This is a genomic window from Clostridium sp. 1001275B_160808_H3 (assembly GCF_015550425.1).
Taxonomy (GTDB): Bacteria; Bacillota; Clostridia; order Clostridiales; family Clostridiaceae; genus Clostridium.
This window is the reverse complement of record NZ_JADNAT010000026.1, coordinates 1-43863: the sequence shown is the minus strand read 5'-3', so window position 1 is coordinate 43863 and position 43863 is coordinate 1. Positions and strand designations below refer to the sequence as shown.

Annotated in this window: 47 protein-coding genes and 3 pseudogenes; 11 read left to right on the top strand and 39 right to left on the bottom strand. The window is 25.7% G+C overall.

What is annotated here, in order from left to right; genetic code table 11:
* Nucleotides 1-468: 468 nt before the first annotated feature.
* The 3 genes and pseudogenes from I2A75_RS15700 to I2A75_RS15690 form a co-directional block, all read right to left on the bottom strand.
* Nucleotides 469-1035, bottom strand: a pseudogene (locus tag I2A75_RS15700) (zeta toxin family protein).
* 1 nt (nt 1036) lies between these two features.
* Nucleotides 1037-1201 (bottom strand): hypothetical protein, encoded by a 165-nt coding sequence (locus I2A75_RS15695; protein ID WP_195266321.1) that lies wholly within the window; start codon nt 1199-1201, stop codon nt 1037-1039.
* 819 nt (nt 1202-2020) lie between these two features.
* Complete coding sequence (locus I2A75_RS15690) at nt 2021-2854, bottom strand: Rpn family recombination-promoting nuclease/putative transposase (protein WP_195266319.1); 834 nt, start codon at nt 2852-2854, stop codon at nt 2021-2023.
* Nucleotides 2855-3369: 515 nt separating this feature from the next.
* Between I2A75_RS15690 and I2A75_RS15685 the strand changes: the two genes are divergently transcribed.
* The gene (locus I2A75_RS15685; RefSeq protein WP_207733844.1) at nt 3370-4629 is read left to right on the top strand and encodes a conjugated bile salt MFS transporter; all 1260 of its coding nucleotides are present in this window, start codon (nt 3370-3372) and stop codon (nt 4627-4629) included.
* A 274-nt stretch (nt 4630-4903) separates the two neighbouring features.
* Here I2A75_RS15685 and I2A75_RS18215 read toward each other — a convergent pair whose 3' ends face one another.
* From I2A75_RS18215 to I2A75_RS15655, 7 genes and pseudogenes are all read right to left on the bottom strand, one after another.
* Nucleotides 4904-5146, bottom strand: a complete 243-nt coding sequence (locus I2A75_RS18215; protein WP_347707771.1) for a hypothetical protein — start codon at nt 5144-5146, stop codon at nt 4904-4906.
* 25 nt (nt 5147-5171) lie between these two features.
* Nucleotides 5172-5630, bottom strand: coding sequence for a DUF2812 domain-containing protein (locus I2A75_RS18210; RefSeq protein WP_311315488.1), 459 nt, complete (start codon nt 5628-5630; stop codon nt 5172-5174).
* Between the two features lie 15 nt (nt 5631-5645).
* Nucleotides 5646-5966, bottom strand: a pseudogene (locus tag I2A75_RS15675) (PadR family transcriptional regulator).
* 295 nt (nt 5967-6261) lie between these two features.
* The gene (locus tag I2A75_RS15670; protein WP_195266317.1) at nt 6262-6810 is read right to left on the bottom strand and encodes a DUF1697 domain-containing protein; all 549 of its coding nucleotides are present in this window, start codon (nt 6808-6810) and stop codon (nt 6262-6264) included.
* Between the two features lie 230 nt (nt 6811-7040).
* Entirely contained in the window at nt 7041-7481 is a 441-nt protein-coding gene (locus I2A75_RS15665; RefSeq protein ID WP_195266315.1) for a GNAT family N-acetyltransferase, read from the bottom strand.
* A 263-nt stretch (nt 7482-7744) separates the two neighbouring features.
* Nucleotides 7745-8113, bottom strand: coding sequence for an ACT domain-containing protein (locus I2A75_RS15660; RefSeq protein ID WP_195266313.1), 369 nt, complete (start codon nt 8111-8113; stop codon nt 7745-7747).
* A gap of 53 nt (nt 8114-8166) precedes the next feature.
* Entirely contained in the window at nt 8167-8691 is a 525-nt protein-coding gene (locus I2A75_RS15655; protein ID WP_195266311.1) for a cysteine hydrolase family protein, read from the bottom strand.
* A 262-nt stretch (nt 8692-8953) separates the two neighbouring features.
* On the opposite strand from I2A75_RS15655, the gene I2A75_RS15650 reads away from it, so the two are divergent.
* Together I2A75_RS15650 and I2A75_RS15645 are read left to right on the top strand one after the other, a co-directional pair.
* Entirely contained in the window at nt 8954-9478 is a 525-nt protein-coding gene (locus tag I2A75_RS15650; protein ID WP_195266309.1) for a YcxB family protein, read from the top strand.
* Between the two features lie 524 nt (nt 9479-10002).
* Complete coding sequence (locus I2A75_RS15645) at nt 10003-10236, top strand: hypothetical protein (protein ID WP_195266307.1); 234 nt, start codon at nt 10003-10005, stop codon at nt 10234-10236.
* A 202-nt stretch (nt 10237-10438) separates the two neighbouring features.
* On the opposite strand, the gene I2A75_RS15640 is transcribed toward I2A75_RS15645, so the two are convergent.
* Together I2A75_RS15640 and I2A75_RS15635 are read right to left on the bottom strand one after the other, a co-directional pair.
* Nucleotides 10439-11410 carry a Gfo/Idh/MocA family oxidoreductase gene (locus tag I2A75_RS15640; protein ID WP_195266306.1) on the bottom strand — a complete coding sequence of 324 codons (972 nt, stop codon included), beginning with the start codon at nt 11408-11410 and terminating at the stop codon, nt 10439-10441.
* A gap of 153 nt (nt 11411-11563) precedes the next feature.
* A complete protein-coding gene (locus I2A75_RS15635) occupies nt 11564-12661 on the bottom strand; it encodes an L-dopachrome tautomerase-related protein (protein WP_195266305.1) in 1098 nt (365 codons plus the stop codon).
* Nucleotides 12662-12817: 156 nt separating this feature from the next.
* Here I2A75_RS15635 and I2A75_RS15630 point away from each other — a divergent pair, with 156 nt between their 5' ends.
* Both I2A75_RS15630 and I2A75_RS18040 read left to right on the top strand, forming a co-directional pair.
* Nucleotides 12818-13027, top strand: a complete 210-nt coding sequence (locus I2A75_RS15630; protein ID WP_195266304.1) for a 4Fe-4S binding protein — start codon at nt 12818-12820, stop codon at nt 13025-13027.
* Between the two features lie 50 nt (nt 13028-13077).
* Nucleotides 13078-13197, top strand: a pseudogene (locus tag I2A75_RS18040) (4Fe-4S binding protein); the annotation flags it as partial.
* A gap of 69 nt (nt 13198-13266) precedes the next feature.
* Here I2A75_RS18040 and I2A75_RS15625 read toward each other — a convergent pair.
* The 9 genes from I2A75_RS15625 to I2A75_RS15585 form a co-directional block, all read right to left on the bottom strand.
* Complete coding sequence (locus I2A75_RS15625; RefSeq protein WP_195266303.1) at nt 13267-14742, bottom strand: protein adenylyltransferase SelO; 1476 nt, start codon at nt 14740-14742, stop codon at nt 13267-13269.
* Nucleotides 14743-15111: 369 nt separating this feature from the next.
* A complete protein-coding gene (locus tag I2A75_RS15620; RefSeq protein ID WP_195266302.1) occupies nt 15112-15480 on the bottom strand; it encodes a DUF4180 domain-containing protein in 369 nt (122 codons plus the stop codon).
* Between the two features lie 64 nt (nt 15481-15544).
* Nucleotides 15545-16093 (bottom strand): helix-turn-helix transcriptional regulator, encoded by a 549-nt coding sequence (locus I2A75_RS15615; protein WP_195266301.1) that lies wholly within the window; start codon nt 16091-16093, stop codon nt 15545-15547.
* A 333-nt stretch (nt 16094-16426) separates the two neighbouring features.
* Nucleotides 16427-18364: a KUP/HAK/KT family potassium transporter gene (locus tag I2A75_RS15610; protein ID WP_195266299.1), complete on the bottom strand. Its 1938-nt coding sequence runs from the start codon at nt 18362-18364 to the stop codon at nt 16427-16429.
* Between the two features lie 343 nt (nt 18365-18707).
* On the bottom strand, nt 18708-19325 hold the full coding sequence (locus I2A75_RS15605) for a nuclease-related domain-containing protein (RefSeq protein WP_195266297.1): 618 nt from the start codon (nt 19323-19325) through the stop codon (nt 18708-18710).
* A 151-nt stretch (nt 19326-19476) separates the two neighbouring features.
* A complete protein-coding gene (locus I2A75_RS15600) occupies nt 19477-21192 on the bottom strand; it encodes a methyl-accepting chemotaxis protein (RefSeq protein WP_195266295.1) in 1716 nt (571 codons plus the stop codon).
* Between the two features lie 460 nt (nt 21193-21652).
* A complete protein-coding gene (locus I2A75_RS15595) occupies nt 21653-21862 on the bottom strand; it encodes an alpha/beta-type small acid-soluble spore protein (RefSeq protein ID WP_195266293.1) in 210 nt (69 codons plus the stop codon).
* Between the two features lie 269 nt (nt 21863-22131).
* Nucleotides 22132-23358 (bottom strand): amidohydrolase family protein, encoded by a 1227-nt coding sequence (locus tag I2A75_RS15590; RefSeq protein ID WP_195266291.1) that lies wholly within the window; start codon nt 23356-23358, stop codon nt 22132-22134.
* Between the two features lie 8 nt (nt 23359-23366).
* Complete coding sequence (locus tag I2A75_RS15585) at nt 23367-24437, bottom strand: hypothetical protein (RefSeq protein WP_195266280.1); 1071 nt, start codon at nt 24435-24437, stop codon at nt 23367-23369.
* Between the two features lie 203 nt (nt 24438-24640).
* Between I2A75_RS15585 and I2A75_RS15580 the strand changes: the two genes are divergently transcribed.
* Together I2A75_RS15580 and I2A75_RS15575 are read left to right on the top strand one after the other, a co-directional pair.
* Nucleotides 24641-25768, top strand: coding sequence for an ABC transporter permease (locus I2A75_RS15580; protein ID WP_195266278.1), 1128 nt, complete (start codon nt 24641-24643; stop codon nt 25766-25768).
* On the top strand, nt 25768-26460 hold the full coding sequence (locus I2A75_RS15575; RefSeq protein WP_195266277.1) for an ABC transporter ATP-binding protein: 693 nt from the start codon (nt 25768-25770) through the stop codon (nt 26458-26460). The genes I2A75_RS15580 and I2A75_RS15575 overlap by 1 nt, the downstream gene beginning before the upstream one ends.
* A 119-nt stretch (nt 26461-26579) precedes the next feature.
* Here the strand turns inward: I2A75_RS15575 and I2A75_RS15570 are convergent, their stop codons facing one another.
* The 5 genes from I2A75_RS15570 to I2A75_RS15550 all read right to left on the bottom strand — a co-directional run bounded on the left by I2A75_RS15570 (nt 26580) and on the right by I2A75_RS15550 (nt 30058).
* A complete protein-coding gene (locus I2A75_RS15570) occupies nt 26580-27068 on the bottom strand; it encodes a CarD family transcriptional regulator (protein ID WP_195266275.1) in 489 nt (162 codons plus the stop codon).
* A gap of 485 nt (nt 27069-27553) precedes the next feature.
* Nucleotides 27554-27868: a hypothetical protein gene (locus tag I2A75_RS15565; protein WP_195266273.1), complete on the bottom strand. Its 315-nt coding sequence runs from the start codon at nt 27866-27868 to the stop codon at nt 27554-27556.
* Nucleotides 27869-27889: 21 nt separating this feature from the next.
* On the bottom strand, nt 27890-28447 hold the full coding sequence (locus I2A75_RS15560; protein WP_195266263.1) for a hypothetical protein: 558 nt from the start codon (nt 28445-28447) through the stop codon (nt 27890-27892).
* 65 nt (nt 28448-28512) lie between these two features.
* Nucleotides 28513-28914 carry a hypothetical protein gene (locus tag I2A75_RS15555; RefSeq protein WP_195266261.1) on the bottom strand — a complete coding sequence of 134 codons (402 nt, stop codon included), beginning with the start codon at nt 28912-28914 and terminating at the stop codon, nt 28513-28515.
* A gap of 244 nt (nt 28915-29158) precedes the next feature.
* Nucleotides 29159-30058 (bottom strand): GNAT family N-acetyltransferase, encoded by a 900-nt coding sequence (locus tag I2A75_RS15550; RefSeq protein WP_195266259.1) that lies wholly within the window; start codon nt 30056-30058, stop codon nt 29159-29161.
* Nucleotides 30059-30202: 144 nt separating this feature from the next.
* Between I2A75_RS15550 and I2A75_RS15545 the strand changes: the two genes are divergently transcribed.
* On the top strand, nt 30203-31243 hold the full coding sequence (locus tag I2A75_RS15545) for an acyltransferase (RefSeq protein WP_195266257.1): 1041 nt from the start codon (nt 30203-30205) through the stop codon (nt 31241-31243).
* Between the two features lie 491 nt (nt 31244-31734).
* Here I2A75_RS15545 and I2A75_RS15540 read toward each other — a convergent pair whose 3' ends face one another.
* The 13 genes from I2A75_RS15540 to I2A75_RS15480 all read right to left on the bottom strand — a co-directional run bounded on the left by I2A75_RS15540 (nt 31735) and on the right by I2A75_RS15480 (nt 41866).
* A complete protein-coding gene (locus I2A75_RS15540) occupies nt 31735-32559 on the bottom strand; it encodes a pentapeptide repeat-containing protein (RefSeq protein ID WP_195266255.1) in 825 nt (274 codons plus the stop codon).
* A gap of 82 nt (nt 32560-32641) precedes the next feature.
* Entirely contained in the window at nt 32642-33688 is a 1047-nt protein-coding gene (locus I2A75_RS15535) for a DUF4179 domain-containing protein (RefSeq protein ID WP_195266254.1), read from the bottom strand.
* A 14-nt stretch (nt 33689-33702) separates the two neighbouring features.
* On the bottom strand, nt 33703-34239 hold the full coding sequence (locus I2A75_RS15530) for a sigma-70 family RNA polymerase sigma factor (protein ID WP_195266252.1): 537 nt from the start codon (nt 34237-34239) through the stop codon (nt 33703-33705).
* A 172-nt stretch (nt 34240-34411) separates the two neighbouring features.
* The gene (locus I2A75_RS15525; RefSeq protein WP_195266250.1) at nt 34412-35284 is read right to left on the bottom strand and encodes a GNAT family N-acetyltransferase; all 873 of its coding nucleotides are present in this window, start codon (nt 35282-35284) and stop codon (nt 34412-34414) included.
* Nucleotides 35271-36020 (bottom strand): aminoglycoside adenylyltransferase domain-containing protein, encoded by a 750-nt coding sequence (locus I2A75_RS15520; RefSeq protein WP_195266247.1) that lies wholly within the window; start codon nt 36018-36020, stop codon nt 35271-35273. The genes I2A75_RS15525 and I2A75_RS15520 overlap by 14 nt, the downstream gene beginning before the upstream one ends.
* Before the next feature lie 27 nt (nt 36021-36047).
* Nucleotides 36048-36722 carry a type II CAAX endopeptidase family protein gene (locus tag I2A75_RS15515; protein ID WP_195266245.1) on the bottom strand — a complete coding sequence of 225 codons (675 nt, stop codon included), beginning with the start codon at nt 36720-36722 and terminating at the stop codon, nt 36048-36050.
* A gap of 42 nt (nt 36723-36764) precedes the next feature.
* A complete protein-coding gene (locus I2A75_RS15510) occupies nt 36765-37253 on the bottom strand; it encodes a GNAT family N-acetyltransferase (protein ID WP_195266244.1) in 489 nt (162 codons plus the stop codon).
* Between the two features lie 91 nt (nt 37254-37344).
* The gene (locus tag I2A75_RS15505) at nt 37345-37734 is read right to left on the bottom strand and encodes a hypothetical protein (protein ID WP_195266242.1); all 390 of its coding nucleotides are present in this window, start codon (nt 37732-37734) and stop codon (nt 37345-37347) included.
* 61 nt (nt 37735-37795) lie between these two features.
* Nucleotides 37796-38152, bottom strand: a complete 357-nt coding sequence (locus I2A75_RS15500; protein ID WP_195266240.1) for a helix-turn-helix domain-containing protein — start codon at nt 38150-38152, stop codon at nt 37796-37798.
* A 358-nt stretch (nt 38153-38510) separates the two neighbouring features.
* A complete protein-coding gene (locus I2A75_RS15495; protein WP_195266238.1) occupies nt 38511-39185 on the bottom strand; it encodes a PIG-L family deacetylase in 675 nt (224 codons plus the stop codon).
* Between the two features lie 113 nt (nt 39186-39298).
* Complete coding sequence (locus I2A75_RS15490; protein WP_195266236.1) at nt 39299-40240, bottom strand: GNAT family N-acetyltransferase; 942 nt, start codon at nt 40238-40240, stop codon at nt 39299-39301.
* The gene (locus tag I2A75_RS15485; protein WP_195266234.1) at nt 40227-41507 is read right to left on the bottom strand and encodes a PTS transporter subunit EIIC; all 1281 of its coding nucleotides are present in this window, start codon (nt 41505-41507) and stop codon (nt 40227-40229) included. Before I2A75_RS15485 ends, I2A75_RS15490 begins: the two co-directional genes overlap by 14 nt.
* Nucleotides 41508-41569: 62 nt before the next feature.
* The gene (locus I2A75_RS15480; RefSeq protein WP_195266232.1) at nt 41570-41866 is read right to left on the bottom strand and encodes a PTS sugar transporter subunit IIB; all 297 of its coding nucleotides are present in this window, start codon (nt 41864-41866) and stop codon (nt 41570-41572) included.
* Nucleotides 41867-42018: 152 nt separating this feature from the next.
* Here I2A75_RS15480 and I2A75_RS15475 point away from each other — a divergent pair, with 152 nt between their 5' ends.
* From I2A75_RS15475 to I2A75_RS18205, 3 genes are all read left to right on the top strand, one after another.
* Entirely contained in the window at nt 42019-42780 is a 762-nt protein-coding gene (locus I2A75_RS15475) for a MurR/RpiR family transcriptional regulator (RefSeq protein ID WP_195266230.1), read from the top strand.
* 303 nt (nt 42781-43083) lie between these two features.
* Nucleotides 43084-43284, top strand: a complete 201-nt coding sequence (locus I2A75_RS15470) for a PF20097 family protein (protein ID WP_195266220.1) — start codon at nt 43084-43086, stop codon at nt 43282-43284.
* A 187-nt stretch (nt 43285-43471) separates the two neighbouring features.
* On the top strand, nt 43472-43717 hold the full coding sequence (locus I2A75_RS18205; protein WP_195266218.1) for a DUF3888 domain-containing protein: 246 nt from the start codon (nt 43472-43474) through the stop codon (nt 43715-43717).
* Nucleotides 43718-43863: the final 146 nt, after the last annotated feature.

Genomic DNA, 43863 nt, shown 5'->3' with positions numbered 1-43863 from the left:
CAACATAAATCAATTTATTCAAATAATTACCTTTATGTTGATTTATCTATTTTTTTCATACGAAACTTTACACTATCAATTTTAAAGTTATTTCCAAATTAATATTCATCTTGATTATATATTATTGCATATAATTAGTCTATAATTACCAAAAGTAAATATAAGTTATCTATTAAATCTTGATTCTATATAGTGTGCAATAAATTGGAGCCCTATATAGAATCTTTCTAGCGATTTCTCCCCATGAAAATAGTGCTTATGTTCTTATATTTATAATCCTTGCAAAAACTTTTATAATATACTCAAAATCATTTAGGCTACGAATCAAAAATTTAATATCAACTAAAAATATCTTAATATAACCTCTTAGAGGAATCCTCTTAAATATATAATTAATAGATCTCAAATTCAAATTTTGGTTATAATTTTATATAAATATAGCTAGTAAAACTTTTATAATTTTACTAGCTACTTTTGAAAAATACTATCTGCCCAATTAGGTATTTTTTTATCTCTCCATATTATTTCATCATTTTTAAAATACATAATTTCTCTTAATACTTCTGTATTATCGTATATATTTACTTCATCACATATTCGAATTACATCATTTAAATTCTTTAGTGAATCATAATATCTTCTTTCTATATCTTTATCAGGTATTCCGTGCCCACCTTTACTTACTCTAATTTTAACTCTCTCTTTAGCAATTTCAGGACCTTCTACCCCTATATAATTCATAACTATATAAAAACCTTTTTCCTTTGCAAATCTCATATTCTTTATTATACTTTTGCCAGATAGTGTTGTTTCTTGGTTAAAAGATATGTCTTCCAAAATATATTGTTTTATTAACTTAACAGCTTCTCTTGCGCACTTAACTTGAAGATTATTATCTTTCCAAGATCCAATCCTAGCTACCATTTCATCAGTATTTATTCTTTTCTCATCTTTATTTTAATTATAATATATAGATTTGTATATTGAAGTTTTGCCTGCACCGTTAACTCCTGCAAAAATTGTATAAGCTGGCATGCTATTCACCTATAACTTTCGCCTGTTCTTTTTGTAATACCCAATTAGATAATGTCATATAAAAGTCTTGCTCTTCTTTTGTTTTTGCATTTTTAAATAATTCCTTTAATTGATTATATGAGTATTTCATAAAAATATCATATAGATTAATATCCTTATTTTCCACTTTAAATTACCTCCTTTATAAAACATCTATACAAATATTATATACCAACCTCAATGGATTATAAACCTAATACTTTATAATTTTAGTTCTCCACATATACGATTCTCATTATTCCTGCAAATGATGTTTTTTACATTTTCAAATATCTTGAATAGAATTTATAAAGACTTTTAATCATTAGATATTATCGCTATAGGCTTATTTTTTATCTAATATACTTATGAGCTCTTTATCATCTAATCTCATTTATTCATGATAAACTCCTTCTTAACATAAATAAAACTTCAAACTATAGATATTATAAAAAATGTAGTTACCTTGTTTATAGATAAAGTAACTACATTTTTTATTTATTTTCAAATGAAGTAGATATCTTCAGTACTACTATGTAACCAAAATAATTATTATTAATTCTTAAACATTAAATAGATTTAATAGATTTAATAGATTTAATAGATTTAATGTTTACTTTTTAATTCATCAATCATTGTTCCTCTTCCGATTTCTTCCCATAAAATAATCCATCACGTCTCATGCTTTTATCATTCTTACATAACTCCGGCAAAACTTTTATATTTAACTGAAATCTCCACTGATGGCATCAATAAATCCTAAAAAATATTCATAATCTTTTCCTCTAGATTATCATATAACAGAATAAATTGCTGAAATAAATTATGTTAATATGCCACATAAAGCTAAAGCAATGATTCATTTATTTTTTATACTTACCTATCTAAAATTTAAATAGTATATTGCAATTTTAAGTTTTAATTATGTATTTTTATAAAAAAATAAGATAGGGTTTCACCTATCCTACTAACTTTTATCTCTTAATAATTTAATTTTTTCTATATTCAATCCAGTTTTCATAGCTATTGTTTCATTATCTAAAATATCTAATAAATTTTTAGCTATCTCTATTGCTTTTCTTTCTTCTGCTGAACTAATCATATTAGCTCTTTCATGCAGTGATCTTTCTCTCTCATAATAAATTCTCATAGTTTCTTCATCACTACTTAAGTATTCGATTTTTTGTTCAGCTTTTTCTATTGCTGTATCCAAACTCATCAACTCCTTTAATGTAGTTTCAGATATATCTTTTTCTAAAAACATAAGCCATCTTTCTATGTCGTTTTCTTTGTAATCTTTATTTTTCTTGTTTCTGAATTTAGGTAACTCTAAGAAATGGATTTCTACGACATCTGTTAACATATAATCCTTCTCTATATCTTCCCATAAATGGAATGAAGATTGATAACTATCTGTTCCTAAAAATTCAAAATCTAATATATTTATAGTTATAACTTTTTCTAAACTAGTATAATCTTGTCCTTGCTTTATGTTTTCAAGATACATCTTTCCCCAATAAAATAATGTTCTTTTATCCATATTTCCTTGATTTGTAAGCTGTACTTCTATATCTATGTTTTCACCTTTAGAAGTTTTTGCTCTTACATCAATAATTCCTGTTTTATCTAAAATAAGTTCTTTAGTTAATTGTTTATTGTCAATAATTTCGACTTCTACAATAGGTTCCTTTTTAGTTCTCTTTAAAACTGCGTTTATAAATGATATTAGAATATCTTCATTACCTTTTTCACCAAATATTTTCTTAAATATAAAATCATTCAATGGTTTTACTTTTCTCATATATAATTTGCCTCTTTAATTTTAATCTTTAGTTAAATTATTATCCTGTACTTACTTTATTATAACATTAATTAAAAATTTGTTTACTATAAACTTGATATTTAAATTTATTTACAATTTTTATAATAGTTTCTACTGCTTTTTCTTCATCTCTTATTTATATTGCTAAAGATAGGTCTAATAAATATTTATGGTCTTCACAAAAATCAAATACTGCAGCAACTTTTTTAGCACGCTCTATGACTTCTTCTTACCATAATTAAAATTCAAATTATACATATCATAAAAAATGTAGTTACCTTGTTTATAGATAAAACTTCTATTTATTTTGAATTCATGTTTGATTTTAAATTTGTTAAATATATTTTTTTATACTGTATATAAATATTTTCATATATCACATAATAAGTATTTGATTATATGTAATATAAGATATCTATATTTAACATATTAAATGCAAATATATATAATAAAAATTAGAAATTTATTAAATAGACAGTGGAAGGAAATATATTATGAAAAAAGATGAATTGTTAATTAACAATAATAGGAAAAAATATTTAATAGTATTCATATGTATGTTTATGCAAGCTATTCCATTTGCAATTGCACAAAATATTCAACCATTATTTATACCATATGTAATTAATAAGTTTGATTTTTCATTAGCATCATTCTCATTAATTTTTACATTTGGAGCTTTAGCATCTGCTACATTTTCACCCTTTTTAGGTAAATTATTTGGTAAGATAAATATAAAAATATTATTTATAGTAGGAACAGTATTATCATCATTAGGATTTTTAGGTTTTGGTTTTGCTCAAACATTACCTCAATTTTATATATTATCTGGAGTATGTCAAGTAGGATGTGTTCTATTGTCAAGCTTAGGAGTGCCATATGTAATTAACAATTGGTTTCCTAAAAAAGGTAGAGGTATAGCATTAGGTGTAGCATTTTCTGGGGGATCTATAGGTAATGTGTTTTTACAAGAAATCACATCACAAATGTTAGCATCAAAGGGATCAAGTTATAGTTATATAGTATTTGGGATAATTTCATTGCTATGCAGTTTACCAATAATACTATTATTTATGAGAATGCCTAAAGCTAATGAAGTAGAATTAGTTGAGGAAAACTCTAATGAATCTAATATGGAAGATAATAGATTCAAAGGTTTAGGTGTAAAAGAAACAACTAAGAATAAGTATTTTTGGAGATGTTCAATAGGGTATGCAATAATAGCAATTGCTATATCTGCATTAAGTACTCAATATGCAACCTATTTTACAGGAGAACTTGGAATGAATGCAACATTAGTTGGTACATTAGGTTCAGTATTTGCATTATTCAGTTTAATAGGAAATGTAACTGGAGGAGTTTTATTTGATAAAATAGGTACATTAAAAACAATGTCTATGTCATTTGTACTTTCAATCGTAGCTGTAATAGGATTACTTATTTCAAGTAAAGTTCATAGTTTAGCATTTTTATTCTCAGTAGCATATGGTTTAAATGTTTATTCATATATGTCAGCACCAGCATTTATGACTACAGATGTATTCGGTAAAAAAGACTCTAGTGTAATACTAGGTATTGTAAATCTTATATTCGCATTAGGATATGCGTTAGGGTCAACCTTATTTGGGATGATAGTAGATAATTTTGGCTTTAATATGGGATGGATAGTAATGATAGGATGTTTGCTTTTAGGATATATTTTATTACTTACATCAATAAAAAAAGTTAAAGATCAAAATAAAAAGTTTATATAAGGTAAATATTAGGAGCTGAAAAAATGAAAAAAATATATTTCAATAGTAATATTATAACAATTAATGATAAAGAATCTAGAATATATGTAGTTTTAATTGAAAATGGAAGAATAATAAAAGACTAATTGTAAAATGAAATTCAAATTTTAATTTTAATTTTATATAAATATAGCTAGTAAAACTTTTATAATTTTACTGGCTACTTTTGAAAAATATCATTTGTCCAATTAGGTATTTTTTCTCTCCATATTATCTCATTAATCTTGAATAGAATTTATAAAGACTTTTTATATTTCTTATAGTAATCTAAACTTAAACCAATATCAAAGGCACCTAAAATTATATATAATAATGCAGAATATTTCTTCTCAACTAAATTTAAAATTCCTAACATCCAAAACATAATACCTGCAAATGCATATAGTTTCCATGTTATTTTGTTATTTATTACTTTACTTTTACATCTACCACTTCTTTTTATTTGCTTAATTCTAGAGTTATATGCTAAGTAAGGCATAAAATTAAAGACAAATATAAAAATATCAATTACTAATAACGCTAAGATAATCAGAAATATAGGTCTTATAGCTATTGCAGAAAAAACTGACAACCCTATCAATTAATATAGCCATTATTAAAGAATAGATTGTTCCCCTTCTCGTTTGATTTCTTACACGTGTATATTTATCTATTTCCGATTTACTATCACTATAAATAGGCTTAGTCCCAGCTTGCGCTAAAAAAATATGCATTTGGTTATTGACAGAAAGAACAAGCTCCCATCCTGCTTCTTTGAATATGGTAAAATACTCTCCATCGACATCCAATTGATAATCTAAACTATACACTATATTTTGAGGTTTATCTTTTCTTAGCTTATAGAAAAAACCTCCTACTATATCTTCTAGTATCCAACCTTGACTCGCATAATTTTTTAGTTTTTCCATATCACTTTCTTCACTAAAAGCAAGACCATTAATAATTACATATTTACTTTTCAAGAATATCACCCTTTCCTAACCCAAAAATTTTTCAACAAATTTAACCATCTGCTTTTTACGTTCAATCTCTTTTATAAGCATCTCTTACCCTTTATTGGTTATTTTATACACCTTTTTATTTTCATCTGTATCACAACTTAACTCAACTAAATCTGCTGCTAAAAGCTTTTTTAGTGTTGTATAAAGCGATGCAAGACCAATAGTAACTTCATTATCAGTAAACTTCTCAATAGTCTTCATAATTATGTAACCATGCTTTTCATCAATAACACTAGATAAAATATAGAAAGCAGAATCTGTTAACTCCCCAATATCAATAGAATCTTTTCTTGGCATAAAATTCTCCTTCGTACTTTTTATATCATTTATCATCATAAGCGTTCTCTTATCATAAGTAAAAATTCAAACTATACCCATTATACAAAAATGTAGTTACCTTATTTATAAATAAAGTAACTACAAAATTTCTCTCTTCAAATGAAATATATAACTTCACTACTCATATGTAACTAAAATAAATATTATTAATTTTGAAACAATAAATATAGGTAATTTATTAAAATATTGATTCTATATAATCTGAAATAAATATTACTACCGTATAATAATTCTACTATTGCTATTATCCTAATTAAACCTCATTTAATCCCTTCATAATTTCATATATTTTACGGGTAGTATTAACATTTCTTGCTGTCATTTTTTTATATGCGTCAGTTCCTATAAATTTATTTAATCCGCTTTTCGTAATATTTTCTTTATCTAATGTCCATAAAATTGCTCCTTGTACATACATAACTGTATCTATTTCTGGTTTAATTTTTAATTCATCAATCACTGTTTCTTTATCGATTTCTTCCCATAAAAATAATACATCACTTCTCATGTATTTATCATTTTTCCATGACTCTGGCAAAAGCTTCATCATATTCTCAAAATCATCTATACTACGAATCAAAACTTTAATATTTAACTGAAAATCTCTAAATATAGCCTCTTCTAAAAGTTCTATTATTTCTTCCTTTGTGTGCTTCATATCGGTAAAAATTACATTCCCAGAATTTATATATGTAATAACAGATTCCATACCTATTCTTTCAAATGTTTTTTTTAGAAGTTTCATATCTATTTTGTTGTTTCCCCCAACATTTATTCCTCTTAGTAAAGCAACATAAATCATTGTTTTCCCCCTTAATTTTTTTGATTAATTCATTTTATATATTTCTACACTAGTTTTTAAAACGAAGTTATTTTTCTTATGTTCATCGCGCTGTAAGTAAAAAAGCATAAGTTTTCCATCCTATAACATAATTAAGCTCATTTCAATTTCAAGTTTCTATAATATTTTTTATATCATCATCTTCTTAGAAAATCCCTTAATAGATTGGATTTATCTATTAATATACTATCTTATTTTCCTAAAACAATAAGATCCCCTAGTATTTTAAATCCATTTTTTTGATAGAAATTACATGAAGGATAATCTCTTTCTGTATTAAGCATCATACCTTTTACCTTTTCATTAATTAGTAATTTTTCTATATCTTTTAAAAACAAGCTGCCAATACCTTTTCCTTGAATATCATAGCTTATACAAAATTCATCTATATAATATTCCATACCACCTATCCAAGGCTTTTTCATTCCTAAGCTTAATGCTACAATCTTTTCATCTAACAATCCTATATATCCTAAGAAATAATTATTTCCCATATGATTTATAAAAAAATCCTTTACCTGCTCTCTTGAATCATATTCATCATACCAAGGTTCTCTTGAAAATGTATCTATAAATAAGTCTATGCATTCTTCCAAATTCTCTTCTGTTAACTTAATTACTTTTAACTTCATTTTACCCCGCCCCCTTTAAAATTAATACCTAAATCCACCACCAATCAAAGCCATCTGCCACTAACTACTCTTTTTTCTAACAGAATTTTGTTCTTATATTTAATTATTGCAGATGTACCTATATGATTAGGTTAATTTCATTTAGGTGCATTTATATCTATATAATAAAATTTTGAATTTGACATATTTATTTCACCTCTAATTTGTTAATTAATTTGTATGAGGATTAATTTTTTGAAACAATCTAAATGGCATATTAAAATTTATCTCTTTATTATATATCCATTGTGTTCAAGAATTTTTATTGATTTTTCAAAGTTTTCTTCTTTAGTTAAAATATAATCTGTATTATATGTAGATACTGCAAATATCCCAATTTTATTCTCTGCTAACAAAGTTGATATTTTTGATAATATACCAATAAGAGAAAAATCTAATACACCTTGTATTCTAAATGCTTTCCATCCATTATCACATTCAACTACATTTTTAGGCACCATATTTGTACTGCATACTAATGATAATTCTTCATCTGTCTTTCCTATAAAACAAAATTCATCTGAATAATCTACTTCTGATAGATCTTGTACTTTGCAAATTGAAAAATCCTGATTTATTATTTTTATTTCCATTTATTACTCTCCTTTTTAACTTCATATTTTCCTATGAGTAATATAATCGAACTTTAAATACTCATTTTTCCAAGTGTTTCATCTATTGAAATACATTCTGCATATCTTCCATTCCACATAAATTCATTATAATATTTATAGCTTTGTTCTGCTAACATAAATTTATTATTTATTGTTGTGTTTGCATGCTCTGGAACTATAATGTGAAATCCATGTTCAAACCCACATTTTATAGTAGCATCAATACAATAATCTGTTTGAAGTCCTACAATTATTATTTCTTTCTCACCTTTAGTTTTTAAATACTCCAGCAGGCCTGTCCCTTTAAAAGCGCTATTAAAATTCTTATTAAATATTTTTTCTCCTTTTAATGGCTTAAACTCTTCATATATTTCAAATCCTTCAGTTCCTTTTACTAATTCCCCTCCCTCTCCATCATCATGGCGAACATATATTACTTCGATATTATTATTCCTAGCCTTATTTATTATTTCTTTAACATTAGATACAAATGTATTAAATTTATATAACTTTTCATTTGTTATTAACTTTTGTGTATCAATCACTAGTAAAACCATTCCAATTCTCCTTACTAAATTCTCTATAACTAATTTATTTGCTGACCAATTGCAATTGCACTAATATAAATTAATTTACAATTATTGTATATAAGTATAGCTTATTTTAGTGCTTTGGTAAATCATTTGATTCTATTGCTAAGTAATTAATAGAATTTGTTCTTTGAAAATTGAATAGTACAGTGTTTACCAAAATATGTTATAATGAATTGAGAATTATTTAAATTATTCTTAGATTTGAGTTGCTAAAAGGAGAAATAATATGTTTGAAACTAGTGGAATATTAAATGAGGAGACTATAAAAGAGTCAAAAATACATGTGATAAGCTCTAAAAGAAAGAAGTTTTTTATAATATATTCTATTGTATTTAGTTTATTAGGATTATTATCAATAGTTTTAGGAATAGCAATTTCTGATACATCCTATATAGTAAACGGAGTTTTTTTTGAAGTTCTAGCTGCTATTTCAATTTTGGTTATTTTTTATGTTCAAAACATATTTCAAAAAAAGAATATGGAAATGATAAAGGAATCTTCTAATGAAAATAACTTTAAAATTAAAACTATTTTCACTGAAGATGGAGTAGTTATAAATAATTTAACTACATCATCTAAAGTTGAAATAAAATATGAGTTTTTCGTAAGATTTTCAGAAACTTCCAATATGTATCTTTTGACTACAAGATCCGGGCAACAAACATTCATATTCAAAAAATGCTTAAATGATGACGAAATAAATTCTTTTAAAGATTTTATTAAAGAGAAATGTAAGAATATAAGATGGTAATTTATTTCCTAAATCATTGTTGTTTATGAGATTAAATTAATTATTAAATAAAAAATCTTACATTGATTTCAGATCTAAAATTAAATATCAGTTAAAGAGAATACCGTACTATTCAAAATGAATATGCGGTATTTTTTAATGCGCAATTCAGAAAAAAAATAAACTATTTTTCTTATCCTAAGTAAAAGTCAAACTCTATCCATTATAAGCAAATGTAGTTACTTTATATATAAATAAAGTAACTACAAAACTCATTTTAAATAACTTAATAATCTAAATTACCTATTTATTATTATATTTATAAATTTATATATACTATTTGACATCAAATTAAACCATATAATATAATTCCCTTATTATGTTGTTTTGTATAGTAAAAATGAATCATTAGTAACATTATTGTGCTTATATTGGATTTTAGAACAGTATTATGCATTATAATTACTATATGGTTTTATCTAAAATATTGAAAAGCTTATTTAGGCAATAGAAATAAATATAATTAACATCTAGGAGGAGAAATTATGAATCAAGGACAAGAAAAATTTTTAGGTTTTATTTTAGAAAAAGTTCAAGAAGATAAAATTGAGGAAGCAAAAGCATTACTTGCTGAAAGCTTTAAGAAACAATCAGAAGGTACTTTTTCACATGAATATATTATGGAATTTATTCCTAAGATGATTGCTTTATTAAAGCCAGAAAAGGTTGAAGAAGTTAAAGCTATTATGCAACAATTTGCTCAAAATCTAAATCACTAGAATTATTTACAATATCAAAATATGTTATTTTAAATATATAGTCATAGAATAATATAGTACTAATTTGAAAAATAAATAGATAATGCAAGGTAAAAGCACCAAATAAGATGTAATTATTCTTTTTGGTGCTTTTACTTATGAAATATCAAATTAATTAGTAATTATAATTTTAATACATATACTATTAAATCATATATTCAATTTATTCAAATGGATAAACTAAACCTATTTGTCTTCTTACTTCATCCATTATTTTAGCTAATTCTAATGTGAAATTATGAGAAGCCACATTGCTTTCTAAAGCCTTATTCATAATGCAATTATTAACTTCTTCAATTTCATATTTAAATCCAGTTCCTTCATATTCATCTATATACTTTTCAGTAGTATCTTCAATATATAAATATGCTTCTTTTGATGCCCAAAATCTTGGTATAACTATCTTTCCGTTTTCTCCATATATTACTGCTGTCTTATCTAGATTTGCTGCTAGTGAACATTTTAAAGAAGCTAAAATTCCATCTTCATATTTCAAATTAATTATATCACTTTCATCTACATTGGTTTTTGTAAATTCAGCACTTGCTTTTATATCTTGCGGAAAACTATTTGCTATATAATTGGCAAATAAAATTGGATAAATACCAACATCTAACAATGCTCCACCAGCTAGATTAGGATTGTATAATCTATGGTTTATATTTTCCTCACCTTTAAACCCAAAATCTGCTGTAACTAATTTAACTCTTCCTATTTTCCCTTCTTCAATCCATGTTTTTGCTTGATTAATTGCTGGTAAGAATAAAGTCCAAAGTGCTTCCATTATAAATACATTATTTTCTCTTGCAAGCTCTAAAACTTCCTTACCTGTTTTAGAATTATATGAAAATGGTTTTTCACATAATACATGCTTTTTAGCTTCTATACACTTCCTTGCAAAATCCATATGGTAATTATGAGGCGTTGCTATATAAACTGCATCTATATTATCATCACTTAAAAATTCATCTATGTTGATATAATATTTTTCTATACTATGCTCATTAGCAAATTCTTTTGTTTTATCCTCATTTCTTCCATAAATTGCAGTAAGAATTCCATTTTTAGTATTTTTTACTTCTATTGCAAAAGTATTAGCTATTGTACCAGGTGCTATAATTCCCCATCTTATCATAAATTTATTACTCCTCTCTTTTATTACTATAATTATATAAGACTCCTTCTAAGAATAGCAAATAAAAAATGGATATATAAGTTCACTTATTTAATCACTTCCTTTCAGATTAACTTAAACTTATATATTCCATTTCAAAATTGAGATTAATTTTTATTTTGTAGGTGCAGGTAGCTCATTAATTTTAATTCTAAATAAACTATAAGGCTTTTCTCTTAAGTCTTTTCCATAATGATAATCAGCTTGTCTGTTTAGTTGATTTGCAGTGAAATACAAATATTTATCATGGCCTATAGAAAGTGTATCTGGCCATAAAATTCTTGGATCATGTGCTATAGTTTTCATTGTGCCATCTAGTAAAATAGTTCTAATACTATTATTTTCATAGTCACCTGCATAGACTATTCCTCTAGCATCAGACATTAGACCATCAGAAGCACCCTTTTCCCCTAGATCTTTAACATAAGATGATAATACTTCATCTGGAATTGCTCTATTTCTTAAAAGTTCTGTTTCAATAGAATATAAATTTCTACTTGATAACGGACAATAATATAGAATTTTTCCATTAGGAGATATAGCTATCCCATCAACTGAAAAATTAATTGGTTCAGTTGTACCATCCTCTTTCCTTTTAAGTAATACTTCTCCTTCAACTTTAGGAATAAAATTTGGATCAGGAGATGTTGATTTATCACCATTTAATCGTCTAAATGCTTCACCACTCTTTAAATTAAGAACAATAATTGCTCCTTGTCCATTTGTTGAAGAATCAGTTATATATGCATATCCTTCTTCTCCAACACGATAATCTATACGTACATCATTTAAATATGTTGTTGGTAAGACAACGTCATCAGAAAAAGTATATATTCTCCTTATTTTATTAGTTTTCAAATCTACAGCAACTAATTTTGCTCCACCTTTTATAGGTTCAGAAAACATAGGTGAAGCTGTATCTAAAACAAAAAGTGTTCCTCTTCCATCTGCTACAACACTTTGCACACTTATAAATCTTTTGCTAGGATCATTATAATCTTCTTTATTTATCTCCATATTTGGATAAGGAACTAATTTGTTCTTAACAATTTCAGCTACTGTGAACTTAACATCGTCTCCCCACTTTGGAAAATTCACAAAAATACGCCCTTCTTCAGAAATGGTAACTCCTGTAGGCATTGGACCATAAAAAGCAAAGACTTGCTCTAAATGTCCAAAGTATTTTTCTCTAGGCAACTTTTTATGTTTCATAAAATCTCCTTTTTATTTTTATAATATGTATTAAATAAAGTTTGATGAATAAAACATAATTAATGAAATCTTTTCATTAATTACCTTATGGGACTTTATTACAATATATTTAAATATATAATATTTGAGAATTTATATTTTTAGTGAGAGATCATAATGATTAAACAAATTATAAGGAAAAAGGCATATGTAGAACAAGCCTACTCTGTAGCCTATGGCTTATATGAAAAATGCTGTCCTTTAGGCGCAATTTCAGTTTATAAAGGAATTTATGCACAAGTTGACTTTAATAAATGTGTTGGTTGTTCTAAATGTGCTAAAGTGTGTCCTGCATCAATTATTGAAATTAAGAGGGAAGTAAATTAAATATGAAAATTAAAAAGAATACTAAAAAAGATTGGTACGATTACCTGTGAATTGCTACAGTTGTATATTTAACTCTTGGATTATTTAATATTTTATTTGCTTGGCTAGGGCTAATATGTTTCTTGCTTCCTCTTATAATAAGCTTAACTAAAAAGAATAAGGCTTACTGTATAATAAAAAGGATTTTTTATAAATATATTTATAAAAAATCCTCTGCTCTAATAAAACTTATAATTTCTTTAAGTTCCACAAAATGTTCTATATGGACTATTTGAAGGTTCTGGTAATGTTGAATAATCATCTTGCTCTTTGGAATATGCAAATGGTTTTGATAGTGCATCTAAAAGTCTATCCATCACTCCATAATCATCATTTTTTACTGCAGCCTCTAATGCTTCTTCTACTCTATGATTACGTGGTATTATATAAGGATTAGAACTCTGCATAAGTTGTTTAATTGATTCTTTTGTTTCTGCTTGCCTTGTTAATCTTTCTTGCCATAGTTCATTCCATTTACTAAATTCAGATGTAGCAAACATTACAATACCATCTCTTTTATCAAGAGTTAATGCACTAAATGTATTTGTATAGTCTGCACCATATTTATGCATCATACTCAAAAGATTTTCAATTAGTGATTTATCTTCATCTTCTTCATTAAATATTCCAAGTTTTGATCTCATTCCAGATAACCAAATTTCTTCATATATATTTGCAAATTCTGAAATTGCATTTTGCGCTAAATCAACTGCTTCATCTTGATCATCATGAAGTAATGGTATTAGCGTTTCAGCAAATCTTGCAAGATTCCAAGCTGCAAGCTTAGGTTGATTTCCATAAGCATATCTTCCTTGAACATCTATTGAACTAAAAACTGTTTCTGGATCATATACATCCATAAATGCACAAGGTCCATAATCAATAGTTTCTCCACTAATTGTCATGTTATCTGTATTCATAACTCCATGAATGAATCCCACTAATTGCCATTTTGCTATAAGATCTGCTTGTTTTTTTACTACTTCTTTTAAGAATGCTAAATATTTATTTTCTTCATTATCAACATAAGGATAATGCCTATTTATAGTATAATCAGCTAATTCTTTAAGTTCATGGATGTTCCCAAATCTAGCAGCATATTGGAAAGTTCCTACACGTATATGACTTGCTGCAACACGTGTCAATATTGCACCAGGTAAATAATCTTCACGTATTATTTTTTCACCAGTAGTAACTACAGCCAAACTACGAGTTGTAGGAATTCCAAGTGCAGCCATTGCTTCACTTATAATGTATTCTCTTAGCATTGGTCCTAAAGCAGCTTTTCCATCTCCACCTCTTGAATATGGAGTTCTACCAGAACCTTTAAGTTGAATATCTACACGCTCTCCAATAGGAGTTATATGCTCTCCAATTAATGTTGCTCTACCATCTCCAAGCATTGTAAAATGTCCAAATTGATGTCCTGCATATGCTTGTGCAAATGGTGTAGACCCTTCTGGAATCTTATTGCCAGCAAGAACTTCAACTCCATCTTTACTTTGTAAAAACTTAGAATCTAATCCTAAAGAATTTATCAATGAATAGTTTAATGCAACGAGCTTAGGTGATGGAACATTACTTGGTTCTTGTATAGTATAAAATATATCTGAAAGCTTTAAATAACTATTATCAAAATTGAATTTTGTATCTTTTATCATTTCTTTTTCTAACATATTCTCTCCTTTCTATTTTTATAAATGCTTTAATTGACTAATATTAGGGATCACATTAATATTAGTCACTTACTCTTTTTTAATAGAATATAAAATTATTAAATATTTAATTATATTTAGTTTTTACCTCTAATTAGTTATTATACTGGTTACATTTAACCAAACTTCTTATATATTTAAAAATTATGTTTACTTAATAAATTCATATTTTATTTACCAATAAAATAATTAATTCTACCATCTCTAAACAAATTATATTATTTAATAATAATTATTTATATTGATGATTATATCATAAAAATGAATGCTTATACTGATCTTTATCGTAAAAAAGGTTATGGAGATAAACAAAAAATCTCCATAACCTTTTTATTTTGTATTAGATAACTTAACTACTGCTTCTTCTTGAGTAGAAGTAAAATATATACAATTTCCTTTATTACTTTCATAAATAAAATCTCTTAATGCTTTACTTGTATATATTGAGAAATCTCCCCAAACTGCAAATTTAGTTCTGTAATTGCTAAAACGTTGTAAAATATCACCTGCAATCCCTGTACTTAGTTTAAAAAAATCTTCTATAATAGCTTCTTTATTAATAGCAAATCTATCGCATCCAGTTTCATATGATATTGTAGCCATTAGATCCAAAGCAGATTGTACATCAGTTAATACTAAATCTTCACTTTCTACAATAGCAATTTCTATTCCATTATTATTTATTTTTGTAATTTTCATTTTAATTCTCCTCGTATAATTAATTTTGTAGTTAATTTTATTGAATTTCCAGTACCTAAACTTTCTACAATTTATAATTATTTAATAAACCTTTACGTACTTTCTCAATCCAATTTAATTCATTTTCATAAGACATAATCATATTTTCATAAAGCATTTTCCAAATAAAATATTCTTGATTAGTTCTATCTTTAAAATGCTTTTCTCTTCTTTGTTCCTCTTTATACATAGATATATATTCTTTAACTTCTAATTCATACTTTGATAATAATGTTTCAACTTCATTTAACTCTAAACGCCCTGACCATGCTAGTTGTATCAAAAATTGCTTTTTGAATTCAGGTACTTCAACATTAGTATTAATAATCCAATTTTCTAATTCTTTTACTCCTAATTCTGTAATAGAATATATTTTTTTGGAAGGGGCACTCTCTTGATGTTTAACTTCATTTACTACTAAGTTCTTCTCTAATAATTTAACTAGCGATTTATATATCTGATTATTATTACCTGACCAGTAGAAAAATGGTGATTCTTGAATGATTTTTTTAATATCATAGCCAGTCAATGGTTGCCAGCTTAACATTCCTAAAATTGCATAATCTATTGTCATTAATATTCCTCCTTTAACCTATGTTAACACTAACATAGGTATACAATATCATACTAATAAGTTATTGGCAATATATAGATGAATATTTTTACTATATAAATAAGTAATAAGTTTTATAATATATATTTAAAGTCAATTATATAAAAAGAACTAAGATTTCACTCAGTCTTTTATAAATATTCATCATTAATAACCGGTAAATCTTTTCCAGTACATATTTAAAAATCACCTCAATTTGAAGACGAGCATTTCTCATACATTTTATAAATTCAATATAAACTATTAAAGTATAAAAAATAAGATAGACCTATTAAAAGCCTATCTTAATAATCTTTAATTTATTCTTGTCAAACTCACTATATCTTTACAACCTATTATAATTGGAACTTTCTCTATTTTAACAATACTAGTATCTATTCCAAACCATTTAGCTGGTGAAACAGTCAATCTTTTAATTAATAATTTTGTACTAGTAATAAAGTTATCCCATCTAGAAAGTTCATTTTCGTTAGAAAGTACTTCTTCTAATAATACAAATTTAAAATCTCCAACTACAAACTTTCCATTTTGACTAATCATATAATCCTTCGGAGTATATTTAATTTCACCACATTTAACTAAATCCTGAATTATTTGATGTAAAAACACATTTACCTTTTGATCTATACGGAACCCGAGATTAAATTGAATACTAAATGCTTCATTTGGTACAATCGTATTTACACTATATTCAGTAGTATATGGTTCATCTGTTACTTTTACATTCACAAACCAGTAGAATTTCGCACGTTTAGGTTGCTTATTAAATATAGAAAATATTATCTTGCTTTCTATTTCTTTATAATTTTGTGACTCAGTTAAATAAACAAGATTAGTCGCATATAAAGGTATTTCCTTATCCTCTTGTAATGACTTAAAATGTTCTTTATAATCTGTTATATCAACATATTGACTAAATCTTTTTCTTATTCTTGTCCCATAAATCCATATATACATTAAGAAGATAAGTGCTCCTGATATTATTATAGTAACATATCCACCATGTATGAATTTAAATAAATTAGCATATAAAAATGCACTTTCTATCACCATAAAAATAGCAAATACTATCACAGACATAACTTTTTTCTTTTTATTAAATCTTAAATATTGAGTTAATAAGATTGTAGTCATAAGCATTGTTATAGTAATTGCTAAACCATATGCAGCTTCCATATTTTCTGATTTTTGAAATTTTAAAACTAATAATACACATCCAACATATAGTAAATAGTTAACTGCGGGTATGTAAATTTTCCCTTTATCATCATTAGGATATCTAACTTGAAGTTTTGGGAACATATTTAATTTTATAGCTTCAGAAACTAATGTAAATGATCCTGTTATCAAAGCTTGGCTAGCAATTATTGCTGCAATTGTAGCAATAATTGTTCCTGGTACGACAAACCAACTTGGCATAATTAAAAAGAATGGATTTTCCTTAATTACACTACCTTCTCTTAACATTAACCATGCACCTTGACCTAAATAATTTACTACTAAACATATTTTTACAAATACCCATGTGTAGTGTATATTTTTCTTTCCACAATGTCCAAGGTCAGAATAAAGTGCTTCCGCACCAGTTGTACAAAGAAAAACAGCTCCTAAAATATAAACACTTCTAGGATTTGTTATTAACAAATTAATTCCATAATAAGGGTTTATGGCTTTTATTATTTGAGGATATTGCATTACTTGACTTAATCCTAAAGCAAAAAGCATAAAAAACCATATAACCATCATTGGTCCAAATAATTTTCCTATCACATCAGTTCCAAATCTTTGAAGTAAAAATAATATCGTTAATATACTTATTACAATTATAATTATTCCTTTAGTTTCTATTGAGAAAACTAAGTTTAATCCCTCTATTGCTGATGTTACTGTTACTGGTGGTGTAATCATACCATCTGCAAGCAATGTTGCTCCACCTATAACTGCAGGTATAATTAGCCACTTAGCTTTTTTCCTAACAAGAGTATATAAAGAAAATATACCTCCCTCACCCTTATTATCAGCTTCTAAAGTTATCAGCACATATTTTATTGTTGTTTGAAGCGTTAAAGTCCAAAAAACAAGGGATACTCCTCCCAAAATAAGCTGACTTGATATGTACCCATTGTCCACTCCTAGCATTGATTTCATAACATAGAGAGGTGATGTACCTATATCTCCATATACAATTCCTAATGCTACTAAAAGAGACGCTATGCTAACTTTCTTTTTCATTTTCTTACTTTTTCCTTCCTATGTTAACAAATTAAAAATCTAACCTACTCATTATAATCCTGACTTCTTTTAATGTCCATGTCACTTATATTATATATTTAGGCGTTATTTTTAAATATAGTTATATGTATTTATATAAATCTCTATTCATTATTAGAATTCTTTAAAATACTCAAAAATACTTTAAAATACTCAAAAATAAAAATCAGGAATAGATATACTAATAATATCTTCCTGATTTTAATAATATAAATTTTCTTAATATTTCTATGTATTTTACATTTCAACTTAATACAAATTAATTATAAAAATAATTTAAAGTTATAATTAGATAAAAACATTTTTATGATATATTTCTTGTAATCCTTTTAACATGTTTCTTTCTTGCTCTATTACTATGCACGTTACCCTTCTTTATTGAATTATAAATGCAATCAATTTCTTCCCTTGAGAGCCTTATATTTGAAGGATATTTCCTAATAAACTTCTTTAGTTTTTTTAGTTGAATTACAGGGGTCTCTGTTTTTACTTTTTTCAATTTTGATTTGTTTGTAAAAACTATTACTGATATAAATACTCCTTTTCTACCTATATATTCTTCTAAAGCTTTTATATGTCCATAATTTTGTCTAATGGGATTATAAAATTGATTTTTATTTCTATTTATTATTTGAATCCAATATTTTGAATATTGATCTCCGTATATTGAACCACTATAATCCTTTGTTTCTATTACAAATATTCCTTTTTTACCTATTAAGATATGATCTATTTGACTCGAACCTTTTTCTCTTTTTATTAATATATCACTCAATAGTTTGTATCCTGATAATTTACTTAGAACTTGATTTACTTCTTTTTCTCCTAAGTTTAATTCCCTTTTTGATTTAATCTTTTTAACTAAAATTGCAGCTATGACTAATACTAATAAAATTGTTATAATTATCCTTTGTGTATTCATCTTTTTCTCCTAATTTTTGCTTTTGTATTGTATATAATAAATATTTTTGCTATATTATAGCAACTTTATAAATCTATTTCAAATAAAAATGGAAAGACATATTAAAAAGCTAGACAATCTTAATTTGTCTAGCTCCTTATAACCTTTACCCCTAAATTTTAAATTTTAATATCATTTCATTAAGCTTTTGTGCAAGCTCAGCTTGACTTTGAGCTGTTAGAGCAACTTGCTCTATAGCTCTTGTAGTTTCATCCATGCTTTCTTTTATTATAACTGAATCTTCACTTGACTTTTGTGAAGATTCTGCCATGTTTTGTACTGCTTCACTAACTTGTCCGATTGTAGCTGTAATTTCTTCTGACATAGATGCAATTTCATCAGACATTTTACTTACGAAATCTGAATCATTATAGTATTGATTTCCTGTTTCTTTATAAGCTTCAAATTGTTCATTTACATTTTTATTTATAAATTCTAATATTTCATTACCTGTTTCATTACTACTCTTAAAGGCAGCTTGAACATTTTTAATTGTTTCTTGAATTGTCATTGCTGATTCCTTTGATTCTTCTGCAAGTTTTCTTACTTCTTCAGCTACAACTGCAAATCCTTTACCTTGTTCCCCTGCTCTAGCTGCTTCAATAGCTGCATTTAAAGCTAGTAAATTTGTTTGTTCTGCTATGCTTTCTATTGTATCAGCCATTACTTTTATAGTTTCTACTATTTTCCCATCTTCAATTGCTTTTATCATTTTGTTTTGTTTTTCATCATATATTTTTATTGTGTCTTTAATTGCATTTTCACTATTATTTTTAACTGCTAATGCTCTTTCTTTTGACTTGCTTGCATTATTACTTCCATCCATGGCAGTAGTAGATAGTACATTTATACTTGCATCTACCTCTTGAACAGAAGCACTTATTTCTTCAGATGCAGCACTTGATTCTTCCATTCCTGCCGCAATATTATTAACTGCTTCATCAATAATTTCTACTTTTGATAATAACTCTTCCACAGTTGCTGAAAGTTCCTCTGATGAAGCACTTATATCTTCTGAGTTTTCCATAATCATTTTTATTAAGTTATTTACATTTTCCTGTGCAGTATTTAGGGCTATTCCAGTTTGTCCAAACTCGTCTTTTCTAGTTATGCTGATAGGCATAGAAAAATCATAACTAGCTAATCTATCAGCTAAATTTTTTATTTTATCTAATGGATTTATAATATTTTTAATTAATATATAAGACATAAAGCTAATAATAACATACCCTATTAAAGTAAAAATTAAAACTATATAGAAATATTTATTAAATTCTTGTATATTTTTTAAATTACTGTTTTTAGCTAAATTTTCATTTATTTCAATTGCTTTCATTAACTTGTTAAACATAGAGTCTATGATTTGTACTATCTCTGAATTATGAAGAGCTGATGCTTCATCATATTTATTTTCTTTTAATAATTCTATGACTTCAGACTTCAATTCTCTATATTTAAATAAATCACTCTTAAAATCTAAGAATACATCTTTTGCTTCCTCTATTGAATCAAGAGATTCAAACTCTTCAATTAATTCTTCATTTTCATAAACTATATTACTAATTATTTTTAATCTTTCTTCTAACTTAGTTTCATCTTTTTCATAGATCACCTTCACTATATTAATATAATCATAATTTAAGTTTGATTTTAACCCTTGTAAATCCTTTATTGATATTAAATTAGTGCTATACATACTATTTGCATTTTTATTTATTGACCAAGAGCTAAATAATCCAATTCCTCCAATTAACAGCATTAAGATACTTATTGGTAAAAATATTGATATAAGTTTATTTTTTACTTTTAAATTTATAAAAAACTTCATTTTATTTTATCCTTTCTTTTTTCATTTGATTATTATTATTTTCGTTATCTATATTTTCGTATGGTTTTTTAAAAATTTAAAAGTATTACTATGAAAATTTAAAATTTATCATAAATCCATAATTTCATTATATTTTATAACAATATTTATTTTTTAATCCTTTACTTTTTAAATATCAATAATATTATTCAAATAACTATTGTTAATACTTTCATATTATTTAGTATATCTTATTCTATTGATTTAGATAATTTTGTAAATTTTTATTTTTTTGTTTTTTTAATTATCATTTACGAGTATATTATTTAAGATTATATTGCCAAAATTTAATTTACTATTAATATTAAAATATGCAATATTAAAATATTTTTAAATATATTTCCACACAAAAATAATAAAAGGATTAATGAATTTTCATCATTAATCCTTTTATTATTTTTGTATTAAATTAAACAGTTAATTATTTAATTTGGTTTTCGTATTGTTCTACCATTCTCTTAACCATTTCTCCGCCAACACTTCCGTTTTGTCTTGAAGTAAGATTTCCTTTGTCTGCACTTTCATAGTTGCTTAATCCAACTTCTGATGCAACTTCATTTTTTAATCTGTTTAACCCTGCTTTTGCTTCTGGTACTAAATTTCTGTTACTTCCATTATTATTTGATGCCATATCTTACATCTCCTTTATATATTATTTTTGTTGACACTATTATATTAACCAGTTGGCTAATTAATAATCTATAAAAATAATAGTAATTTTAGTATAAATATCTTTAATTGGATAAGTTTGTACTAGGTACTTTTTATCATCAAAAATTTCTTTATGATTTATTATATAGATAAATAAAAAATCAGCATATACACTAAAGCTTAACTATATGCTGATTTAAAAACTTTAAATTAATTTTAATTTATAAATTTTTTCATTATTTATTATTGTTATTGTCCTTCCTTATCTATTACACACTTTCCTTCATAAAATACTTTAATAATATCCTTAATATCAGTAATTTCTAATCCAGGTATTCCTTTGCTTGCTATAAAATTTGCTTTCATTCCAACTTTTAATGCTCCTATTTTTTCTTCTAATCCTAATACTTTGGCTCCATTTAATGTGATTAATGATAAAATTTCATTTTCATCTAATCCCGCATCTTTCAACTTAAGCATACCTTGATTTGATATTTTCATTAATACTTCTGGTCCTTTTGGGCTATCATCTTCAAAGTTTAACCATGGCAGGTTTATATCTGGAGGTAGATATGAATCTGTTGCTATTGCTATAATTATTCCCTCTTTAACTAATGCTTCAATTTCTTCTGGTGAATTTGGTTTTAAGTGTGTCCCACCTAATGGTGTTACAACAATTATTATATTTTCTTCTTTTGCTTTTTTAATTAATTCATTTGTTATTCCATGTCCATGATGTATAATATCTATTTTAGCTTCTATGGCCATTTTTATTCCTTCTTCTCCAGCAACATGGCATCCTATCTTCTTTCCTTTATTATGAAACATTTTTGATATTTTATTTAATTCTTCTTGTGTATAAATTATTTCTCCTGCCTTTGGAACTAATTCTTCTTTTAAATTAGCAGGAGTGGCATTTATAAATACATTTTCTCCTGGATATTCACTTTCATCAATTATCTTTTCTAATATTTCTTCATTTATAAGTGTGCTTTTATCAACTGAACTTTTTCCCGTAACAGATGTTAAATTAACTAAATTTTCAAAGCCTATTGTTATGCTATTAGTTGAAAATACTATATCTAAAGGTAAAGTTTTTGCTTTTTCTTTGATTTTATCTAAATTCATTTCATACATTGATGATCCACAAACTTGTTCACCAAAAGCTGTTACTCCAGACATTAAGCCATTTAAAATTAAAGCATCTTGTGCAATTTCATAAGTTTTTTCTGTTACTGGATAAACTGTTGATGGTGCATATTCAAATAAATGAGTATGGCAATCTATAAGTGATGGCGTAATTACTAAATCCTTAAAATCTATAATTTCTAAATCTTTATACTTCGATTTGATATCATCGTAATTTCCTATATCAATTATTATTCCATCACTTACTACAATAGCACCATTATATAAAGTCTTAATATCACTTACTGTGATTATTTTGCTTGATTTAACAATATATTTATTATCCATATAAACCTCTAAACAATTAATGGTGTTAAAAGTAATCCAATTATTATGCAACTTGCAAATTTAATTACTGTACCTAATAGAGCTGCTAATAATGCGTCTCTTTCATTTAAATCTGAATTTTCTTTCCAAGTTACTGGTATTTGTCCAAATAAAACTGATAATGGTAAACCTGAATTTGCAAGTACAAACCCACCAACTACAAGTGCAGGTGCAATATTACTCATTTCATTTAACTGAGCCATTGCTAGAGTTGGGCTAGCTAATACAGATACAATACCTGTTGCTGGCTCTATACTTAACCATTGAAGAACTATTGTCATTCCATTTTGTATAACTGTCCAAATTCCAAAGAAGTCTAAAATTCCAATTATAGTGAACACTGCTGCTACTGCTGGTATAATGACTAAAAATAATAGATATGCTCCTTCTTTTGCAGAACTAAAAATAGTATCTAGCAGCTTAGTTTCTGGTGTAAACCTAGGTAATTCTTCTAACTCTACTGCCTTAGTATCTTTATATACTGTTTTAGATAAAATAATTGGAACTAATACTATAGGTAAAAAAATACTAACTAGTACTAAAGGCAATGCTGATATGCCAAACTTAGTTAATACAACTATACCAAGAACCAGTGTTGCAAATGACTGAGGTGATTGTATCATTGTAGCTATAGCAATTTTTTGCTCTGCCTTTGTAGTTTTTGCCTTTTTCAAAACTGGCCCAGCTATTGCCCCTGCTGCATTTATATCACCTAATACATTATATACACTTGGAATAATTACTGATGGGTTTATTTTAAATACTTTCATTATAGGAATAAAAATTCTAATTAATGCATCTGTAAAGCCTAATCTTTCTAAAATTCTGCCTACTATTACACTAATTATAATAGCTACACCAACCTCACTTAATAGAAATACATCAACTACTATAGGGAATACTTGATTTGTAATGCTGTCAAACAATCCAGATATAGATTCTGGGGATACTAAAAGTGTTATGAATGAAACAATAACTAAAACTAAGCCTACTATTTCAATTCCTCTCCACTTTCTCCTTGAATTTTTGTCTAATTCCATTTATATTCTCCTAATATTTCTGTATAATACATAGTATTGCGATACAATGGAAAAGTTTACAAAATGGTAAATTTCTGGACCCAAGGGTTTCTCCTTAAAAATTATTAATTAATATTGATTTTTTATTGAACATAGTTCATAATTAATTCATGTTTCTAATATACACTTTAATAAATATTAATCAAAAGAAGGAGAATTAAATTATGTTTTTAGCACTAAAAGAACTAAAGCACAATAAGGCAAGTTTTGGTTTAATAATCGGAATCTTAACTCTTATTATATTTCTAGTACTATTTTTATCAGGTATTTCAAAAGGGTTATCTGCAGCTACTGGATCTTTAATTGAAAATTCTAAAGCAAATTATTATATTCTAGATGATTCTGCAGATAAATTAATTACTCGTTCAGTTATTGAGAATGATGAGCTAAAGGAATTAAATAACCTTAATGGATTAATAGATTTAAATGAAAATACTACTCCTATTAATTTACATACAAGTAATTTCACTATGGATTCCTTAGATAAAAAAATCAATTTAGTTTACTTAGCTATTGATCCATCAGCATTTCTTATGCCTGAAGTTATTGAGGGAAATAACTTAAATAATGATAGAGAAATAGTTTTAAACAACTCATTCAAAGAAGATGGTATAGAAATTGGAGATAAAATCAAAGATACATCTTCTAATTTAGAATTAACTGTAGTAGGATTTACTAAAAATCAAATGTATGCACATATTTCTGTAGGGGTAATATCTTTAGATACATATAAGGAAATAATGACTTCTGCTACTGGTAGAGATTATAATAATTTTCAAGCATTAGCAATTAATATGGACAAGTCTTCAGAAAATCTAGATTTACTTACTAACCTTGTTAATGATAATTTAGATAAAAAAGTTTTATTAACTAAAAGTGAAATAATTTCAAATGTACCAGGACATTCACAAGAACAAGCTACTATTCTTATGATGTTAGTATTCTTACTTATAATATCTTCATTTATAGTTGGCGTATTCTTCTATATAACAACTATGCAAAAGCTACCTGAATTTGGAGTTTTAAAAGCATTAGGCGCCAAAATGTCAACTTTAGCAGTATCTTTAACATCTCAAGTATTTATACTTTCAGTAATAAGCATGATTATAGGAAATATATTAACATTTTCTTTAGCCAGTGTATTACCAGCAAGTATGCCTTTTGTATTAAGTTATAAAGATGGAGCTTTAGTTTCACTATTATTTATAGCAATAGCACTATTAAGTAGTCTATTTTCTATAAGAAAAGTAAGAAAGGTAGATGCTATTTCTGCAATAGGAGGTAATTATTAATGAGAAAATACGCACTTCAATTAAAGAATATAACTAAGACATATATAGATGGAGATAGTGAAAATACCGTTTTAAATAATGTTTCAATTAATGTTAAACCTGGTGAATTTGTTGCTATTGTTGGACCTTCAGGTTCTGGTAAAAGTACATTTTTATCTATAGCTGGAGCATTACTTACAGCAAGTAATGGCGAAATAATAATTGGAGATACGAATTTAAGTGAGAAAGATAAAAAGGAATTAGCTGATATAAGAAGAAATCAAATAGGCTTTGTATTTCAATCTCATCAATTAATACCTTATTTAACAGTTATTGATCAGCTAAAATTAATACCAAATCTTTCTAAAAATAAAGACACAAAAGAGGTTAATGACTATGCTAATAAGCTTTTAAAAGATTTTGGACTAGAACATAGGCTTAATCACTATCCTTCAAAATTATCAGGTGGTGAAAAGCAAAGAGTTGCAATAGCAAGAGCATTAATGAATCATCCTGATATAATTTTAGCAGATGAGCCAACAGCAAGTCTTGATGGCAATCGTGGTCGTGAAGTCGTTACTATGATTAAAGATGAGATAAAAAAATATAATAAAGCTGCTTTAATGGTAACCCATGATGAGCGTATCCTTGATTTAGTAGATACAATATATAGAATTGAAAATGGAAATATTACTTTAGAAAAGAAAATTTAACTTTAAAATGGCTGCTAATACAAAAAGAACAGTAGTTAGTTTTGTTTTTACACAAAACTAACTACTGTCCTATTTAGAAAATTCACTTATGTAATTTATAATAATGATTATAAGATATTTTAAATATTATTTTTAATATAATCTTGTACTTCATCTACATTAATGTCTAACACTATTGCCATTTCTTGATATAGCTGTTTTCTAGCACTAATCATAATATCTTCATCTGTTTTATTAAGTTTTTTACCTAATGAATTCTTTTCATTTTTTTCTAATCTTATTGAATTTATTACCTTTATAAGTTCTTCCGCATTTCCTCTTTTTATTATAGCCTTATACTCTTCAATTCTTTTTCTTGAATCTTCTATTTCAACAGTTTCATTTTTTGCAATTTCTTTTATTAAATTCGTAATTTCAGCTTTTGTCATAAGCTCTCTCATTAATATCTTTTTATTGTTTACAGGAATTTTAATAGTCATCTTATCATTATAAACTGGAGATAAAATATAATATTCTAACTCTTCATTTCTTAAAGTTACCTGTTCTATATCTGTAACCTTGCAAACTCCATTTGAACCATATACAACATAATCATTTATTTTAAACATAAAATTACCTCCCTATGTGTTTTATTTATAATGAAAAAAAGCAGCTCCTACAGCTAAAAACTTTTAGGAACTACCTGTTGTATACTTATTATACCACAAATGTGCTAAAATTTCTTCAAATCTTTCTAATAATATGAATATTTAAGTATTTTCTTATAATAACTCATTGAATTTTCTATTTCTAATAGAAAATTATATAAATTTAATATAATTATTCATTACACAGTTCACTTAAGTAAGTAATCATCTTAATATTAGAATTTTCAATTTCTTTATAATAATAAGTTCTACTTTATGTTAGTAATGAATATTTTAATCTATGCTTTACTCAACCTCTTTAAGATAATTATAAAATTTAATAATTATAAATACATGTTTAAACTAACTTATAGACTAATATATTTAAGGCATCTATAAGTAATAAAATATTTAATTAAAGTAAAAAAATAATAATTATATAACGTTATGACTTGAGGTTTGATACATTACTTTTCTGATTTTTTATAATATATGAATGTAGTTACTGCATTTAAACTTATAGTAACTACAAGTAAAACTGCTGATACGAATACTAATGCATCAGTTATATCCATAAGAGCAGACCAATCATTGATTTGAACCAAATGATTGTTATAAATAATCTGTAGAAATAAAGAAATTGCACAAGAACTAATACTAATAATTGAAAGAATAATCCAGCTCCTATTTTCATGTTTTTTAAATTGCATAAGGTTAATAATTGGAAGTATCCAAGCAATTAAACCAAGCAATAGACTTGTAGGATTAAGTAAAGTAATCATAGTAACATACTCCTTTTTAATTTAATCAAGATCTATAAATTCAACCTTCCATATTCCTAAACTTCCAAAATCATATTCTAATTTAATAGTATTATTATCTACCCATGTGATTTTATATTGATTATTTGAAAAAGGTCTAAACCCATCGTCAGTAGAAATACCTTCATTTAAAGATTTAATAAATATTCCAAATTTTCTTTCATAAAAGTTACTATATCCTGATAAAAGAAATTCTTTTTCTTCTACTACTAAAGTATTATTTTTATTTGGTGATTTAAATGTAAAATACTTGGTTTCACTATAAAAAAGCATATAAAATAAAATGCTTGATAAAATAAAAATTATAGCAAACATACTATAAGCACCCTTTATCCATTTATGCTTTTTAAAATCAAAAAGTATTATCAAGTATATTAATCCTAAAATCAATATATAACTAAAAAAACTAGGGCTAACTTTGTAGATAAGTATCTTGTATCCTAATGGTCTAAGAATAAAATTTATTATTAAAAATAATATAAGAAATCCTAGCCATAATTTCTTTATACGTGATTTTAACTTAATATTAAATTTTTCCATATCCCTCACTCCATTTTTTATAAGTATAATTTAGTTTTTAGCCCGTATAGTTTGTACTTTATAAATTATTTATAATCTATAAAGTTAAATTCCCATATCCCATCTTCATTTTTTTCTACTGAAACTTTATATACTTTTTCTTTGTTAGTAAAATCAACATTAAATTTTTGACTATAAAATGTGTTGTTATTTTTATCATTAACAGATAAAGAAAATTCATTACTATTCATAAGAAACTTCATATTATCACCTGATTTTATCGAACTATTATCTGCGTATGCTGCTCCCCCTGAAGAATTCCTCTCTTTATATCCAAAACTATTTATTCCTTCTTTACTATTATTAATAACAATTAAATTATATCCTCTTGACTTACTCCTGCCTTGGAAACTTGTACATCCTATAAAAAGAGTACTTTCCAATAATATTAAAATTGAAATTATCAAACTTATCGATTTCTTTTTCATAGCACTACCTTTCACCTTATATACTTATATGATAATTTATTGATTATAGTAAGTCAATAATATTTTATCGTTTTTCAATAAAATATTATTATTAAAAGATGTTACACGCATTAAAACATTTATTATTTAAGGTTAAAAGATTATAAAAAAAGTTCTTAAAGATGCTTTTAGCTTTCTTTAAGAACTCTTCATTTTACAATTACAAAAATCATATTTAACATATTAATATTGTATTTATTTAGATTTAAATTTTTACCTCATAATAATTCATTGTTGATTTTTCTTTAAATCCGCAAGATTTATATAAATGTAATGCATTATTATTTTTTATCTCTACATCCAAGGCAACTTTATTTATTCCATCATGCTTTAAAATATTTAAAACTTGCATCAAAGTTGCTCTTCCATATCCTTTATTCCTAAATTCAGGAATTATTCCAAACCCACTAATAAATGCTGAATCGAATTCCTTACTTACTTTTATTTTACCAATTATTTCATCATCCGCTTTAATTAGGTAAGTAATAATGTTATTTTTTTCTTCATCTTCTGGTAATATCATTTCATTACAGGCTTCTCCAAAGAAAACTTCATTTAAATTATCTATTTGATCTATATCCTTATTTTTTGCATTACTTAAAAAAATATTTTTATTGTTTTCATATACAATCCAATTAATGCACTCCATTCTACACTCTGAAAATGAATAGCTAGATTTATTTATATTCTTTATAAATCTCATTGCAGAATTTGATTTATCATCACTAAGTAGCAATATTTTATCAAACTCTCTTCTTTTACATTCTTCTATGGCCATATCTGTTAACTTAGTAAAAATCCCTCTTCTTCTAAAATCAGGATGAACAATCCCATTAATTTCAGCAATATTTCCACCAAAGCATGAAATTCCTAAATATCCAACTAACTTATCATTGATGTAATATAAAAACTCATTTATATCATTTGACTCTTTTTTATAGTCTTTATTAATTTGTGTTCTATATTCTAATTCCAGTTTTAAATTTACTTTATCTTCATTTATACAAATATCTTCTAACTCTTTTATCTTCTTATTTTCTTTATCATTTATATATTTTTTTAAAACAATATACTGATTCAACACATCATTATTTACATTCATCATTTATTTTATACACCTCTCCTTGTTCAATGACCGTAATAAAGACTGTTAACTTATCACGGTATTAAGTTTATTTTATTTGAATATTATTATTGAGCATGATATATTATATAGTATTAAAGTATATTTTTTGGGGATGAATATTTTATGCAAAAAGAAAACACTATTAAAGAAATTGAATATATTAAAGGAATAGCTATTATATTAGTTTTTGTAGGACATGCTGCTACTCCTTCATTCTTAAAAAGACCTTATACTTATGAATTTTTAGTTCAATTAATTTATTCTATGCATATGCCATTATTTTTTCTAGTATCGGGATTTTTATCACTTAAAATTTTAGATATGGATTTAAAGAAAGACTACTTTAGTTTCATAAAAAATAAATTTTATAGACTTGGTATTCCGTTTTTAACTTTGTCCATTGCAACCAACCTAATGATTATTATTTTTAAAATAATACTTAACCAGCCTAATTCTAATAAAGATTTAATAAATATGATTAAAACAATATTCTTATATCCTGAAAACGGAATCATGGGAGCTCTTTGGTTTTTATATACTTTATTTATAATTAGTATAATCTCACCAATTATTTTTAAATTACCTATGCGATTTATTCTTACATTAGGAGTACTAATAAACATATTTTTTCCTAAAGAAATTTATTTTCTATCACTTAATAGAGTTACTTTCTTTTTAGTATATTTTCTTATAGGACTTTATTTTAGAAAATATTGTTTTGCTAATAAAGATATATTTCATAATAAAATTTCTAATTACAAAAAAATTTTTCTATTTATGATTTCTATAGCATGTGTATTTTTCTATTCATATTTAATTACTAATCAAATATTTATAACAAAGTATCTTTTGAACACTTTGAATTTTCTTTGTGGATTATCTGGTATGATATTGGTGCTTATCGTAATAGAAGGATTAAAAAATTCAAGTATGTGTAATATACTATCATTTTTAGGAAGATATTCTATAGATATATATATTTTTTCATGGTTTTTCCAAATAGCATCAATGATTTTAATAACATACATATTAAAAATATCTAACTATAGCATATTTTTAATATGTAATTTATTTATTGGTTCTTTTTGTCTACCATTTGCTCTTTATATAATTAGGAAATTTAAGATTCTTAAATTTCTATTTTTAGGAGAATTCTCAAAATAGCCTGTCATAGATTAGAATCTATAAATATATAATTAGGAATTTATATTACTATCAGCTAATAATAGTATATTATGAAATATGATTAAATAAATATTAAGGATTAGACCTAGTTTATACTCTCTAGTCCTTTTATTTTTCATATATATTATTCAAAATATATAATTTCTACCATTTTCCCATAATAAGTGTATTATAATAACTACCATCTTTATGAACACGATCATTTACTAGATATATTAAATTTTCACCTCAAATTATTCTATCAGTAATGACCATAAGCTACCTCCGATTATATTTTTAAATATAAGTAATTTAATCAATTGCATCTTTAAAGTTTTGATTTATTGTACTTTCATATAAATTATAAAATATCGTACCTTCATTATGAAAATACGATACTTTCTGTCATTGATTTTCTTATTGCCTTTTATCTTTTATAATCTTATATATTTCATTAGTTATTTCTAAATTATATTTGGAAACTTCATTTTCTACCAGTTGCTTGGTTTAGTAATAGATTTAGGTAATCTTGTATTGCTATCACCTTTTGCACTATTAATTTGAGCTTGAGTTATAAAAATACTATTGCTTAAATTAGCTCCACTTAAATCTGCATCTCTTAAATCTGCTCCAATTAAGTCTGTAAAGCTTAAATCTACTCCTCTTAAATTTGCTACAATTAGAAAAGCCCCACTTAAATTTACTCCTTTTAAATCCTTTTTTCTAAGATCAGAGCCCATAAGATTTAGACCTCCACCTAGAGCTTTTTTACCTTTTAAAGTGTTTTTTCCGTTATTAACTTTTTTCCTTAAGAATTCACTAGTTTGTAAAAGCAAAGTATTAACTCCTACCTTAATTGGTATTAAATCTAACTTTAAGATTGATTTTGCTTCTAAATGTGTTAAGTTCTTTATTTCTTCTATTTTTTTAATCAGCTTGTCTTTATTAATATTACTATTATATTGTAGCCTAACAGCTTCATTAAGATACCAAAGCATTTCATGTAGTTGCTTCATAATAATAAAAACATCAAACATTTCTTTTGAAGACTCAGGTTTTTCCTTCCAATCATGTCCTGAATAAGTAACTTGAGCTACCTTTTGTCCAGCACCAATGCAATCATATGCTATGCAACCTTTTAACCCCTTCTTATTAAGATTTTCGTGAACTTTGCATTTAAAATTACCTGCTAAATTAATACAAGGTTTACCTGCATCCTTATTAACTGGGAATCCATCCATAGATGAAAAGTATAATGCAACACAACATAATCCAAAGCACTTTTCACACTCAGGCTGTAGTTCTTTATAATTCATTTTATCCATCTCACATTCATAAAATATACTATATAAATTATATCATATACACATTATTATTCAATTTCAAAAAATATTTTTATTAATAATCATCAAAATCTACAGTTATTGTATTTTTCCCTCCATATGCTCTTATAGTAAATTTATTTTGAGGTTTATCCTTCATAATATATTGAGCATACCCAGTGGACTTGCTATGACTATAGTGACTTATACTTTCTTGTAACTTTTCTCCATCATTATCAACAGCATAAAAATATGAACTACTATAATAATCTTCTTTTTCATTTGTTATTATTTCATATCTAAATTTAAATGAAATATCCGATTTACTTACTTCTGTAATTTTAACAATATCTCCATTTGGCATTTCAATACTATTATTTTCACTTAACTCTACTTTTTTTATTGATTTTTTAATCTCATCTGCACCAATACTAAAATTAAAATTCCAATTACCTTCTATAGGATATACTGTGTCTGAATTTGGCTCCATTTCATTTGGAACAAAATCGTAAAACTTATATTTAATTTTTATATCTAAAGTATTATCTAAATTTATATCATTAAAACTATATATACTTATCATATTAATAACATCATCAGAAACATTATATAAATCTGAATATGCCTGTTTAGAAATTTTTCCATTTATATTTACTTCAACATCTGTTTCTTGTGATCTTGTATATCTTTCCTTATTTTTAAATAAAAGACCATCTTCTTCAGTTAATTTAGAGTAGTCTAAAGTTTCATTAATAATTATTAGATCTTCATCAACTATAATTTCATTTACTGTTATACTAATGTTTTTATCTGTAACTGTTGTACCTATTGGAGTAATGTACTCACTAAAATTTCTATTGATTTCTTTGCTAAAATACTGCCTTAAGTTTCTGGATATATTTTCTATACCTGCACTAACTACATCGTTGTTTGAAAGAATAGAGAAAATAAATATTCCTGCTAATGTAGCTACAAGTGGCTTATAATTATGTTTTCTTTTTTTATTAAGCTTACTATTTAATCGTTTTTTTATAATATTAATTTCCTCTTCATTGAAACAAAGCTCTTCATACTCATCTAGATTCATTTCACTCTTATTAAATTTATCATAAATATTTTTCATAAATTCACCTCAATTCAATATATCTCTTTTAATATTTTCCTAAGCTTTTTTCTACCTCTTGATAATTGATTATAAACTTGATGTTTTGCCAAATTCATTTCTTCTGAAATTTCATCTACCTTTTTATTTTCTATATAGTATTTAGTAAAAATCTTTTTATCTTTTTCTTTTAAATTATTTAATATTGAATATACTTCTTCTTTGAATTCATTAAAAATAATATCATCTACTAAATTACTTTTATCTGAAATAACAAGATTATCAATATCTTCAAAACTATTCAGCTTTAGATACTTACGCTTATAATCAATTGCTTTAAATTTAGAAATAACTGCTATCCAATTCCTAAATAAACCCCTGCAATCAAAAGAATTTATATTATCCCAAATTGAAAGTAATATATCATCTATACATTCATCTTCATAGTAGCTTATATTCTTAAGATGCTTATGAACTATTCCCTTAATTAATCCACCATATTCTTTTAATAATAAATCCAAGCCTTCTTCATTTTTTCTTTTGATATATTTAATTATTAGTGAATCATCCATTAAATCACTCCCTTCTGTAAATCCTTATACTATATATAACGTATATCAAATAAACTATTTGTCACTTTTCTAATATGTAAATAAAAAAGATTGCTAAAGGCAACCTTTTAATTTCTTAATTATATAGCTTATAAATTATTGATAATGTCTAATTTTTTTTCATTTATTATGTTTACGATATAAATTCAAATAAGTAATCATCTTGCTTAATAAATCCCAAAGACTCGTAAGTCTTTCTTGCAATAATATTTAATGATGAAGTTTGTATTACTGGTGTCTTATTAGCAGTAATAGTATTATCTATCATATATCCCATTAGTTTTTTACCAAAACCTTTTCCTCTATAATTAGGGTCAATATAGACTGTTGTAATATCAATATAATTTTTACTTTCTCCACTATATCTAGACATACCTATTGGTTGTCCCTTATATTCGATAAAATATACTCCTACCTTTATATCTTCAATTAACTTTCTTTTATCAGTTATGTCTGCAATCTCCTGCTCATTTGTAGGTTCAAAAAAGCCAATCATAAATTCACTAATTTTACTCATATCATCTTGTTCACAAGTCGCCTGTCTAAATTTAATATCTTGGATTACAGTTTGTTTAAAATATGTGCTTATATCGAATCTATAATAGATATTTAAAGCAGATATCACATCTTTACCAACATAGGCTAATATTTTAGATACATCTTTACTCTTTCCAGCCAATAGAACTCTTTTATAGTTTAATATTTCAAGTTGCTTTGCAATTTCATTATAACCAGTTTCACTTCTTGTACAAAAGCTTGTAAAATAAGAATTACCATCAAATTTTATATGAAGTATACTATTAATTTCATCATCTGACTCTTCGATATACAGTTCTCCAATATCTTCAATTTGATTTTCTATAATATTAATTAGGAATACATTGAACAATTCATCTTCATATAGAAAATCTAATATTCTCTTCTTAGATTCATCATTTATAACTGTGATATATATCATTAATTTTGCTCCTTTATCACTACTAAGCACTATACTAATTAATCTCATTAAGCATATACTCGCAAAACCTTTTAGCTTCCTCTTCATCTACTTTCATTATTTCGTTTGTCTTATAACTATACAGAGCCTCATTTATAATTTTATGATAGCATCTATTTAAATTACATATTCCCCATTCTCCACCTTGCTTTTTAGAAAGATTTAAGTTATCTCTAACATATGCTAGCACCCTACATAAATTTAGAATAATATATACTGGATTATCATAAATTTCTGATTTAGCTTCAGATATGTCATTCTTAATACTATCTAAATAATCTTCTCTAGGAACTTCAGCAAACACCTGATTTATTGGCAATCCATATAAAACTATTCCTGCACTTTTTATTATAGTAAAATGTGCAGCTAAGTCTTTATCAAATCCAATCATTTTCTTACAATAATCTTTTGAATCATTATTATACCAATCAACATGCCTGTTAGAAAAATGTAATTCGAATGGAGTTGGATATATAAAATTAGTGCAATACTCTTTTAAAACTATACTCATCTCCAATCCTTTTGGTGGAGCTTGTTTATTTAAATCTATAGTAATATCCATAAGTTTTAGTTTTACATCTTCTGTTAATGGATTATTAACTACAACTATATAGTCAATATCACTTTTATCAAAGTTAAAGCAATTTAATGCAATTGACCCATGTACATAAATACCTATTAAATTATCTCTTAATATATTTTTATACTCTTTAGAAACACTTTTTAAAACTTCTTCATAATTCATGCTTTTTACCTTCCAATAAATTAATCATTATAAAAATACATAACTTAGTATAATAATAATGGCATCGTGAAATCCATGTGCTAGTCCTACTGACAATGTTGTACAATTCTTTAACTTTATAATTGCAAAACCATAAATTCCTCCTAAAATTGAGGTCATTAAAACTTGCATTAGGTTATGACTAGCTGAATAATGCCATAATCCAAATAAAATTGAAGATATTATAACCGCTGTAACTGGAGATTTAATTAAACTCTTAAACTCATTAAGAATATAACCACGCCATATTAGTTCCTCTCCAATTCCTATGAAAATAATATTTTTTATTATTTGATAGATTAATATCCAAGCTTTGCTAGCTTTACTACCTAAAATATCATGCTTATTTACTCCAAGTAATAAGGGTATTATTATAAATGCCGATGTGATTATAAAAATGATAATACAATTTATAAATTGATTTCCTATTCTATCTTTTGAAAATCCTATTGTCTCTAATATTGGCTTTCTTTGAATATAGCATATTAATATAATAAAACTTACCATAAATATATATGGTAATAACTCAATACATATTTTTAGAAATATCATCCCATCCAAATTAAATACAAATGGTGCTAAAGCAAAAAATATAATTGGCGTTATAAAAATAACTATGAGTACACCACTTAATATAATAAAATTACTTATTTTAGTATTCACAATACTCCTCCTAATAAATAATTAAATATCTAAAAATTAATACTATATTACAACTTCTACTCTAAACTTTTCCAATCTATAATGCCCTTCCCCATCTAGTTCATTTACTCCATTTTTATAGTCATACCCCATCTTTTTATAAAACTCACAAGCAGTAATTGATGATGGTATTTCTACTCTTTTTGCTCGTAAAAAATACTCATCTTTTTCTAATGTTTCAATTATTAATTTGCCTATGCCTTTCCCCTGTAATTCAGGTACAACAAATATAGTCAATAATATACTTTCATCTTCACTTCCCCAAAAGCTTGATATAGCTCCACATCCAACAACATTATCATCTATACATGCAACATACATATGAGCATAACTTGCTATATTTAATATCTTTTCACTATTATAAAGCTCAGCTAAATATTCCATTTCTTCTTTTGAATAGTCATTTATATTTACTTCTAAAAAATTTCTACAAATTATCTTTGATACAATATCTGAATCATTATTATCAAATCTTCTTATTTTTAAACTCACATCTTAGTCCTCTTTTTAAATTTATATTTTAAATAATCATTTTTCTTAATATTAAATTTTATTAACGCCTTTAGAAGATTTAATTATCCTATTATGGATTTAATTTAATAGTTTCTTCGTTGTTGTTCCATTTCATAATTATTACTAACTTGTCCTTATTTTTGTACTTTGATAGTTTATAATCATGTTCCTTTTCTAAAGAAAACCCACCTACTTTATTTAATACTTCTCCATATTCCATATATCCACCACTAGAATTACCTGATAAATCTTCAATAGTAAATTCTACATCCATAGGAGGCTTTTCTATTCCAGTATATTTTATATTAACTTTACATTTGTTATTATTATCATAATTTATAGTTGCTTCCCAACTTTGACTAGATCCTTGAAATGATAATTGATCAACAGAATTACTTTTACATCCAATTGTGAGAATTGTAATGAATAGTGAGATTGTAATGAATATATATTTTTTCATCTCTATCTCCTTTATACTATAAAATCACTAATATAAACCATAATTAAATTTAATGCCATTATTACATCTTAAATTTTGATGTCTTAACCCATTCTTCCAATGCATTTTTACTAAATATAAATTCTCCAGATATTTGTACATATGGTATTGAGTCATCCTTAATAATTACTTGATTTAATCTTTCCTGACTAATACCTAAGTATTTTGATGCCTCATCTAATGATAAAATATCTTTTGAATCTAAGTTATTATTATTTTCTTGATTAATTGTATTATTAATATTATTCAATCCTTGACTTATTCCACTTCCAATAAATTCTCCATTCTGTTGAATACTACTAGATATTATTGAAGCACTAATAATAAGTGAAATTGCTAAGCTAAAAATTGAAATTGGTAGTAATTTTTCCTTTGACATTTTTTATTCCCCCATTAATTAAATTCTCATTTAAAGTTTATTAGTAAAGACTTGATGACGTTCAATCTTATACAATTATTTTCTTTATATGTAAATAATACCACAAAAGTTCTTTGTTTATATATTAAATTTGCATAAAATATATTTATTATTTAATGAAATTTTATTAGGTTTCGATTTTAACATAACTTTATTATTTTATGTTGTTAATAATTTATATTGTTTGTTTCCATGTCCTGTTGCAATTTAAACATAAAAAAGGGATTTATGAAAATTTAATTACATAAATCCCTTTAAATAAACTTTTTATTTTATTATATAATATATAGATAAACTAATTTATTTTATTGAAATAATTTTATATTTTTTCTATATATGAAGCATACATATATGCTTTTGTAAATTCTCTACTTCCACACTCCATACTTCTCACTTTTCCCATAGTTCTGTAATAATCATAATAAGGAACAGTATTTACTTTACCATTGAAGATTTCATATTTTCTTAATGCATTGAACCATGTCTCAACTTCACTTTCACTTAGTTCATAATATGCCTGTGGTACAAATCCAACTAAATCTTCGCAATTTTCTCCATATAAAAGTTTTATATCCATGCCATTATTTCTACATATCTTAACTGCTTCTTTAACTGTGTAGTGTGTATAATAATGCCTTGGATGTAATGTTCCACTATAATGAGTTATAACTAAATCCACTTTTTCATCAGTAAAATATTTTACTAAGATATCAATGAATTCATGCTCTGTTGGAAGCTCTTTAGAATTATAACCAAATGACTTACAATCTGAACTCATTGCTTTTGCAACATTGATATTTTCTTGAATTAAATTCTCAACGTATTTATCGTTTTCTTCTTTTGTAACATTAGACCCTTCTAATCTTCCTTGTACAACATGAACAAAAGTGCATTTTGCCCCTAATGCTGCATATTTTATAATTAATGGACCTCCCATTAATTCTGCATCTAATGGATGCGCTCCTATACTAATAACTCTCTTAATGTTATTCATATATTTATCCTCCAATCTATAATCAATGCTCTATATAATTTCTAATGTCAAAAATCATTTTTAATTCTATATAAGTTATTTTGAATTAAATCCATTTTCAACCTTATCAAACTCTAATTAATTTTCTTACTATATAAATAGTAGCTTCTATATACTTCTACTCCATGTTTTTGATAAAATCTCATACCTGCCCCATGAGTCCATAAGAAATATAAATAGTAAAGCTTATTTTGTTTCATATCATCCATCATTAAATTAAATAAAACTCCACCTATACCACTGCTTCTTAACTCTTCCTTTACTCCAAATGGACCAAATCTACATTCACTTCCATCCATTTTCCTCATGCAAAAGCCTACTACCTTATCATCTTTATCTAAGCTTATCCATATAAGTTTTTCAGCCTCATTATTTTGCATTGCCATTAATGCATTTCTCTTCCATCCGCCACCAAAATTTTCACCTAAGAATTCTAATAAATCCATAGAATATTTATAGTCAAATTTTCTAAAAATGTATCCTTCTTTTTCTAATTGTTCTCTTCTTTCTTTAACCCTTAAAGGCATATTGTAATCCCATAAATTTCTTTGCATACTTACTGCTTCACCAGTTCTTATATAATTTAAATTTTCAAAGAAACCTATACTTTCCTTATAATTTTCTTGATCTATTCCTGGAAAGAAGTAATTAGGACTATACGCTGCTATAGTTATATTTTTTACTCCACTCTCTGTTAACCTTTCTTCCACTTTCTTTATCATTTGGCTTCCTATATTTTTCTTCCTATAGTCTTCTCTTACAAATAAAAGATTTATCCAACCTCTTTCTGGTTCAAAGCCTCTATCCAAATATGGTACCTGCCTTTTGGTTGCTAAAATAAAACCAACAATAGCTTCATCTTCAATTGCAATAAGAGCAAGTTTTCTATTGAAATTTTCATCAAATAAAACTTGTTTTCTAAATTGCTCACATGAAATAGTATCAGCTATAAGACATTCATTCCATAATTTCACTATTGAATCTTCATACTCTTGAGAGTAATTAATTATTTTCATATATTCCCTCAGTCCCTTCTAATTGACTTTTCATTTCTTTTCTTTCCAAAGCTTTAAAAAATGGATAGAATATTAACCCTATAATAAAATAGTTAGCTAAGCTAAAGAAGAATGCAAAAACACTTCCCCCAGTTCCTAAATATGCTGCTATAGGTGCTGGAACTGTCCAAGTAACTTGAGTTATAACTGGTGGTATCATTGGAATTATTGCTGTGAATATATATGACCATATCCATAAAAATGAAAAACCAAACACCCAAGGTATAAATAATAATGGATTTAATACTATAGGTAATCCAAACATTACAGGCTCTGCTATATTAAATATTGTTGCTGGTAATGCTAACTTTCCTAAAGTACTATATCTTTTAACCTTAGAAATTGCTGCCAAAACAGCTATTGGTAATACTGATACACGAACAAAATATCCACACCATTCTGTAGTAAATAAATTAGGTATTACTTCTGCTCCTGCTTTATAAGCTTCCATATTTTCTGTTATCATACTTGTCCAAATTGGAGACATAACACTTCCTACAACATTTGAACCATGTATTCCAGTAAACCATAATACTCTATCTAAGAAAAATGCTAAAAATTGTGGTATAGGGCCTTTTCCAGCAGCAACTAACGGCTCAAAAACAGCATTTGTGAGTTCTGGTATATTCCACTTTAATACATGTGACATTAGCCATGAAATTAATAAAACAACCATTGATGGAATTAATGCAGTAAAGGCATCTAAAACCATTGGTGGAACCCCTGCTGGTAATTTTATCGTAAAGTTTTTATTTATAAGGAATCTATATATTTCAACTGCAATAATTGATATGAATATTGCTGCAAACATTCCTGAACTTCCAAAATTGGTAGTTTCTATGACTAATTTCCCATCTTCAGTATTAAACATTGGAAAAAACATCATAAAACTCAAAAACCCTATTAATGCAGTTACTATAGGTTTAATCTTGGAACCTCTATCTTTGTAATATTCCCCTAAGTAGTATCCTGAAACAATTGAAATGCATACAGCTAAAAGACCTAAAGATGAATTAACTCCAGCCCATAGCTTTCCTGAAAATGGAGCTACTATATTACTCCATCCGGGAATAGGTAAAGCAGCAGTTAATATTAATAATGAACTAAAAATTAGAATTGGCATTGTGGTCATAAATGTTTTTTGTATAACTTGTAAGTATCTCATTTCTGATATTTTAATAAGAGGTGGTGCAAGACGCTCCTCTATAAAACTAGTTATCTTTTCCATTAATCCATTCTCCTTTAATTCTTACTTATTAAAACGTTTACTTAAGCTATAAAATTTTACATCTATAGCAAAGTTGAAATTTGTTTTACAATTGCTTCACCGTCAATCATTCCATAATGCACCATATCAATTACTTTAACTGGAATGTCTCCTGCTAATTTTTGTATCTCTTTTAGCTTATATCTTACCTGTGGACCAAGAAGTACTAAATCGGCCCCCTTAATACTATCTTTTGCATAGCTTATAGAATATGCACTTATGTCATAATCCAAATTATGCTTTTCAGCTGCTAACACCATTTTAGTAACTAATAAACTAGTTGACATACCTGCTGCACAAAGTAATACAATTTTTTTCATCTCAAAACCCTCCTGTAATCTATTTACAATTTCATCATAACATGTCTTAATATAAAAATAAATACTTTTTCCCAATTTTTTTGAGAAATTTACCAAACCATTTTTATGTGGTATAATATATCTATTACATATCATATAAGGAGGATAAACTAATGAATCCAATAGATAATATACTTTTGCATGATAATGAATTTACTCAATCTGAAATTAAAATTAAAAACATAATCCTTACAAACCCTGATATTATAGCATGTTTCCCTTTAGTAACAGCTGCATATAAAATGAATGTATCTAAATCTGCATTATTGAGATTTTGTCAAAAATGCGGATATAAAGGTTTCTCTGAATTTAAATACGAATTATCACGCTATCTTCACTCTGGGAATTTGTCCAACGCAAAAACGATTAATGATTCATCTCAAGAAATTCTTAATCTTTTTACAGAAAAGCTTACATTATTAAAAGAAAGCAACTTAGATAGTCACCTTGAAGCTTTATCGCTTGATATATTAAAAGCTAATAAAATCAAAATTTATGGTGTTCACGAAACAGGACTTGCTGCTAGACATCTTCAGTATAGATTAACAACAATAGGTATAGATTCAGAAAGCATTACAGATAGTAGCTTAATTGCAGAAAAAGCATTATTTTCATCACAAAATGATTTAAATATATATTTTTCACTATCTGCTTTAACTTCTATAATTGTTGAATCAATAAAAAATTCTATTAGTAATAATAGCAATATTGCATTAATTACTCAAAACAATAAAACAAAGTTTTCTAAGCAAATACCAAATATAATAGTTTTACCATCATTTTCATTAGCTAAGGATAGTTTTTTTATTGATAGCCAGGCTCTAAATTTTGTATTTATCGAATTATTAATCAATAAATTATCTAAACTTCTATAGCTTTTAAATATTTACTCAAATCTTAATTCATTCTGATCTAACTAAATATATATAAAAGCTACAGAATAGTATTACTTAAATAATTAATTTAAAGTAAAACTATATCTGTAGCCTTAATATTTCCATTTTATTTAACGTCATCAACTTTTATCTTCCATATTATCTACTGATTTAGAATCTAATCTATTAAAGCAAATAATATCATATACAATTTATATTTGACTATTATTTTAAATAGTCACTATCTATATTCTATATGATATAATTAATATATTGAATTGATACTTTATTGAGGTGGTATAAATGAATTGTCCATATTGTAATAAAGAAATGAAAAAGGGTATTATTACTTCTCCCCAAAACAGCTTTGATTTCATTTCAGATGAAGCTAGAAACCAATCTTATTTTTTCCCTGAAAGAATTAATTTAAAACGTGTATTAGATAGTGATTTAGTCGCTTATTACTGTGATGCCTGCCACAAAATTGTAATTGATGTTAAGTAAATTTAATATATAAGAATAGCCAATGAAAATCTCATTGGCTATTAAATAATCTTTTTATGTTATTTCTGAATTACAGACTAAAAATCTCACATTTAATCAATCAACTTTACCTTATCAAAGCTTTAAAATTATTCTCCAGCTAGAACCTTCTCTAGACTTGCATTTATAGCCTCAGAATCTTCAGGATGTGCCAAAAGTAATTCATAATGCTACTGAAGGATTACATTATGAATATATTCCTAGTGAAGCTTCTATAGAAGAACTATACAAAGATATTATAGTAACACTTCTTGAACCTGTAATTACCAATGAAGTAACAACTCATTATGGTAAACCTCTTCTATATGATTTATTTGATATAGATTTTCTAAATATAGAAAGCTTTCCTATGCCTCCCTATCTAAAAGAAGATTACAAAGATTTAAAGCTTTAATATATCTTAATTAACAGTAAAATATATTAAGTATTTATTATTAAGTCAACTTTCTATCTACTATACTCGTTTTCTTGCTATACTTTTCTATACCAAAAAATATTTTCAATAAAACTATTATCATAATATAAGTCGTATAAAACTCT

Coding starts and splice junctions, on each gene's coding strand:
- I2A75_RS15690 (WP_195266319.1), bottom strand. CDS start 2,854: ATGAGAAAAGTAAAACCATTGAATGATTTTATATTTAAGAAAATATTT.
- I2A75_RS15685 (WP_207733844.1), top strand. CDS start 3,370: ATGAAAAAAGATGAATTGTTAATTAACAATAATAGGAAAAAATATTTA.
- I2A75_RS18215 (WP_347707771.1), bottom strand. CDS start 5,146: ATGCCTTACTTAGCATATAACTCTAGAATTAAGCAAATAAAAAGAAGT.
- I2A75_RS15670 (WP_195266317.1), bottom strand. CDS start 6,810: ATGATTTATGTTGCTTTACTAAGAGGAATAAATGTTGGGGGAAACAAC.
- I2A75_RS15665 (WP_195266315.1), bottom strand. CDS start 7,481: ATGAAGTTAAAAGTAATTAAGTTAACAGAAGAGAATTTGGAAGAATGC.
- I2A75_RS15660 (WP_195266313.1), bottom strand. CDS start 8,113: ATGGAAATAAAAATAATAAATCAGGATTTTTCAATTTGCAAAGTACAA.
- I2A75_RS15655 (WP_195266311.1), bottom strand. CDS start 8,691: ATGGTTTTACTAGTGATTGATACACAAAAGTTAATAACAAATGAAAAG.
- I2A75_RS15650 (WP_195266309.1), top strand. CDS start 8,954: ATGTTTGAAACTAGTGGAATATTAAATGAGGAGACTATAAAAGAGTCA.
- I2A75_RS15645 (WP_195266307.1), top strand. CDS start 10,003: ATGAATCAAGGACAAGAAAAATTTTTAGGTTTTATTTTAGAAAAAGTT.
- I2A75_RS15640 (WP_195266306.1), bottom strand. CDS start 11,410: ATGATAAGATGGGGAATTATAGCACCTGGTACAATAGCTAATACTTTT.
- I2A75_RS15635 (WP_195266305.1), bottom strand. CDS start 12,661: ATGAAACATAAAAAGTTGCCTAGAGAAAAATACTTTGGACATTTAGAG.
- I2A75_RS15630 (WP_195266304.1), top strand. CDS start 12,818: ATGATTAAACAAATTATAAGGAAAAAGGCATATGTAGAACAAGCCTAC.
- I2A75_RS15625 (WP_195266303.1), bottom strand. CDS start 14,742: ATGTTAGAAAAAGAAATGATAAAAGATACAAAATTCAATTTTGATAAT.
- I2A75_RS15620 (WP_195266302.1), bottom strand. CDS start 15,480: ATGAAAATTACAAAAATAAATAATAATGGAATAGAAATTGCTATTGTA.
- I2A75_RS15615 (WP_195266301.1), bottom strand. CDS start 16,093: ATGACAATAGATTATGCAATTTTAGGAATGTTAAGCTGGCAACCATTG.
- I2A75_RS15610 (WP_195266299.1), bottom strand. CDS start 18,364: ATGAAAAAGAAAGTTAGCATAGCGTCTCTTTTAGTAGCATTAGGAATT.
- I2A75_RS15605 (WP_195266297.1), bottom strand. CDS start 19,325: ATGAATACACAAAGGATAATTATAACAATTTTATTAGTATTAGTCATA.
- I2A75_RS15600 (WP_195266295.1), bottom strand. CDS start 21,192: ATGAAGTTTTTTATAAATTTAAAAGTAAAAAATAAACTTATATCAATA.
- I2A75_RS15595 (WP_195266293.1), bottom strand. CDS start 21,862: ATGGCATCAAATAATAATGGAAGTAACAGAAATTTAGTACCAGAAGCA.
- I2A75_RS15590 (WP_195266291.1), bottom strand. CDS start 23,358: ATGGATAATAAATATATTGTTAAATCAAGCAAAATAATCACAGTAAGT.
- I2A75_RS15585 (WP_195266280.1), bottom strand. CDS start 24,437: ATGGAATTAGACAAAAATTCAAGGAGAAAGTGGAGAGGAATTGAAATA.
- I2A75_RS15580 (WP_195266278.1), top strand. CDS start 24,641: ATGTTTTTAGCACTAAAAGAACTAAAGCACAATAAGGCAAGTTTTGGT.
- I2A75_RS15575 (WP_195266277.1), top strand. CDS start 25,768: ATGAGAAAATACGCACTTCAATTAAAGAATATAACTAAGACATATATA.
- I2A75_RS15570 (WP_195266275.1), bottom strand. CDS start 27,068: ATGTTTAAAATAAATGATTATGTTGTATATGGTTCAAATGGAGTTTGC.
- I2A75_RS15565 (WP_195266273.1), bottom strand. CDS start 27,868: ATGATTACTTTACTTAATCCTACAAGTCTATTGCTTGGTTTAATTGCT.
- I2A75_RS15560 (WP_195266263.1), bottom strand. CDS start 28,447: ATGGAAAAATTTAATATTAAGTTAAAATCACGTATAAAGAAATTATGG.
- I2A75_RS15555 (WP_195266261.1), bottom strand. CDS start 28,914: ATGAAAAAGAAATCGATAAGTTTGATAATTTCAATTTTAATATTATTG.
- I2A75_RS15550 (WP_195266259.1), bottom strand. CDS start 30,058: ATGATGAATGTAAATAATGATGTGTTGAATCAGTATATTGTTTTAAAA.
- I2A75_RS15545 (WP_195266257.1), top strand. CDS start 30,203: ATGCAAAAAGAAAACACTATTAAAGAAATTGAATATATTAAAGGAATA.
- I2A75_RS15540 (WP_195266255.1), bottom strand. CDS start 32,559: ATGAATTATAAAGAACTACAGCCTGAGTGTGAAAAGTGCTTTGGATTA.
- I2A75_RS15535 (WP_195266254.1), bottom strand. CDS start 33,688: ATGAAAAATATTTATGATAAATTTAATAAGAGTGAAATGAATCTAGAT.
- I2A75_RS15530 (WP_195266252.1), bottom strand. CDS start 34,239: ATGGATGATTCACTAATAATTAAATATATCAAAAGAAAAAATGAAGAA.
- I2A75_RS15525 (WP_195266250.1), bottom strand. CDS start 35,284: ATGAGATTAATTAGTATAGTGCTTAGTAGTGATAAAGGAGCAAAATTA.
- I2A75_RS15520 (WP_195266247.1), bottom strand. CDS start 36,020: ATGAATTATGAAGAAGTTTTAAAAAGTGTTTCTAAAGAGTATAAAAAT.
- I2A75_RS15505 (WP_195266242.1), bottom strand. CDS start 37,734: ATGAAAAAATATATATTCATTACAATCTCACTATTCATTACAATTCTC.
- I2A75_RS15500 (WP_195266240.1), bottom strand. CDS start 38,152: ATGTCAAAGGAAAAATTACTACCAATTTCAATTTTTAGCTTAGCAATT.
- I2A75_RS15495 (WP_195266238.1), bottom strand. CDS start 39,185: ATGAATAACATTAAGAGAGTTATTAGTATAGGAGCGCATCCATTAGAT.
- I2A75_RS15490 (WP_195266236.1), bottom strand. CDS start 40,240: ATGAAAATAATTAATTACTCTCAAGAGTATGAAGATTCAATAGTGAAA.
- I2A75_RS15485 (WP_195266234.1), bottom strand. CDS start 41,507: ATGGAAAAGATAACTAGTTTTATAGAGGAGCGTCTTGCACCACCTCTT.
- I2A75_RS15480 (WP_195266232.1), bottom strand. CDS start 41,866: ATGAAAAAAATTGTATTACTTTGTGCAGCAGGTATGTCAACTAGTTTA.
- I2A75_RS15475 (WP_195266230.1), top strand. CDS start 42,019: ATGAATCCAATAGATAATATACTTTTGCATGATAATGAATTTACTCAA.
- I2A75_RS15470 (WP_195266220.1), top strand. CDS start 43,084: ATGAATTGTCCATATTGTAATAAAGAAATGAAAAAGGGTATTATTACT.